This window comes from Aporhodopirellula aestuarii (genome assembly GCF_023701485.1).
GTDB lineage: Bacteria > Planctomycetota > Planctomycetia > Pirellulales > Pirellulaceae > Rhodopirellula > Rhodopirellula aestuarii.
Map to the genome: position 1 here is coordinate 1 of NZ_JAMQBK010000047.1, position 57,671 is coordinate 57,671.

50 protein-coding genes (1 of these 50 running past the window's edge) are annotated in these 57,671 nt (G+C 55.4%); 23 read left to right on the plus strand and 27 right to left on the minus strand.

The window, feature by feature from the left end; all coding sequences use genetic code 11:
• Nucleotides 1-187 precede the first annotated feature (187 nt).
• The gene (locus NB063_RS17955; protein WP_250930134.1) at nucleotides 188-709 is read right to left on the minus strand and encodes a TIGR03067 domain-containing protein; all 522 of its coding nucleotides are present in this window, start codon (nucleotides 707-709) and stop codon (nucleotides 188-190) included.
• A gap of 49 nt (nucleotides 710-758) precedes the next feature.
• Between NB063_RS17955 and NB063_RS17960 the strand changes: the two genes are divergently transcribed.
• Nucleotides 759-992, plus strand: a complete 234-nt coding sequence (locus NB063_RS17960) for a hypothetical protein (RefSeq protein WP_250930135.1) — start codon at nucleotides 759-761, stop codon at nucleotides 990-992.
• 448 nt (nucleotides 993-1,440) lie between these two features.
• Here the strand turns inward: NB063_RS17960 and NB063_RS17965 are convergent, their stop codons facing one another.
• The 6 genes from NB063_RS17965 to NB063_RS17990 all read right to left on the minus strand — a co-directional run bounded on the left by NB063_RS17965 (nucleotide 1,441) and on the right by NB063_RS17990 (nucleotide 7,276).
• Nucleotides 1,441-1,692, minus strand: coding sequence for a (2Fe-2S)-binding protein (locus tag NB063_RS17965; RefSeq protein ID WP_250930136.1), 252 nt, complete (start codon nucleotides 1,690-1,692; stop codon nucleotides 1,441-1,443).
• A 5-nt stretch (nucleotides 1,693-1,697) separates the two neighbouring features.
• On the minus strand, nucleotides 1,698-3,668 hold the full coding sequence (locus tag NB063_RS17970) for a GntP family permease (RefSeq protein ID WP_250930137.1): 1,971 nt from the start codon (nucleotides 3,666-3,668) through the stop codon (nucleotides 1,698-1,700).
• An 89-nt stretch (nucleotides 3,669-3,757) separates the two neighbouring features.
• Nucleotides 3,758-4,336, minus strand: coding sequence for a class IV adenylate cyclase (gene cyaB / locus NB063_RS17975; protein ID WP_250930138.1), 579 nt, complete (start codon nucleotides 4,334-4,336; stop codon nucleotides 3,758-3,760).
• 40 nt (nucleotides 4,337-4,376) lie between these two features.
• Nucleotides 4,377-5,336, minus strand: a complete 960-nt coding sequence (locus tag NB063_RS17980; protein WP_250930139.1) for an esterase-like activity of phytase family protein — start codon at nucleotides 5,334-5,336, stop codon at nucleotides 4,377-4,379.
• Nucleotides 5,333-6,466 (minus strand): thiamine phosphate synthase, encoded by a 1,134-nt coding sequence (locus NB063_RS17985; protein WP_250930140.1) that lies wholly within the window; start codon nucleotides 6,464-6,466, stop codon nucleotides 5,333-5,335. Before NB063_RS17985 ends, NB063_RS17980 begins: the two co-directional genes overlap by 4 nt.
• A gap of 72 nt (nucleotides 6,467-6,538) precedes the next feature.
• Complete coding sequence (locus tag NB063_RS17990; protein ID WP_250930141.1) at nucleotides 6,539-7,276, minus strand: apolipoprotein acyltransferase; 738 nt, start codon at nucleotides 7,274-7,276, stop codon at nucleotides 6,539-6,541.
• Between the two features lie 833 nt (nucleotides 7,277-8,109).
• Here NB063_RS17990 and NB063_RS17995 point away from each other — a divergent pair.
• The gene (locus NB063_RS17995; RefSeq protein WP_250930142.1) at nucleotides 8,110-8,550 is read left to right on the plus strand and encodes a thioredoxin family protein; all 441 of its coding nucleotides are present in this window, start codon (nucleotides 8,110-8,112) and stop codon (nucleotides 8,548-8,550) included.
• 242 nt (nucleotides 8,551-8,792) lie between these two features.
• On the opposite strand, the gene NB063_RS18000 is transcribed toward NB063_RS17995, so the two are convergent.
• From NB063_RS18000 to NB063_RS18010, 3 genes are all read right to left on the minus strand, one after another.
• Entirely contained in the window at nucleotides 8,793-9,836 is a 1,044-nt protein-coding gene (locus NB063_RS18000; RefSeq protein WP_250930143.1) for an SGNH/GDSL hydrolase family protein, read from the minus strand.
• A 4-nt stretch (nucleotides 9,837-9,840) separates the two neighbouring features.
• Complete coding sequence (locus NB063_RS18005) at nucleotides 9,841-11,328, minus strand: sulfatase family protein (RefSeq protein ID WP_250930144.1); 1,488 nt, start codon at nucleotides 11,326-11,328, stop codon at nucleotides 9,841-9,843.
• Nucleotides 11,329-11,812: 484 nt separating this feature from the next.
• Nucleotides 11,813-13,513, minus strand: coding sequence for a TolC family protein (locus NB063_RS18010; protein WP_250930145.1), 1,701 nt, complete (start codon nucleotides 13,511-13,513; stop codon nucleotides 11,813-11,815).
• A gap of 549 nt (nucleotides 13,514-14,062) precedes the next feature.
• Here NB063_RS18010 and NB063_RS18015 point away from each other — a divergent pair.
• Together NB063_RS18015 and NB063_RS18020 are read left to right on the plus strand one after the other, a co-directional pair.
• Complete coding sequence (locus NB063_RS18015; protein ID WP_261367443.1) at nucleotides 14,063-14,911, plus strand: YwiC-like family protein; 849 nt, start codon at nucleotides 14,063-14,065, stop codon at nucleotides 14,909-14,911.
• A gap of 65 nt (nucleotides 14,912-14,976) precedes the next feature.
• Complete coding sequence (locus NB063_RS18020; RefSeq protein ID WP_250930146.1) at nucleotides 14,977-15,300, plus strand: cupin domain-containing protein; 324 nt, start codon at nucleotides 14,977-14,979, stop codon at nucleotides 15,298-15,300.
• Between the two features lie 56 nt (nucleotides 15,301-15,356).
• Here NB063_RS18020 and NB063_RS18025 read toward each other — a convergent pair whose 3' ends face one another.
• Together NB063_RS18025 and NB063_RS18030 are read right to left on the minus strand one after the other, a co-directional pair.
• On the minus strand, nucleotides 15,357-17,030 hold the full coding sequence (locus NB063_RS18025) for a c-type cytochrome (RefSeq protein ID WP_250930147.1): 1,674 nt from the start codon (nucleotides 17,028-17,030) through the stop codon (nucleotides 15,357-15,359).
• Nucleotides 17,031-17,135: 105 nt separating this feature from the next.
• Complete coding sequence (locus tag NB063_RS18030; protein WP_250930148.1) at nucleotides 17,136-18,335, minus strand: hypothetical protein; 1,200 nt, start codon at nucleotides 18,333-18,335, stop codon at nucleotides 17,136-17,138.
• A gap of 767 nt (nucleotides 18,336-19,102) precedes the next feature.
• Between NB063_RS18030 and NB063_RS18035 the strand changes: the two genes are divergently transcribed.
• On the plus strand, nucleotides 19,103-22,621 hold the full coding sequence (locus tag NB063_RS18035; protein ID WP_250930149.1) for a tetratricopeptide repeat protein: 3,519 nt from the start codon (nucleotides 19,103-19,105) through the stop codon (nucleotides 22,619-22,621).
• A gap of 32 nt (nucleotides 22,622-22,653) precedes the next feature.
• Here the strand turns inward: NB063_RS18035 and ftsY are convergent, their stop codons facing one another.
• Nucleotides 22,654-23,682 (minus strand): signal recognition particle-docking protein FtsY, encoded by a 1,029-nt coding sequence (gene ftsY / locus NB063_RS18040; protein WP_250930150.1) that lies wholly within the window; start codon nucleotides 23,680-23,682, stop codon nucleotides 22,654-22,656.
• A 489-nt stretch (nucleotides 23,683-24,171) separates the two neighbouring features.
• On the opposite strand from ftsY, the gene NB063_RS18045 reads away from it, so the two are divergent.
• From NB063_RS18045 to NB063_RS18060, 4 genes are all read left to right on the plus strand, one after another.
• A complete protein-coding gene (locus tag NB063_RS18045; protein ID WP_250930151.1) occupies nucleotides 24,172-24,681 on the plus strand; it encodes a hypothetical protein in 510 nt (169 codons plus the stop codon).
• Nucleotides 24,682-24,819: 138 nt separating this feature from the next.
• Nucleotides 24,820-26,085: a serine hydroxymethyltransferase gene (locus tag NB063_RS18050; protein WP_250930152.1), complete on the plus strand. Its 1,266-nt coding sequence runs from the start codon at nucleotides 24,820-24,822 to the stop codon at nucleotides 26,083-26,085.
• Nucleotides 26,085-26,513, plus strand: coding sequence for a response regulator (locus tag NB063_RS18055; protein WP_250930153.1), 429 nt, complete (start codon nucleotides 26,085-26,087; stop codon nucleotides 26,511-26,513). Before NB063_RS18050 ends, NB063_RS18055 begins: the two co-directional genes overlap by 1 nt.
• A gap of 22 nt (nucleotides 26,514-26,535) precedes the next feature.
• Nucleotides 26,536-27,624 (plus strand): hypothetical protein, encoded by a 1,089-nt coding sequence (locus tag NB063_RS18060; protein ID WP_250930154.1) that lies wholly within the window; start codon nucleotides 26,536-26,538, stop codon nucleotides 27,622-27,624.
• Between the two features lie 46 nt (nucleotides 27,625-27,670).
• On the opposite strand, the gene NB063_RS18065 is transcribed toward NB063_RS18060, so the two are convergent.
• A complete protein-coding gene (locus NB063_RS18065) occupies nucleotides 27,671-29,230 on the minus strand; it encodes a sulfatase family protein (protein ID WP_250930155.1) in 1,560 nt (519 codons plus the stop codon).
• Between the two features lie 157 nt (nucleotides 29,231-29,387).
• On the opposite strand from NB063_RS18065, the gene NB063_RS32285 reads away from it, so the two are divergent.
• The gene (locus NB063_RS32285) at nucleotides 29,388-29,519 is read left to right on the plus strand and encodes a hypothetical protein (RefSeq protein WP_261367444.1); all 132 of its coding nucleotides are present in this window, start codon (nucleotides 29,388-29,390) and stop codon (nucleotides 29,517-29,519) included.
• Between the two features lie 105 nt (nucleotides 29,520-29,624).
• Complete coding sequence (locus NB063_RS18070; RefSeq protein ID WP_250930156.1) at nucleotides 29,625-30,113, plus strand: MgtC/SapB family protein; 489 nt, start codon at nucleotides 29,625-29,627, stop codon at nucleotides 30,111-30,113.
• A gap of 14 nt (nucleotides 30,114-30,127) precedes the next feature.
• Here the strand turns inward: NB063_RS18070 and NB063_RS18075 are convergent, their stop codons facing one another.
• Together NB063_RS18075 and NB063_RS18080 are read right to left on the minus strand one after the other, a co-directional pair.
• A complete protein-coding gene (locus tag NB063_RS18075; protein WP_250930157.1) occupies nucleotides 30,128-30,739 on the minus strand; it encodes a DedA family protein in 612 nt (203 codons plus the stop codon).
• 111 nt (nucleotides 30,740-30,850) lie between these two features.
• Nucleotides 30,851-31,663 carry a ZIP family metal transporter gene (locus tag NB063_RS18080; protein WP_250930158.1) on the minus strand — a complete coding sequence of 271 codons (813 nt, stop codon included), beginning with the start codon at nucleotides 31,661-31,663 and terminating at the stop codon, nucleotides 30,851-30,853.
• Between the two features lie 48 nt (nucleotides 31,664-31,711).
• Here NB063_RS18080 and NB063_RS18085 point away from each other — a divergent pair, with 48 nt between their 5' ends.
• From NB063_RS18085 to NB063_RS18115, 7 genes are all read left to right on the plus strand, one after another.
• Complete coding sequence (locus tag NB063_RS18085; protein WP_250930159.1) at nucleotides 31,712-32,770, plus strand: sodium:calcium antiporter; 1,059 nt, start codon at nucleotides 31,712-31,714, stop codon at nucleotides 32,768-32,770.
• A 118-nt stretch (nucleotides 32,771-32,888) separates the two neighbouring features.
• A complete protein-coding gene (locus tag NB063_RS18090; protein WP_250930160.1) occupies nucleotides 32,889-33,944 on the plus strand; it encodes an NAD-dependent epimerase/dehydratase family protein in 1,056 nt (351 codons plus the stop codon).
• A 3-nt stretch (nucleotides 33,945-33,947) separates the two neighbouring features.
• On the plus strand, nucleotides 33,948-34,580 hold the full coding sequence (locus tag NB063_RS18095) for a vitamin K epoxide reductase family protein (RefSeq protein WP_250930161.1): 633 nt from the start codon (nucleotides 33,948-33,950) through the stop codon (nucleotides 34,578-34,580).
• Nucleotides 34,580-34,921 (plus strand): SPW repeat domain-containing protein, encoded by a 342-nt coding sequence (locus NB063_RS18100; RefSeq protein WP_250930162.1) that lies wholly within the window; start codon nucleotides 34,580-34,582, stop codon nucleotides 34,919-34,921. Before NB063_RS18095 ends, NB063_RS18100 begins: the two co-directional genes overlap by 1 nt.
• Before the next feature lie 870 nt (nucleotides 34,922-35,791).
• On the plus strand, nucleotides 35,792-36,640 hold the full coding sequence (locus NB063_RS18105; protein ID WP_250930163.1) for a 3-keto-disaccharide hydrolase: 849 nt from the start codon (nucleotides 35,792-35,794) through the stop codon (nucleotides 36,638-36,640).
• 86 nt (nucleotides 36,641-36,726) lie between these two features.
• Nucleotides 36,727-37,686: an alpha/beta hydrolase gene (locus NB063_RS18110; protein ID WP_250930164.1), complete on the plus strand. Its 960-nt coding sequence runs from the start codon at nucleotides 36,727-36,729 to the stop codon at nucleotides 37,684-37,686.
• Nucleotides 37,687-37,950: 264 nt separating this feature from the next.
• Entirely contained in the window at nucleotides 37,951-38,466 is a 516-nt protein-coding gene (locus tag NB063_RS18115) for a hypothetical protein (protein WP_250930165.1), read from the plus strand.
• Nucleotides 38,467-38,856: 390 nt separating this feature from the next.
• Here the strand turns inward: NB063_RS18115 and NB063_RS18120 are convergent, their stop codons facing one another.
• The 11 genes from NB063_RS18120 to NB063_RS18170 all read right to left on the minus strand — a co-directional run bounded on the left by NB063_RS18120 (nucleotide 38,857) and on the right by NB063_RS18170 (nucleotide 54,511).
• Nucleotides 38,857-40,293 (minus strand): sulfatase, encoded by a 1,437-nt coding sequence (locus NB063_RS18120; RefSeq protein WP_407652658.1) that lies wholly within the window; start codon nucleotides 40,291-40,293, stop codon nucleotides 38,857-38,859.
• A gap of 375 nt (nucleotides 40,294-40,668) precedes the next feature.
• Nucleotides 40,669-42,156 (minus strand): sialate O-acetylesterase, encoded by a 1,488-nt coding sequence (locus tag NB063_RS18125; RefSeq protein WP_250930167.1) that lies wholly within the window; start codon nucleotides 42,154-42,156, stop codon nucleotides 40,669-40,671.
• Nucleotides 42,157-42,277: 121 nt separating this feature from the next.
• Nucleotides 42,278-42,460: a hypothetical protein gene (locus tag NB063_RS18130; RefSeq protein WP_250930168.1), complete on the minus strand. Its 183-nt coding sequence runs from the start codon at nucleotides 42,458-42,460 to the stop codon at nucleotides 42,278-42,280.
• Nucleotides 42,461-42,508: 48 nt separating this feature from the next.
• The gene (locus NB063_RS18135; RefSeq protein WP_250930169.1) at nucleotides 42,509-43,963 is read right to left on the minus strand and encodes a sulfatase-like hydrolase/transferase; all 1,455 of its coding nucleotides are present in this window, start codon (nucleotides 43,961-43,963) and stop codon (nucleotides 42,509-42,511) included.
• A gap of 376 nt (nucleotides 43,964-44,339) precedes the next feature.
• Nucleotides 44,340-46,412 carry a serine/threonine-protein kinase gene (locus tag NB063_RS18140; RefSeq protein WP_250930170.1) on the minus strand — a complete coding sequence of 691 codons (2,073 nt, stop codon included), beginning with the start codon at nucleotides 46,410-46,412 and terminating at the stop codon, nucleotides 44,340-44,342.
• Between the two features lie 57 nt (nucleotides 46,413-46,469).
• Nucleotides 46,470-47,090, minus strand: a complete 621-nt coding sequence (locus tag NB063_RS18145) for an RNA polymerase sigma factor (protein WP_250930171.1) — start codon at nucleotides 47,088-47,090, stop codon at nucleotides 46,470-46,472.
• Between the two features lie 607 nt (nucleotides 47,091-47,697).
• The gene (locus NB063_RS18150) at nucleotides 47,698-48,690 is read right to left on the minus strand and encodes a flagellin hook IN motif-containing protein (protein WP_250930172.1); all 993 of its coding nucleotides are present in this window, start codon (nucleotides 48,688-48,690) and stop codon (nucleotides 47,698-47,700) included.
• 370 nt (nucleotides 48,691-49,060) lie between these two features.
• Complete coding sequence (locus NB063_RS18155; RefSeq protein WP_250930173.1) at nucleotides 49,061-49,873, minus strand: hypothetical protein; 813 nt, start codon at nucleotides 49,871-49,873, stop codon at nucleotides 49,061-49,063.
• A gap of 622 nt (nucleotides 49,874-50,495) precedes the next feature.
• Nucleotides 50,496-52,286 (minus strand): HEAT repeat domain-containing protein, encoded by a 1,791-nt coding sequence (locus tag NB063_RS18160; protein ID WP_250930174.1) that lies wholly within the window; start codon nucleotides 52,284-52,286, stop codon nucleotides 50,496-50,498.
• Nucleotides 52,283-53,011 (minus strand): hypothetical protein, encoded by a 729-nt coding sequence (locus tag NB063_RS18165; protein ID WP_250930175.1) that lies wholly within the window; start codon nucleotides 53,009-53,011, stop codon nucleotides 52,283-52,285. Before NB063_RS18165 ends, NB063_RS18160 begins: the two co-directional genes overlap by 4 nt.
• A 504-nt stretch (nucleotides 53,012-53,515) precedes the next feature.
• On the minus strand, nucleotides 53,516-54,511 hold the full coding sequence (locus NB063_RS18170) for a TIGR00341 family protein (protein ID WP_250930176.1): 996 nt from the start codon (nucleotides 54,509-54,511) through the stop codon (nucleotides 53,516-53,518).
• Nucleotides 54,512-54,803: 292 nt separating this feature from the next.
• On the opposite strand from NB063_RS18170, the gene atpD reads away from it, so the two are divergent.
• The 5 genes in view from atpD to atpB are tightly spaced (at most 30 nt apart) and all read left to right on the plus strand, a layout consistent with a single transcriptional unit that may run on beyond the window.
• Nucleotides 54,804-56,231, plus strand: coding sequence for a F0F1 ATP synthase subunit beta (atpD, locus tag NB063_RS18175; protein ID WP_250930177.1), 1,428 nt, complete (start codon nucleotides 54,804-54,806; stop codon nucleotides 56,229-56,231).
• Entirely contained in the window at nucleotides 56,228-56,647 is a 420-nt protein-coding gene (locus tag NB063_RS18180) for a F0F1 ATP synthase subunit epsilon (protein WP_250930178.1), read from the plus strand. The genes atpD and NB063_RS18180 overlap by 4 nt, the downstream gene beginning before the upstream one ends.
• Nucleotides 56,644-56,937, plus strand: coding sequence for an AtpZ/AtpI family protein (locus tag NB063_RS18185; protein WP_250930179.1), 294 nt, complete (start codon nucleotides 56,644-56,646; stop codon nucleotides 56,935-56,937). The genes NB063_RS18180 and NB063_RS18185 overlap by 4 nt, the downstream gene beginning before the upstream one ends.
• A gap of 30 nt (nucleotides 56,938-56,967) precedes the next feature.
• Nucleotides 56,968-57,231, plus strand: coding sequence for a hypothetical protein (locus NB063_RS18190; RefSeq protein WP_250930180.1), 264 nt, complete (start codon nucleotides 56,968-56,970; stop codon nucleotides 57,229-57,231).
• Nucleotides 57,232-57,243: 12 nt separating this feature from the next.
• Nucleotides 57,244-57,671, plus strand: partial view of a F0F1 ATP synthase subunit A gene (gene atpB, locus NB063_RS18195; RefSeq protein ID WP_250930181.1) — the 5' portion only. It continues 244 nt past the right edge of the window; the window shows 428 of its 672 coding nt (coding positions 1-428); it begins with the start codon at nucleotides 57,244-57,246; its stop codon lies off the right edge, out of view.

A 57,671-nucleotide genomic window follows, 5' to 3' on the forward strand; every position in this document is an offset into this window, starting at 1 on the left:
GGCAGTTGCGCCAGATGATTGCTGCATACCTGCTTAGCATCGGTCGCCGGCGTGAGCGCAGGTCCTGAAGCGTTGCCGCCTACGGTTCGAGCCCGTCGCATCAAAACCAGCAACACGTTTACTCAGTTCCGCGTGCGACAAATTTGTATTTGGACGAAGCGTAGTTGTGCCACCATCCCGAACAAGCTTACTCCACCGGAACAAACGTCGTGCTGGGCTTGCTGTCCTTCGCATCGGGAGCTTGGCGACGATATCCGACCAAATACAGCTCGCTGCCTTTTGGTGCTTTGAACTCCTTGGGGAACGCCTTGCCAGACAGGTCGTAGCATACCCGCATCGCATCGGCATTCTTGACTTCGTAGATCGCAAGGATCGTTTTGCCCTTGTTCGGGCCGGAGTTGCTCTTGATGGTCATGCGCTTCGGCGTTGTTGTCTCGTCCAAGGTGAACGTTCCCTTGTCCGAGTGTTCTTCACCGTCCACCGTAACTTCGTATTGGTCATGATCGATTGTTAACGTGATTCCTTTTAGAGCAGGCGGCGGCAAGAAGACACCGCCTAGAATGGCACCTTTCGGCTTCCACACTCCGTCATGACTGAAATCTTCCGCGACTTGCGATGATTGATCGCGTTGCGTGCTCTCGCTCGCGTCGTCTTCAGCAATCGCACCGGAGACAAAGCAGAGAACCACAATAAGAACGAGGAAATGCATCGTGTGACCATGGGTTGAATTTGAGCTGCGGGCTTCCCGGAGGAGTTCCATGATCACTGGTATAGCGAACTTCGCTTGTGAATTCAAACTCGCGATGCAACGCCCATGGCACGACATCACCATTACACGTGTTTTGCAACAAACGGCCCAAATCCGTTCGCACCGTCGGGGAGCGTCGATCTATCTACTGAAGCATTTCCGATCCAAACGTGCGATGGACGTGTTCGTCCGTCGGTTTGTTGACTATTCCACTTTCGACGAACGGCCTCGATTTGGTCGGTAGGAACCGGCCCTGCATCCCATTTCAATTTTGAAAATGCTCTAATCACGAATGTGACGACATGTCATAGCCACGGACGTAAGTCGGCCGTGGATTGAGAAGACAAAGCGAAGCAAGTCACAACGCGACGACCCAAAACACGTGCGTGGGGCGACGTCGCCTCCGGACTGGCGTCCAGAACGCACGCACTCGCTATCGCGACTAAGAATCGAAGCAAAACGGAGAAGGCTCAAACGGCCAGTAGCATCTGGCCGAACGACTCCTGCCTATCTGTTGCGGACTATGAGTCTGAATGAAGATCATGATTGAGGTGTCTTGAACTTTGTCGGGCTTCTGAACTCAATCGCGGCCTTAAAGACGAGATGGAGTACTGCCGATTCACCATTTCGCTTGATTCCAGGTACTAATGCTTGCGAGCATTTCGTGTGGTGAAATCCGAGGAATCCACACTTTACTGCTTGGGTTGGTCGCGGTAGGTCTGGCGGTTTTGGGCGTACTCTTTGGCGTCGGGGAGTGATTCACCTTCAGGGGCATGCGATTGGAGCAGGCGTGATAGGAAGGGGCGGCACCAACCGCAGCCGGTGCCGGCGCCATAGCACTCCGATAACTGACTTGCGCGGCTTGGTTGGTGGACGCGGATGTACTGAATCACCTTGCGCCGCGTGACGTGGAAGCAGAGGCACAGTTCGTCATCGTCGTTCATGATGGCTATCCCGCAATCGGCATGATCTGGCTGAGGATGATCGTGGTGATCAGTCCGCCAATGGACAGCGTTGCGAGCAGCGGTGTCCATGTCCGCAAGGCTTCACTCTCGGTTAGCCCGCCCATCTTTGCAAACACCCAAAAACCGCTGTCGTTCATCCAGCTGCCCATCAACGATCCGCTTCCCACCGCGGTCGCGACGTAGACCATGTGGAAGGGAGGCTCATCACCGCCCATGATCGCAGCGATCATTCCGGCACCGACGATCATCGCCACCGTGCTGCTGCCTTGGGCCACTTTCAACACCGCGGCCACGCACCAAGCCAGAAGCAAGATCGCGATCCCGGCTGCACTTTGGCCGCTGAAATACTGTTGGATTGTATCCCCGATTCCCGTTTGGCTGAGCATCGCACCAAACGCTCCGCCAGCCGCGGTGATCAAGATAATCACACCGCCGCTCATGAGTGATTCTTCGACATCAACTCCGAGTTCGCGCCAGGATAGGGTTCGCACGATTTTGAAGGTCAACATGGCAGCGAGCGCGGCGAGCAGAAGGGCGAAATTCGGATTGCTCCATAAGCCCAACGAATTGGCCGTTCGCCGCATCGGACTGTCCCAACGCTGCGCGGCGATCAATTCGGGATAGGCGGCATCCAACAAAGCTCGGTTCATCCGCCGACGATCGACCGGCTTCATGCGAACTTGATCGGTCTTCATCAATTTCTCCGCGACCGGAGGAATTCCCACGTCAGCGAAGGCCTCGGGGCTGTAGTAATCCGGGTCCAGGAGCGCTCTGTTGATGATGGAAACGACAGCTTGTTGCTCGACGTCGTTTTGAGCTGGTCTCGTGAGCCGTTGGCGTTGTTTCTCGGTGATTTGATCGCTTGCAAGCAGACGACCGGCGGGGGATTTTTCGGTTGCCGATGCGAAACGCTGGGCAAGCAAATCGAAATCCTCGACGTCCGTGGTCAAGACGGCGGCGCGGTCTTCGCCGTCCGCCAGCGTCGTAGCAAGCGTCCCGGCGCCGATCAAAACCACAGGCAATAAGACTGGCAATAGGGAAGTAAACAGTCCCGGAAGTTTTTCGTCGTCGAGCGGTTGGTGACGATCGTCGTGTGCGCCCAGCGGACGCATCGGGATCGGAGATTTGTGATCGGCGTAGATCGAAAACGCCAGCCCCACAATTGCAGAAGGGATCGCGACGATCGCGCCAACGATCATCATCATTCCGATATCGACGTTCAGAATCGCTGCCACTAGCAGCGGACCTGGGGTGGGTGGCACGAGCGTATGAGTGATGCATCCTCCGGTTGCGATCGCCATCAAATAACGAAGGTAGTTCTTGCCTGTGCGGCGATGAAGGCTGCGTGCCAGAGGGACGAGCAGGTAGAACACCGTGTCGAAGAATACCGGGATTGCGAGAATGAAGCCGCTGATCATGAGACCCAGCGAGGCTTTCTTTTCACCCGTCACGTCAACGGCGGTGCGAACGATGCGATCAGCCGAACCGCTGTCGAGCATGCACTTGCCGATAATGGCCGCCATGGCGATCACAATCCCGACACCGGCGGCTGAATTTCCAAACGCGGACACAACCGCGTTCATGCGCTCACCCATTCCTGCCCCGGCATCAAACCCGACGAGCACGCTGACAAGGATTGCGGAGATGATTAGCGCCAAAAATGCATTGAGTTTTAGGCCGATAATCAGAGTGAGCACCGACACGATTCCGACGGTGACGAACCAAGCGGGCGTCCAATCGATCGTTGCATCGGCAACGGGGCCCGACTCCGGGATCAAGTCAGGGATCACATCGAAGTCGCCGAATTCTCGTGACTTCGGGGTGGAAGATGCTTCTATAGAATCCAGAGCCGGATCATCCGCTGCACTCACCGTGACGAGCGTCACTGACGTGAACGCCCCAAACAGAACCAAAAACAATCCGAATCGGGCAAGGGGGGTGGCGGGGAAGGGCATCGTGAGCTGAACAACCTCATGGAACGGAAAGGGGCCGACGATCGCCGCTAGAAATTGCTAGGGGCGTCTGGCCCGCAATCTTAGCACAGTCATCGTTCCAATTGCATTCGCAGATAACTTCTTGGTTCCGGCTCGCGAAGCCCCAGTGTCAACGCGAGACTGGACACGCGCGCACGCGTCGCTTCGATCGTATCGTCAGTCGGATTGGCATCGGGCAGCACGCACTCAATTTCGGCGAACAATCCAGCCTGACCATCTCGACCGAGTGACGCGACTTCGTCGATCGTAATCGTGATCGCGTCCTCCGCTCCACCAAGCCGGTAAGTTTCACGGCGTTTGGTCACCGTAGCGACCTCGCGAAAGCCTAAGTGAATCAACAAACGTTCCATCTTCGTACCATCGTCGTCGCCCGGGTCGAGCCTCCATTCCAGTTCTTCGCGCGCTTTAACGAGCCCGGGACGTTTTGTGCCTTTGAAGGTCACCAACGGGACGCCGTCGATTCGTCGAACACGCAGTGCTTCTCCCGTTTGTGAAAAATCACGACACGGGTGATTGTAGTAAGTGTCGCGATTTTCATTTTCCGAAACCAGAATCGCGTCCTCAATCGCAAGCCGTTCGACCAGCTCTGCGCGGTTGTGGACGTGATACTTTTGTTCCACTTCGAACATACTTATCTCCCAATGATTCGAAAATTAAAGAGGCCGCGTCTTAGCGGTGAAGTTTGCCTGTCGCCAAACGCTGTAAAATCGCGGGGGTTCCTTCGGAAGTCACCCAAACATTCGACTCCCGATCAACCGCGATCGCTTCGATTTGCCGAAGCCGTGGCATTTCGATTGCAAGGGGTACGGCGCCGAGCTGTTCGACGAGGTTCGCGTGTTGACCACGACGGAAACAGAACGCTTGGAAATAGCTCGCGATCCACACGTCCCCGCTGGCCGGATCACGATCCGCCCCGGTTGCCATCGGAAGGGCGAGAGTAGCGATGTGCGTCGCCGTCACCACATATTTTGTGGCGCGTGAATTCTCCTGCGCAGCGTTCGGTATCCTTTGGCCGGCGCGCTTATCGCCCTGCGGATCCGATTGGGAGGTTCCCCAATCCTCGTCCGCAACTCGGTAAACCGCAGCCAAGGGCAGCCGACCTTTGGCGAGTAACAGGACACAGCGTTCGGTCGGATCGTGCCAGATCGCTTCGCAATCCACGGGCCCGTCAGGAAAGCGAACACGCAGCGTTTCGTATTCACTGGGTTTCAAACGCGTCTGTTTGTGAGGGGCGGGTTCATCGAATCGATAAAGCGTGATGTTGGCGCGGACGGCGTCGTTATCGCCAGAGTCCGCGACAATCAATTTGGTCGCTCGATCCGACGTTGCCGCGACGCTGGTCATCGACTCCCAGTCAACCGAATCGGCAGAAAGCAAATCGCACGAACCCGTGAGCGCTCCCGTTTGCGTATGGAAGCAAAACAGTCGGGCTCGATCCCCCGAATCGTTGTGCGTCCAAACGCAATTGGCATCGAGTGAGGAAAACGCCAAGCCGCTGCTCTCGGTCAGGCCGCTGGTGCCGGACAACGTCACCGATTGCAACTTTGGTTTGTCAGCGAGCGCGAGCAATGACAACGAAACGACCGCAAGAAGACACAGACGGATGGAAGATTGGTGAGTTCGTATCATGGCGTGATCGCTGCGGCTGAATGTTCCGGCAAAGCTACTGTTTCGAGCGTGGTTCTCAGGACCGCCGCATTTTCCCGCGCCGATGAGCCGGACAGAGCTCCCGTCACCGCGATACGTCCGAAACCAGTTTCGACAACATCGCAGACGTTGCTAGGTCCGATCCCGCCAATCGCAAATGCCGGACGAACCTGAGCAAAATGTTGCGCATTGGATGTCTCGGTCGCGACTTCACGCAAAAACTCACAGCCGGGAAAGTGTTCAAACTGTTTGGTTTGTCCCGGGAACACCGGACCACAACCGATATAGTCTGCAGTCGATGCGAAGGCTTCACGGACTTGATGAATGTCGTGAGTCGATAGCCCGACAATGGCATCGGCGCCGACGATGCGGCGAACCTCAGCGACCGGCAATTCTTCTTGTCCGACGTGCACGCCGTCGGCGGAGGAAGCCGCAGCAATATCGGCGCGATCATTGACGATCCACAACACATCATTTTCGCGCGCGACGCAGGACCCCACCGATGCGCGTTGATACAGCGTTCGATCATCGACGTGCCGGTCGCGGAGTTGGAGAATGTCGACACCTGCGTCGGCGAGCAAACGGATCCGCTCGATCATGGCTTGCTCGTTTTCACTTGCATCGATGAGTGCGTAGAGTCGCGCGTCATGCAGTCGTGCGTGGCGTCGGTTACCCGCCATGAAAACGAGTTCGAGGCTAGCGAAAACGTCGTAGCAACGATAGCGAATTTGTTCGACAGACGCGGCGAAAACACCGTCGATCGTTTTGCCGTACTCTTCGAGACAACGCAGGGCTTGCTGAGTCCGACCGGTCGCGGCGGAAACGATGCTAACGATATCGGTGCGACTTTGTTCGCCTGGCGTGGTCGTCGTGGTACCGACATCACGTCCGGTATCGCGTGCACGCAAAAGCTCGACTCGAGACAGACGTGACATCGCGTTGGTTAGATCGTGACGCAGCGATTTCAGGTCTGCGGTCAATGCGTGCGCACACAATACAAACCTCGCCGACTCTTCCAGTGTCCGCAGACCTTCAGCGGCACGGTTTGCGTTCGCGTCGAGAATTCGCATGCACGCTTTAGAAGGATCAGCGGTTGGTCGATGGGGGCTCATGAGCGTTCGGTTGTCATTGGACAGTCATTAATCATTAGTCGGCTGGTGTGGTTTCTTCGAGACGTTCGTTGTTCAATGGCGTGGCATGTATAGGTCGACTTGCGTGTCTTGAAAGACGCGCCATTTGATGCCATGACGCCACAAGCGAAAATACGGCTCGAAAGGATCATCGAGTGACACGTGGTCACGATAGAGCGGCCACATCAAGTAGTCCCGCAGCATCGCGTCGCAGTTGATGAAATAGAAGGGGCCACGCAGCGCTTCGGCAATCGCGTGCTGTGGTGTCGCTTGGGCCAGCCAGCTCGGAACACCGTCGCTGAGAAGATTAAGCAGTGCGGTCTTCTCATCTGGTAACTTTGGATGCTTCGGTGGTATGCCTTCAAGCACGCGAACGCGATCGACCCCCGTGAGCTGTGCCTTGGCAGCAGAATGACCGAGGGACTCGGCGAGTACCTTCATACTCGCGATCCAGCTCTCGCCCGCGGCTTGGACTTCATCGGGATCGATCACAGCCGGTTGCCTGACCACAAAAAATGCATCCCGTCCACCGCCGGGACGGCGATCGTCTCCGGCTACTTCGAACAGCGTGGCGATCCGCTCGTGGACTTCATCCCCACCCGGCAACCCGCTGAACACTCCCGCCAATCCACGTCCGTCGGGTCGGAATGATTGAAAGAAACCAATCAAGTCATCCGGCCCGCGGACCTCTTCAAGCGTTTTTCCGACGCATTCGCCCATCCTCCGCAGGACCTCTCGGTGTGCGTCGCTGAGATCGTCAGTCGGGAGGTCTGGTTGCAGTGAATCAGTCATAAAACAAACGTGCTGGCGTAGTTCAGTGGGCAATGAGAGACCCGATGGATGCCGTTAGCAAATAGTTCGGGCCGGCTTTTTGCGACCCTCTCGGCTGCAAAATCCTGACGCATTCCCGGGCTGAGAGACAGCCCCGAGGCGGCTGAGAAATCGTCTGGCGATAGTGTAAGCATCCGCACAGCAAACTGCGGTCGATGCGACGTCGGATGTGACATTTCGCACTATGAAACTCGCTCGCAAAACAATCAAAGTGCTCCCTAAACGCCCAGCTTCGCCATTTTGCCACGTGTGTGGGGGGTATAGGCAAGGTAGCAAAGTGGAAATGAGCCCCGCAGTGTGACAATAAACGGGCCCGCAGTCCCCTTGGAAACGGATTCTAAAAAAGCCGCTTGAACTGCTTGCATGGCCCGATGGCACTTCTACAATCCTCGCCAGTCTGTTTGAATGGCGCGTCCAGAACAGTTTAACCAAGTCCCGTAACTCGGAAGGTTAACTGACTTCGTCCGTGTTGTTGTTCAGACCAAGGTCATTTCCTACGTTTGCATGGAGTATGCATAACGGGAGCCGACTTTCTGGAAGCCATAATGTTGCCATGTTGATTGAGCACCTGGAACGGAGTTACTCCCGGGTTTAGTTGACGATGGCCGTACATCTTGTCCTGACAGTTACTTTTCTTCGATTTGCATGGGTCGGTTTTTTACCATCGAATGGTTCAACCAAACACGGTTGGCATGTTGGGTGGAGTTCCGTTTGACGAAAGACTTCGTCTTACCCAATTGACGGCATGGTGCCGCCGCTGTCCTGACAAGCCAACTTGCACTAGGAAGCATGGAATGTTGTCACTGTTCTTTGGTCTTACCCTCGTTTTCGTCACCACTGGCGTTGCCACCGCAGAGCCATCCCGACAAAACGCCACTCCACTGAGTGACCAGAACTACACTTTGGCGTACAAACAATCCGTCGAAGAAGACAAGCCGTTAATGGTCGTGGTCGGAGCACCTTATTGCCCGGCATGCCAAGTTCTCAAACAAACGACGATCGCGAACATGAAGCGATCTGGTGAATTGGACCAAGTGAGTGTCGCCGTTGTCGACCGCGACGCGGAACCGGAACTCGCCAAACAACTGATGGCTGATGAAAACATGATTCCGCAAATCATTGTCTTCAGCAAGACGGCAGATGGACATTGGAGTCGTCGCCGATTGATGGGTTATCAACCTGTCCAACCCGTCCGCTCGCTGTTGCAAAAGGTTCGCGAACTCGGACGCGGCTAAACAGCATTCTCGATTAAGATACAAAGCGAACAAAGCCCGATAGGCATATAGCCTCTCGGGCTTTCGTTTGTTTGAGACGAGATTGTTCGACGAGTGGTCGCTCCCGCGATACGGCGACCGACGGTAGCGATTTTTCGGAATTGAAAGTTAGCGTGAGACCGGACGGCTCGCGCCGTTCCGCTAAGACATTTGGCTTTCGCCTGGCATTCCGTTGGCACATAATGAGGCTGGGGCAACAGAAACTAATTGCTCTGCTCGGCAACCGCGTCTGTGATGAGTTGGTAGCCGGTTGTGTTGAGGTGGCCGCTGCCGATGTGGCCGTTGTGAAAGCCGTGAGGGAAACGGCCTTGATCAGCGGACTGTGCGAAGCTTTCACGGCAGTCGATGACTTCGATGCCGCGGCGTTCGAGCTCGATGGCGAGCGAGGCAAACTCATCGGCGTGATCATCATTGCGACGAATCTCGCCGCCCATCACGACAGGAAGGTTGGGGGCATAAATGATCGTCAACGGTTTTGTGGTTGCCTGATGCAATTGACTCGCTATTTCCGCGGCCGGAAACACCGGTAATCCAGTCGCCTCGGCACCCGCCGGTCTCGCGGTGTTTGCTATCGCCATTGTGACGGGACCGACCCCGAATCGTAATCGACGAACCCGGTTTGAGCTGGACTCCATTAGCAACCCACGGGCGGCGTGTACAACGAAATCGGGAATCCAATCCATGAGGGCGGCATCACTGGAGACGGCGAGGGTTCCGTCGAGCGATTCGGGAGGCAGGTGCGTGAGCGGGCTCAAGTCGTTGAGTTCGCAGACCAGGACCACGTGTTTAGTCACTCCGAGGTGTTGCTCGGTGGACTTAAATCGTCCCGTCCAGTCAGCGGCGTCCTCGCCGCTGCGTCCCATCGGCAACACAGCCAACGTGTTGCCCGGAAGTTCCGTGAGCCGGCGTTCGAGTTGTGACCAAAGCTTTTGACGATCGTCAACGCAAACACCCTCAGCTTGCGAATCACCCCACAAGGCCACAATCGTTTTTGTCGTGGGAGGAGGAAGCTCCGTTCGCCCGGGCATCCCATGACGTCCGATCGTCGTCGTGGCGTACCCTTCGCTCCGCCACCGGTAGTGCGTTGACAAAGGGTAAACCCAAGCCTCGCACACCGGATCAAAGACGCGAGAGTGGTAACTCCGCATGAACCACGGCGACGTCGCCCAAACGATGAGCGTTCCGAAGACCGGGCCGAGTGCCCATCTTACGATGGTTCCACGTGTGAGCCGAGACGAACCGAACATGTGATTAAGCTTCGTCAGGGACGTCGTATTGCTCCCGGAGACTGCCCAGTTCCTTTTTCAGCGTTTCGATCCGTGATGCATACTCAGGATTACCGGCGAGGTTGTTCATTTCACTCGGGTCATTCTGCAGGTCGTAAAGTTCCCACTCTTCACCATTGGGAACGTTGCGTCCGTAGAACCGGATCAACTTCCAGCGACCGTCAAACACGCCCTCGTGCCGGCGAACGCTATGTACGGCGGGATACTCGTAATAGTGATAGTAGAGTGAGTCACGCCAATCGGCCGGCGTATTTCCTTTGAGCAGCGGCACGAGACTCTTGCCTTGCATCTCATCAGGAATCGGTGCGTCGGCGAGGTCGAGAAACGTCTCAGCGAAGTCAATGTTCTGAACCAGATCGGTGTTAACCGAGCCCGGTTCGATTTTTCCAGGCCAACGAGCGATCAACGGTGTGCGGAACGATTCTTCATACATGAATCGTTTATCGAACCAACCGTGCTCGCCCATGTAGAACCCTTGGTCGGAGCTATACATGACGATGGTGTTGTCAGTGAGTCCTTGTGCTTCCAGCGCGTCCAAAATCTTTCCGATACTCTCATCGACTGACCAGGTACAGCGAAGGTAATCCTTGAGGTACGTCTGGTATTTCCACTTTACCAGTTCAACACCAGTCGGCTGGTTTTCTTGGAACCACTTTTGGCGTGCGGCATATTGAGGCATTCCGAGGTACTGCCGGCCGAGTTTGAGATCGCTCTCGAGATTCATGTGCCGATTGATTTCCATTTCCTGCCCCGACGCGGCGACTCCCCGTGTTTCGTAGGTGTCGAACAGGTTCGCGGGTTCGGGAATTTCAACGTCTTCATATCGTTCCATCTCCCGCTTGGCCGGTTGCCAGTTTCGGTGCGGTGCTTTGTGGTGAACCATTAACATGAACGGACGCTCCTCGTCACGTCCATTCTCGAGCCAGTTAATTGCACGTTCGGTAATCACGTCCGTGACGTATTGGCCTTCGTAGCGGGTCTTACCTTCGGCGGTGATGAATTCAGGATCGTAGTACTTGCCCTGACCAGGCAAGACTTCCCAGTAGTCGAAGCCCTGCATTTTGCCGCTGAGGTGAATCTTGCCGACCATCACGGTTTGAAAACCATTCTGCTGCAGGATCTTCTGAAACTGTTGCTGGTCGTGGTTGAACGGACCGACGTTGTCAATCTTGCCATTCTTGTGGCTGTGAAGTCCCGTCAGCAGTGTCGCGCGACTGGGAGCACAGATCGAGTTGCCGACATAGGCCCGATCGAATCGCATGCCCTCGGCGGCGAGGCGATCAATGTTGGGCGACGGGTTGAGCGACTTCAACGGCCCGCCATACGCACCAATCGTTTGATAGGAGTGATCGTCGGAGAAGATCCAGACAATGTTCGGCCGCTCCCCGGCGTCAGCTTGATTGGTCGGTATCACACAGATAGCGGCAATTGCCAACATGATCCACTTCGTCATTCTCTTTCTCGCGCATTCATGGAGTGTGTCTGAGATCGTCGCCCGCATCGACGCGGCAACACCCTAGGTTGATCCTTAGGAGACTGCGTGAGATGCCGAGGTTAGAGGCGTTCGTGAACAGATCGCCATTGGCCGGGCTAAGCCCCCCGTCAGCACAGAGAGGGCGACAATGTGCTTTACCCGCATATTGTATAGATGATAATCGCACGTGCCTGATAGTGGGTGCCAAGGCTTCGATTAGGCGATTTTAACCGAGGGCGTGACGCTATCCTTTAAGCGACGTCTGATCCAAGGTCGCTTGGCATTGACGACGCCGACGCCTCATCGACGAGTTACCGGTGGCCGACGAGCGCGCTGCAGCAAAGAAGTTGATTAAACGTCTAAAACTTCCGCATGAGAACGTTTGATTCATAATGCGACCGTTTGCGCACAATCCGCATGCTGCAAAATCCGGTCGAAAGTGAAGCCGATCGAGCACGCCGTGCTATTGACCACCGAAGGAGGCACCACGGATGCCGTCACCATCGGTGTAGTCCGTTGGCGATTCCAACCCGCCGGTCAGTAGCAAACCGTCGACTTTCGCGGTCGCTCCCGCGAGTCGTCCTTTAGCGTCAATGAGTTGGATAGACGCTTCATAGAATTTGCGCCGGACCACTAACACTTGGAGGAACTCCAACTCTCCCGCTCGGTAGGCTTCTTCGGAGAGATCGAGACTCTTTTGAGCCTGCGGCAAAATTTCCTCTTCATACTTGCGGACCGATGCCAGAGCCGAGTCGAATTCCTGCGCGGTTCGAGCCAATCGTGATTTGATCGACTGCTCAATCCGTTTCACTTCCTGGGTGGCACGGACGTACTCTGCGTAAGCAGCTGAAATGTTGCCGTCATTCTTGTTCCAAACTGGGATCGGTGCGGTCAATTGAACGTTAATCATGCCATTGTCCGTCCCGACATCATATCCCGCGCCCAACTGCGCGGTGACGTTGGGAACGTATTGGACTTGCTGGCGTTTTAATAGTGCTTGCTTTTCGCAAACGATCGCCCGGGCAGCCGACAGTTCAGGACTTTGACTCACGATCATCGCGTAGGTGCTTTGCCATTCAGGCGTTACCGCGGTGTGATCAAAATCAGCCGCCAACGTTACCGGCGCTTCGCTGTCGATTCCAGCGATAGCGGCGAGATCACGCCATGCACCGAGATAGGCGTACTCGGCTTGCTCAGCAGCCAACTGGATTTCGCTGAGAAGCGTCTTGGCTTGTAGGGTTTCGATTAGCGTGCCTTCTTCAGCTCGCTCGCGATCGACAGCGACCTCAACGCCACGTTTGGCAACTTGCGAAAATTGTCGAGTCGCCTCCACACGCTGTTGTGCGGCGAGTGCTTCGAAGAATCTTACGCGGACGTCCGTCAGCACTCGGTAACGCTGCGTTTCCAGTTCCATCGATTGGGCGTGGCTGGTATGGCCGAGAACTTCTCGGTTGAGCGCGAGTTTGTTGCCCCGAACAAATTCCTGCTCGATAAAAATACCGTGTTGATCGGTGTTTCGGTCGGCGAGCTGTTGTCCGAAATATCCCAGCGTCGGATTAGGGCGAGTGCCGACTTGTTGTCGCAGGCCAGCTGCCTTGCTGCGTGTGGCGCTAGCGGCGGAAATCGCCGGATGGTTACTTAGTGCGATTTGCTCGACGTCCGTCAACGTGTACGTCGCTTGCCCTACAATGACGCCCGTCATGCCCGGACCATAGCCGTCCGAACAATCCGAACTCACAATCGGAGGGATGCTAACCGAGTTGAACACGTAGCCCACATTCACCGAGTTGTCGCCGGCGTGGGTTTTGAGATCGTATTCGGTTTCGGTTTCGCGTGTTTTCTTTGCTTCCGTTCTAAAACCGGCTCGCAGGTGCTCTTGAAAGTTGAGCGGCGGGGCATCGTTTTCAGTTTCATCAGGGGGTGCTTCGGTCGGTTCGCCCGTCGCAGGTAGCAGCTGGTCGACATAGGCAACCGGGTGAATCGTCGGAACCGCCAAACGAAGCGAGGGATACTCGACGAATGTCTCGGGATCAGTCACGGTCGCGTCGGCTACAGCCTGTGATTGCCGGACGGGAGTCGGTGAAAGCGGCGGCGTTGCGCTGACCGTTTCAGTAACGGTGATGGAGTCGGTGGGGAACGTTTTGTGCGCGGTCAGCTGACTCATGTGAGTGCAGCCGGTCATTGCAAAAACCGAACACGCGGTCGCCGAAAGAAGCAGCCTTTTCATCTTGACCCACACATCGCTTTAGACGGAATACGTTTGGGACTTTTTGATCCGTTCAGATCTTGCGAGTCAGCCAAGACTCCACCCCCAATCGCCTGACAAATTGATCGTTACGTTCGTAGCAGGCGGTCACAGAAGAAACTATCGGCTCAATTGCGCCAGCCCTGTGTGGCGTTACGACCGGTACAACAGAAACAACGAGCCGCTGGCCCGGCGAACCCGTACGACCCGAACAGTTTCACCCGCGAAACTCGATTGTCCGTAAAATCGCCGCCCCGCTGGGCAAATAGTTTCCAGCACGTGGAAAGCAATTTCCCAAGATTTCCCCTGGTTTTCGCGTCAATTAATACGTTCGCTCACGACGTGACATCGTGCCGCAGCAGATTACAGGCGACAAATGTGCGCCTGCGGGTGTATGTTTGGGAGCAGCAGGCAAAACAGCCTGAACCGATCTCAGCGGCGGCAATTTGAAATCAATCGAGGGCGATCTTGAGCACGACCACCATCCCTTCGGCGACCGGAACAAATACTCAGCCGAGGTCAACGTCTACAAAGGCCACGACATGCGTTGGGCCCCAAAAAAGTCAACCTGCCGCCGCGAAGTTACAACCGAAAGAGCACGGTGCGTATGCGATTCTAGGAATTCCCCTCGCCACTTCGTTGGTGATCGCAGACGTGAGCATCCCAGGATGCCTCGTCGTGCTGGCCTCCATAGCCGGGTTCGTCGCACACGAGCCGCTGTTGGTCGCAGCGGGGCATCGCGGACAGCGTTCGCAGCGAAGCACACCGGCGGCCAAGGGTCGCCTTGCTGCCTTGTTGGCGATCACGTTCGGATGCGGGCTAACTGCCTTGGCACTCGGATCGACGGAAGTGCGTATCGCGTTGCTTGGCTGCGCCGCACTGGCGACGTCCTGTTTGGCGTTGGGCCTCGCTGGCCGACATCGCACGCTCGTTGGTCAACTGTGGGGCGTCGTTACGCTTTCGGCCGCCTGCGTACCGATACTGTTAGCCGGCGGCATTACTCCGGTGCAGACATTGGCAATCTGGACGGCGTGGCTGATCGGTTTCGCGGCCACAACGCTGGCGGTTCGCGGTGTCATTGCGGCGCAGAAACGCCGCGGAAAAACAATTTATTGGTCAGCGATTCTAGCGCTGATTCTACTGACCGGCGTGCTCACGGCGACCGGCGACGCGGTTGCTATCGCAACCCTGCCAATGCTCATCATGAGCTGCCACCTGCTCATTAAACCACCACCGGCGCGGCACCTGAAGAGAGTAGGATGGACGTTGGTCGTCGGCACGATCGCGACCGCTGGATGGATGTTCGCGATCGTTTGAACTCATGCGAAACGCAATATAGACCGAGGACTCGTACGCAACTTTTCTTTCTCGGGGTGGAGACAATGGATATTCCTGCCGGTCGAGTCGTTGACAATCATATCATGGGCACAGAACGCGGACCGAGCGAGTTACCCCAGCCGGAGCTGCTCTTTCAGACGGAGTTCTATAGCGTCATGCGGGTGCACCTGCGGGCGGGCATGACGATTCCGGAACAAGCCGCTACAAAGGAGATCACTGTTCAGTGCGTGAGCGGTCGCCTGGACTTTGTTACGATGGGACGCACGCGAACCATGACGACAGGCAGCCTGCTGTATCTCCAGCCTCGCGAGGTTGACGCCCTCACCGCAATCGAAGACTCAGTCGTGTTAGTCACGAAAGCAAGTTGACGCGGATTGACTTTAGCATTGGACAACGCCCCGATCAATCGAACCGGACGGTTGCGTCACAGCGTTTTGAGGTACTCGAGGAGCGCGATCTTTTCTTGTTCATCGAGTGAATCGGGATAGTCGTGCCCCGAGGCGGATTTACCGAAACGCCGAGTATCAAAATAGCTCCGACGCAGTGCGACGTCGGGTTCCTCCAGCGGCACACGTTTGACCGACTCGATCGTCAATCCGACTTTGCTTTCATCGATCGAATCACTGACACGTCGCCACACCGTCGGACGTTGTGATTGGTTCAAGACGTGCCATAGCGTCGGCACGCTACCATTGTGAAAGTACGGGGCACTCGCCCAAACGCCATCGAGCGGCGGAGCCACGTAACCAGCGGGATCGGTGATTGTCGTTTGTTCATCGGGCTCTCCCGCGTTGGCAAACCAACTGCGAGCGTAGTGTTCGCGACCAGCGACGGTTAAAGCACTGTGACGCACGGGGTCCGTTCCGATTTCATCAATGGGCACCATGCGGTTGGGATAGGCAGCAATCGACTCCTCGTCACTGTCGTGTCCGTAAGTTCCATGGCATTCGGCGCAGGTCGTTTCGAACAAGTGCTGGCCTTGTTCCGCTAAATCGGGATCGATTGCGTGTGGATATTTTGGCGGACGCACTGACGAGAGGTATGCGTAGACGTCTCGGAAGGCGTCTTCGTATTGTCGATAGAAGCTCGCATCGTTCTCAGGAACGAGCGTGAACTGCATCAAACCTCGATGCCCCTTTTCGGCAAAACCATCAATGTAGATGTACGGCCGGCGATAGAAGTGCCACCACGGTGGCGCGTCCATGTCGTGATGAGTGAGCGAAGCGGGCGCACGCTGGACCAGATTCAGTTGATCGTCGCGGTAATTCATGAGACCCATGCCAAAGACAACCGCATTGGTTGTCCCGTGGGTGGTCCCCAATGGGATGACGAGTGAACCGAGTTCCATTCGTCCAAGCGGGAGTCCGAGCCGGAATTTCGTACTGCGTACCTCTTCGGTCAAGGTTTGCAACGCAAAACGATTGTTGGGTGCGCCAGGATACGGGCGTCCATAGACCGATCCTCCGTGGCATGAGAAGCAATTCATCGTCCAGTTACCGTGTTCATCGACCACATACTGCAACGGTTTACCTGGATCGTCACCACGCTCGGTTGCGAGGGGGGCCGGCGTGCTTTCATCGACACGCGGCGTCAATCCGTAACGTTCAAACGCCATCGCTCGGCGTTCACCGATCGATACCTTTGCCGCTTGACTTCGCAGCGGTTCTGGCCAGCTCCTCCAAAGCTCATCGAAGACACGTTGATCGAAGTCACTCGGAAGGAGCGCCCGGTTCATCAAAAATTCATACCCGCGAGACGCAGCATCCTCATCCTCATTTTCATCGCCCCCCTCAACCAAATCGCCAACTGGCGGCGAATCGTCTGAGCTGGGCGTTCCGGCTGTCGCGAGCGTGTTTCCACTCCACGCGATGCAAAACCCCGCGAGTGCGAGCACGATGAACAATCCAGGCGACCGGCCAATCCTCGCATACGCGGAAGAAAGCGATTCGCCGAAACGTCGTGAAGACCACAACATGCTCGAACCGGTGGAGCGGTTCGGCGAATACAGATACATTCGATGGCCAGAGGCGTCTATTGGGACAACGCCTTGAACCGTCGAGGGCGTTTGAGAGGCGGAGACGGTCTCGGGACAAAGCACGGCGATTCTCGGTGGGGATAACAACAATCCGGCTGAGGCGGCGACCCCGATGGCCCGCCGCTCGCCTTCATTATGCCCGCCGTCAGCCGGGAGGATTAACCCCTATTATTGGACGCCGATCGAAGATTTGACCAAATCGGTCAGTTGAATTTCGGTCGATTGCGGATCAACCACGCGGGTTTTCAACGTTTCGAGGCTCCGGCGGGCGTCGCAGTACTCGAGAGCCACGACTCGCACGTCGGCAGGCAATTTGCGAATGATCGGGTCGACGTATGGATCGGCCTTGTTGAAAATCAGTCGTTCCGCCCAATCGCTGTGAAGGTCCACCGAATCGGCATCGAGCTTCGCGGCGACGTGACGTAGCAGGGTCGAGAGTGAACGAGCAGGTGACGTCGCACGAACCTTGCGTGCTTCATTACGGAGTGTCGCTTCGGCTTCCGCGAACTCCCGTGCCGCGTTCCACGCAACCGGATCGCCTTCGGCATGAACGGCAACGACGAACCGGCCTTCACCGAGCGGACGCATCGAGTCGCGGTCTTCTCCGATAACCGGGATTTGCGAAAAAGCATCCGACACCGAACTCTTCTTCGCGGGGCGACCGATCGCGACCACGGAAACATCTAACAGCCCCGCTCGGAATCCAGCGGGCACGTCAAAGGTGATCTTGAACTCCTTTTCACCTTCGAGCACCTGCGTCGACGTCCAACGCAGCTTGTAGTACACGCCTCGACCTCGCTCGATCGTACCGGACGCAGTAACGGCATGCAGAGGAGCATGACGTTCGTACTGCAACGATTCGGTTTGTTTGCTTCCCTTCCCCCCTTCGACATTGGCCGTCGCGAGGCTGCCTTGCGTGAGGTCGACGGAGGCTCCAAACGATTCGCTCTCTTCATCGCACGTCTTTACTTGGATCGTGCCAGAGTATTCGCTCGCGGTTTCGGTGCGAGGACTGTAGTTCATCACTTGCCACGACGTTTGACGTGGGACACAGCGGATCATCCAACGATCGATCTGCGGAAACGCACTCCCGCTCACCAACGAAGACAACCGCAGCGTGACTTCGACGGGTTCGCCGCCACTTCGCACGATCAGGTCGTCGGGACGTTGGCTGGCGACCGGCACGGCAACCGCGGTAGGCGGCAAATCGAAGGAGATCACATGCTGATCGGCTCCGCGAGCTGCCGTTGGGGGCGTCGTTAGTGTTACGAGAGTGACGCTCGCCAAAAGTAACAGGGAGCAAGAGAAGGTCGCCGGTGCGGTGAGACGACGAGAATTTTGATTGCGTGTGGGGGCTGAAGTGTTCATTGCGTTGGTGCTCCGTTCCATTTCGACATTTCCAGGTGGCTGTGTCGCAGCAAGGTTGAGAAACCTTTTGCAAAACATGTGCCGGGTCATCCGGCCAGCGACCGTTCCGTCATGGATACGGGCCGTACGAGAAGAAAATTCGCCGAAGGCATCTTCGCGTTCCTCTCTCCTGCACAGCAACGCAATCATGCAGCCGCGAAGAGTTCAGGCAAGCGTAATGGCAATCGCTACCGTTCTCGCGGTACAGTCAGAAGGCATGACGGTAAAGGCGTGAAACAGCTGCCGTTCTTCGTTTTCACCGCATCGCTTGCAGCGTGAAACAAAGCTTAAGCTGCGTCAAATCACGAGGGTTTAGGTGATCCGGCCGCACGGAGGAATGCATGATGGACAGTTGGTACCAAGGTGATCTGTCTAAGAATTGCGACGTCAAACTATGCCAAACACGAAGACTTTAACGCCGCAGTTCGCCGGGTTCCCAATACGGAAAAACAAAACGTTGATTCCGCTTGCGATTGGTCTTCGACAACGATCCGTGCAGATTTTTGGGGCGTCGATGGAAGTATTTGCAACGGGCTGACCGCTATTTGCTTGGCAAAAGATGGCTTTACCAGGCTTATTCGACGTAGCAACCGTCATCCGAAATTTCGGCTTTCCATGAGTTGGGCGAAGCGACGTTTCCCATTAAGATGGCCCCCACTCGGGGGCGTCTCTGTTGCTGTCTTTGCTTCGCTCCCATGGGAAGTCATCATTCGCATCGGATAACGGACGTGTCACAATCGAATCCATTCACGGATCCAAACTACCTCCAATCCACCACGCCGCCGCCCCCGTCGACCAAGCGTGTGTTGACGATTTTGGGCATCGTCGTTGCGTTGATCGTACTTTCGTGTGCTGGAATCAGTGCGGTCGCGGTCGTTGCATTGAAGCGTATTGCTGAGCCCGATCTCGAAGTGGCGCTCGCTCCACGAGAGAACGCATTTGATTTTGATGCTGAGGACTTCAACCATTCTCTGGAGATGCTGTTTGAAGACCGATCGGAACGCGACGTAACGCCTATGGATCCGACGCTGCAGCAATTTCTCGACAGCAGTATCGCTACGCTAGAACTCGGCAATGAGGTTCCATTTAGCCTGCCAATGTTTGTCGAAGCCGTCGCGATGAGTGAGCACAGCGGCGGTTCGCTCAATATTTTGGAACGGACGGCGTTACTGACTTGGCTAAAACAATACGAACCCAGTCCGGACATCCTTGCCGGAGAATCACGGGTACTCGACGTCCGGATGGATTCGACTGGCAAGCTTGCTGAAGTCGACTTGATTTCGTACTCCGACGATGCACAGGCGCAGTCGAACCAATGGTTCTTAGTCCGCGAGAGCAATCAGTGGAAATTCTATGATTGGCAGCGACTCGAGTTCGGCCGCCGGATGTCGGATGAATACGCGTCGTACCTTCAAGGCGATCCGCCGCTGGACGAAGGCTACGACAACGCGCAAGTGCAATTGAACGACGCAGAACTGGCGTGGTGGGACGACGATCGTGAACGTGCAAAACGGTTGATCCGCGGAGCGGAGAACCTTCCGATGTTAAAGGAAGACCGCCCCAGCCTCAAACTGCAAGCGGCATACACGTGGATGCGTTTGGAGCAATACGATGAAGCGGTGCGAGTTCTAAAATCCATCAAGGAACCGGATGCGTTGTGGGGAGTGTGGCCGTCGCTGGCCGTCAGCTACTGCAATCTTGAAGAATATGAGCAGACGTTGGATGCGTCCCAAAAGGCACTCCAACAATCGCCGAATCATCCCAACGCACATTGGATCGCATCGATTGCATACGGTGAACTGGGAAGAAAGGACGAGGCATCCGAAGCGGCGATCAGGGCCGTCCGTGTCTGCCCAACCGATTCGGTGATGTTTTACAATGCGATTTCGCGGATGCGACCGCAACATGTTTCGCAACTCGTCGATGTTGTTATTGAGAACGACGAGGAGGACCAGTGGTTGCAGTTGCTCTCGCAAACCTATCGACGGTCATCAGAAATTTCTGAAACGATCGTGGACGATTTGAAGAAACGCGAACAATTGCCGTCCGGTGTGCTATCGATCGCAATCGGCAACCAGGCCTGGGGCAATGACCAGTTTGACGAAGCCGCTCGCCGTTTCCTTGATAGTCGGCGGAGTGCGGACCGCGACTACATCAGGGAGCTCGCAAGTCAAAATCATCTCGATGTTCGATTGGACCAAGATGATTTCGAAAAACTCTTTGCTGAATCAAGTGGTGATGATTCACTGCTACGCGACCTCGCGCTGAGAGCTTATGACGAATCGTTGTATTGCGATCCAGACAAATTGTTGACGGCGCTGCACACGCATGCATCCGACAACACCAATGGATGGGGCGATGCCTTGAAAGGGTGGGCGGACTATTCCAACGGCGACTACGAAGACGCGATCAAGTCGTTGGACGACTTCGCAAACTGGCGACGTTCGCACGGGTCTTCGTCCGATGAACCGCAAGCTCGTACCGACGAAACTGACGATGATAGTTGGGTCGACCACACGATCGCTGAGTACCTCGTCTACTCACTGTTGGAACTCGATCGCCCGCTCGAGATCATCGAGCGATGGCCAAATGACGCAGGCAAACATTCCGAAATCGGCAGCCATCTGTTGTCGTATGCGACTGAATCCGAGATTGATCAGTTTTTGGAATCGACATCGACGACCGGTTCCGACTCGATCAAGGTCCAGCGTTTGAGATTGCAAGCTGGACAGGCGATGAGCCAGGATCTGGTCGAAGAAGCCGTTTCCCGTCATCGTGAAGCGATCGCGTTGGCTTCGACGGTATACGACGAAGAAGAGAATTATTACGTCGCCGAACTTGTGCGCCAGTTGGGGCGTGATTTGGTTGTTGGCAAATACTTGTCCGCCTCCGACGACCTCAGCAAACTCGAGCTCGATGAGACGATTGACCTCGCGACGTTGGCATACTCCGCGATCCGCGAGTCCATACGAATCTGCGATGACACTCAACTCGACGCGTGGCTGAACCATGCCTCGCAGGTCCTCGAGGATGCTGACGATTCATCCGGTCTTCAAAGCGATATCGGTGATTACTACGTGAGCCGAGACCAATTGCCAAAAGCGATCGAAGCGTACAAGCGGTGTGTCGAGGCATCCGATGAAGAGTCCTGGGGGCTGACACAGCGATATGAGGCGGTCGTGCGGACGATGGTTCATGCCGGCCGAATCGATGAAGCGAAAGAGTGGCTGGCAACGAACCCGATTCCTGACGCACTCGTCGCGGGCGAAGCGGTGATCGACCTTGCCCGAAGTGATTTCGAATCATTGCAGAAACACTTGGCCATCGTCGACAAGGCGACCGCAAGCGATTGGCTGGAGGACCAACCTCTCCTTTCGATCAAGAATCGCCAGAGTACCCGCCCGGGACTGATCAAGTTAATCAGCGAGTATCCAATCCGCATCCCCTACGCCTCGATGGAGTCATCGGGCACGCTATTGCGATCCGGCGTAGGGTCCGTCGATCTCCAACAAATCGGGAAAGCGTTCGAAGTCGCACTTGGTGAAAAGTTCTCGTCGGAAGAAATCGTGCAAGGCATCGATCATCGCCGGCGATTTGCGGACGACGCGTGGGTGTTCGAGTCTGTGAGCGGCCAACGCATTGTGGTCAGTGTGGGAGAACGTCGATACGAGACGGAGCAGTTGTCCGGTTGGCTCGGCGAACGACTGAATGCCGCCGTGACACGCATCCACTTTGGATTCATGGACGACCGCCCCGATCCGGCGCGGCGTCTTTTCGAGGCCGCGTTGGCGCTGGCGGATGACGACGCAATCGCGTTTTCTTGGTCTGGTGGCCGAGAGGTCTGGTCGGGCCCGCGACTAAACGAGGATTTGACTTGGAAAGGTCGCGTGCCCATCCATTCCGCAAACACGATTGCGAGCCTCATCGAAGTTCTGCCGGAAGATGGAGGTGACGATTTGGATTACGACGATGGATATCTTGATCTTGAAGAATGGGACCAGCTTAAAAAGGACGCCGGTGGAGAGATGCGAGCGATCTTGTCAATCTATGCCAACGGCGTCGAGGAAGAGATTCCCTGTACGGTCACGAAGGTGGACGTGGATGAATATGAGATGACCATTTCACCCACACGCAGCAGCGTGTTGCTGCCCATCGTCCAAGCCGGCGTGGCGTATACCACCGGACCGAGCTATCTAACGTTGCCGAAATCGGCCACCAACGACGATAACAGCGAGATTCCCGAGTAGGACCGGGACACCACGAGTGACGCTTGTTGTAATCAGCCTTTGAGCAATGCTTCGGCGAATGAGTCTGGGTCGAACGCGGCCATGTCTTGCATGCCTTCCCCGAGACCGACAAATTTGACAGGCAATTGGAATTGCTCACGAATCGGCAGCACAACGCCACCCTTTGCCGAGCCATCGAGTTTGGCCAGGACAATCCCGGTACATCCGGCCGCGGCGCTAAATCCTTTCGCTTGGCTGATCGCGTTTTGGCCCGCGGTCGCATCGAGCACCAACAGCACCTCGTGTGGTGAACCCGGCAAACGTTTGCCGATCACGTTTCGGATTTTCTGCAGTTCCTGCATCAGGTTGCTTTGCGTCTGCAGGCGGCCGGCCGTGTCGATGATCGCGTAGTCGGCACCAACTTCGATCGCCTTGTCGACGGTTTGGTACGCGACGCTGGCCGGATCCGCACCGCTTTTTCCGGTCACGATTTCGCACCCGATCCGTCCCGCCCAGATGGTCAATTGTTCGACAGCTGCGGCCCGGAACGTGTCCCCCGCACCGAGCACGAGGCTGTGCCCGTTCGCGGTCAGATGGTGGGCGAGCTTGCCGATCGATGTGGTCTTGCCACTCCCATTGACGCCGACGACCAAGATTACGGTCGGTGGTGATTCGGACTTCGCCAACCCGCCGTGATCTTGGCGTAGTTGTGAGCGAATTTCTTCGGTGATCGTTTGGATCACTTCTTCGAGATGAACGACACGGCCACGAAATTGTCGGGCGACTTCCTCGCGAATTTTGTTTGCGGGACCGGTCCCCATATCCGTTCGAATCAGGCGGGCGAAAAGCTCGCCCAAGAATTCTTCATCAACGAGGCGGCCTTCACTCTTGAACAGGTCGCGGATATCGGTGCCGAGCACTCGTCTCGTTTTCTGCAGCCCGCTGCTGAGTTTCGTGAGAATGCCCCCGCCACCGTCTTTCTTGGCACTACCAGGTGTCGCCGCCGATTCAACGGCCTCCGGAGCTTGAGCCGCGTTCTCAGGACTTTCGTCGTTCGTCTTTTTGGATCGCCAAAACGCCATCGTGATTCGTTTCCACTATTGAATGTCGGTGTTTCCCCAAGATTGTGCCCTGCATTGGCAAAAACCACCACCCGGTGTCATGCCTGAGCAGCCAACGGCGCAAGGGCCAAAGCATATCTAGAAGTTGGGGGGCGTGCTCATTCTCCGTTTTGCCGATCCGTCGAGACCTTCTGCCCATCAATCGATCCAGGTCCGTACCGAACGCTCGCGTTGAATCGCTCGATGTATGCGACCAGAAATTGATTGAACTCGCATTGGTTGGAGGAACGATTTTCCGCCGATCGACTCAACCAAAGAAGAGACCCCGAAATACAAAATGATCGGCACCGTTGCATCGTGTCCGTTAAAGATCGCGTAACCCTCACGAATTTCCATGAGAACGAATGAGGTGTGGAAATTTTCTCAAGTTCAATGCGAAAGTTGAGCTACCTATTTCGATGCGGAACAATTTTTCGCGCCTAATTCGCTTGGCCCCGGGAAACGCATCCAATGGTCGCTCACGCTTCCGATACAGACTTTTTTCGCTGTCCGATCACGGTGGAAAACAGTTCAGCGATACTTCGAATTCGTCGTCGTCGCGTCGCCGTTCATCTGCAAGAGGCCTCGATCGACGGGTATACGATTTTGGTGCGAGCCCTCCACTCGTCGCAGTTGCGGATCGGTGAACCATGGGTCTTGTTGCACAATGGGGCAACGATTGAAGTGCAGGCGCAGTGGTTTTTCCAGGCCGCAGATGGGCAGGTTCAGATCGGATTGCGTCGACTACGCGATTTGACGCGTCCGCCGGTGATCGGCGGATGGCTGCCTAGTATTTTCGGGACGCCGAAGTCGCCGGATTATTCGTCCAGCTCGCTGGTTCTGTCCTGTGGAGTTTTGGGCGTTTTGCTCGCCTTGGCGCTCCCGGGGCTCGGTGATTTGCTCGGCACGTCGAAGCCCATTCAGGCGGCGATAAACAGCGTTTACGGCGGACTCCGCAGCGTGATGAAAGATTTCCTCTAGCAGGTTTGGTAGCAAATCGTGTCTGCGACGATTCGTTGTCATTGACGCTCAGGGGTGTGGGACCGACAATCAGGCTTCGTTTCGCCTCGGTCGAACCGCCTAACACCCCACCCCCTCAAAAAAGCTCCAAAACCTTCGATGAGTACGATCCAGTCGCAAGATCCCGTTTTGTGGGAAGCCATGCAAGCCGAAGCCGCCCGCCAGCAGAACGGGTTGGAAATGATCGCCAGTGAGAATTACACCAGCCCAGCGATCATGGAAGCCGCGGGCAGCGTGCTGACGAATAAATACGCAGAGGGATATCCTGGCCGACGCTACTACGGTGGGTGCGAACACGTCGATGTTGTCGAAACGCTCGCCATCGACCGGGCGAAGGAACTTTTTGGCGCCGAAGCCGCCAATGTTCAGCCCCACAGCGGCTCGCAAGCCAACACGGCCGTGTATCTCGCCGCCCTCGAAGTCGGCGACACCGTCCTCGGTCTCGACCTCGCCCAAGGCGGCCACCTCACCCACGGCATGAAACTGAACATCAGCGGCCGGTTGTACAATTTCATCAGCTACGGAGTCGATGAGAAAGAGCACCGGCTCGATTTCGATCAGATCGCTCGGCTCGCCCGCGAGAACAAACCGAAACTGATCGTCGCTGGTGCGAGCGCGTACCCGCGTGAGATCCCGCACGCGAAGTTCAAAGAGATCGCCGACGAAGTCGGTGCGAAATTGATGGTCGACATGGCCCACTACGCGGGTCTGGTTGCGGCGAAAATACACAACAGTCCTATTCCGTACGCTGACTATGTCACGACGACAACGCACAAAACGCTCCGCGGCCCACGCAGCGGTTTAATCATGTGCAAACAAGAGCACCTCAAACTCGTCAACCGGAACGTGTTCCCGGGAACGCAAGGTGGTCCGTTGATGCACGTGATTGCGGGCAAAGCGATTTGTTTCGCCGAAGCAATGGCTCCGGAGTACCAAGCCTACGGCCGTGCCGTTGTTGAAAACGCGAAAGCGTTGGCTGATACCTTGATGACCGCCGGATTGCGATTGGTCAGCGGTGGTACCGACAACCACTTGATGCTCGTTGATGTCACCACGGTTGGCTTGGGCGGCAAACGCGCCGAAGCCGTCCTCGACGCCTGTGGCATCACGGTCAACATGAACATGATCCCATTCGACACCCGCAAACCGATGGACCCCTCGGGAGTCCGAATCGGAACACCGGCACTAACCACTCGTGGGATGGGTGTCGACGAGATGAAACGCATCGGTGCATGGATCTTCCAATCGTTGTCCAACCCGGATGACACCGCCCTGCACGATTCGATTCGTGGCGAAATCCGCGAGATGTGCGTGAACTTCCCCGTTCCCGCCGCCGCCAACGATCAAGCTTGTGGTGTTGCCTGATGAGTAGCCGTATTCTGATCGCCGACGATAACGTCGCTAACCGTGAGTTGCTCGAGGCCTACCTCGCGAAAGTTGACTGCGAATTGGAATCCGCGGTCGATGGCGCCGATACGCTTGAGAAGGTTGAATCGTTTAAACCCGATTTGATCCTACTCGACGTGATGATGCCGAAACTCAGCGGTTTCGAGGTCTGCAAGAAACTCAAAGAGAATCCGCAGACCAGCGGTATCATGATTTTGATGGTGACGGCGTTGAGTGAACTCGGGGACATCGAACGTGGTGTCGCTGCGGGAACGGATGACTTCCTCAGCAAACCTGTCAATCGCATCGAGTTGACCAAACGGGTCGAGAACATGCTCAAGCTCAAGGGCACAACGGACGAACTTGAGCGTCTGCGTCAGTACATCCAAGAAATGGAAGAACGCTAACTTGCTCGAATCGCTCTGCCTGATGCCTCCACGAATCGGGCAAGTTCGTCGTGGAATTTCACCGGCGCCCACCGAAATGTTGCTGCAGCGACGCAGTGGCGTTCCGGTGTTATTACCGGTGCCACTGTTTTGGGACTCTCCGCCGTGGCACACCTGGGAACCACCAATCGCCCAGGCCGTCTTCTTGGCGATGCAATCCCGCGGCGTGCTCGTTTCGGCTCTCGAAAGCGAACTGGGGCGAACGAGTCCGACCGGCAGTGCGAATTCGTCGTCCGACGCGGACGTCTCCGAGCAGCCGGACAGCGAATTGGGAATCCCACGTTTGCTGCCGTATCGTAACGAACGGTATGGACTTTCGGAGACGGACTTCGATCACGCCACGGTCGTCGACATGCACCTCTCACCGCTTCGAGACGCGTCGGGACGCTTTGCCTACTCGGCGGCTCGTCTCGGCCGATGGGAAGCCACCCCGGACGACCAGCCGCTCTCAGGCGGCGGCTGGATTCCCGCGATGACCCTGCCACCCGATGTCGCCGATTTGGCGTCTTTGGATTCCAAAGTAAAACAACTTCGGTCGCTGGCACCTCACGCCGCCGTTATCATCAGCGTGACGCCTGAATGGATCGATGACCATCTCAACGATCTGATCGCCGCCGGCCCTGATGCGATCTTGATCCGGCTGGGGCAAATCCGCATGACGGGGATTGCCTTCGCGCAGTTGACACAGCGTTTGTCGCACCGAATCGAACAGATCGAAAAACTACCGATTTGGATCGTCCCCCCGAAGACACTTTCCAAGAAACCGCTGAGCGTTTCGGATTCGATCAAAACGATCGCGTTGGGCGTTTCAGCGATCGCAATCGATGGCTGGCTCGAAGAAGTCATCAATGAATTCAATGACATCGAACTGCCGGCGTCGTACGTGAGCGACAGGATGAAACACATCTCGGCGGAAGTCGAAGAAATTTTGCAGCGACGATTTGACCCAGACCTCGAAAACTTCTGCGGGCTGTTCTCAACCCTCGTCCATGACCGACCGCGAGACCTGTTAGGCACGTTTGATCCCGAGATCGCGGCGATTCTAGATCTGCCGTGCGTCGGACGATTATAACGCGACTCGCGAGATCGCTCGCCGGCGGAATTCATCCGTCGGTTGATCACTCCGTCGGTAGCACGTTCGGCCGCTTAATTTTATCGCCCGGCTCACGGAAAACGTAGGGCGTCCAAATCTCGCGTGCCTTCTCCCACTCTTCGAGTGTGCGAGTGGGATACCAACCCGGATAGCCAAACTTTTTAAAGTCATAGTTTCCGGCGTTTTGGGCAACCCAGGCACTGACCGTCGACGTGGGACGCGTTTCAGGGAATACCCCGATTGCCCGAAAGTCATCCGTGACCCCTTGGTCATGAATGACGTTTTCTCGCCAATGAGCGAGGTTCGCCAACAATTCCGCTTTGATTTCGGCATGATCGGGATCGTCGGCCAAATTATTGAGCTCATGTTGGTCGCTTCGAAGATCATACAGTTCGATCTCTGGTTTGTTGGCCGCCATGAAAACGGCTTGCTGCGGAGTCAGTTGCCCTTTGAGATACAGAACACTCATCTCCGCCAATACCGGATAGGCACCTTCCTTGTAGCTGCTGTATTGGCAATAGGCTCGCTCTGGCATCAGGTTCAAAATCAACTTGTAGTCCTTGGAACGAATCGACCGCATCGCGTCGTGGGTTTCGCCCATCCGATCTCGCGCCGCGAACAAGTACTGTCGATTCGCAACGTCTTCGCTAATCAAACTCTTTCCGTGCAAGGGAATCGGCGCGTCGATACCGGCGGCTTCCAATATTGTCGCGCAGATATCGAGTGAGGACACCAAGTCATCGTTCACCTCCCCCGATCGAACCTTGCCTGGCCATCGCATGATCATTGGAATCCGCAACCCCTCATCGTATAAGAATTGCTTGCCGCGAACGTGGCATCGGCCGTGGTCACCGATGAAGAACACGATCGTGTTGTCGGACAAACCCTCGTCGTCTAACCGTTTGAGTAGACTCCCGACTTTGCGATCGACCACCTGCATCGACTCGAGCCCATTGGCCCAGTCGCGGCGAACAAAAGGCGTGTCGGGGTAATAAGGCGGCAGTTCCACATCTTCGATTGCGATGGGTCGGATGGGATCGCGATGGAACGATCGGTGAGTTTCGCCGAACGTGATTCGTGCAAAAAACGGTTGCCCCGGTTCACGATGCTTCCAATCGTCTCCCATGAACAATTCCGCTCGCCCATCAGGCAGGAAGTTGCAATCGGTCTTTGAACTTAGCAGTGCCGTGTAGTAGCCGGCCTCGGCGAACAGATGCGGAATCGGCTTGATACCGAACGGAAGTGGTTGTTTGTCATACTCGCGATGCTGTTGCGCACCAATGTAGTTTTGATGAAATCCCGTCATCATCGCTGACCGAGATGTCGAGCAAACCGGCGACGTAGTGAATGCCCGCTCGAAGCGGACGCCCTCGGCGGCTAGTCGGTCCACGTGAGGCGTGTGAATGCCTTTCGTCCCATAGCACGAAAGGTCGGGCGACCAGTCTTCGATCGTAATCCATAAAATGTTTGGTCGTGGAGACTCCGTGTTGAACTGCGCGTTCACTTCGCCAGTGCTGAACGCCAAAAACAAACCCAACAAACAAACAAGCTTGGTCGGGAAGTGGCCAATTTTCATAAGACGCATACGTCAATGGTAGGTAAGGTTTGACGGCGTTTGAGATGACGCAGTCGGTGATTGTAGCTGACCTCGTTTATATCTAGAAACATCTCCCCTGATTATTGATGCGATCGTTCAAGAAGGTCATCGGAGTCTTACAGGTAGGAAGCGGATTTAGCGGTCTATGGATTTATCCACGATTCGAAAACGAAGGATCACTTCTTACCGCGAAGCGTGCGTGAGTGAGGAAGTGGTCCCATCGCTCGCGCAGGTATCGGGGCAATTGATTGGCAAGCTGCTCAGCATTCGCTATTGATATGCCGATTCGCCAATCCATTTTGCGTTAGGTATTCGATTTGCTCATTGTTGGAGCGTAACCAGCTCATCCGGGCTACACACGTGAAAAGAGAGGACACGTTGGATGTTAGATGCAAATGACTTGGCAAACCTGCAAATCATAGCCATTGCGGCCGCCTGCGGAGCGGCGATCGGCGTCGAACGAGAGTTTGCTCGCAAGCCGGCGGGAATTCGCACGCATATCTTCGTGTGCGCCGGATCGGCGTTGATGATGATTTTGGGGCAAGAGATTTTGGGGCAATTTGAACACCACGAAGACGACCAACTCTTGAAGGCCGACCCGATTCGGGTTTTACAAGCGATTGTGGTCGGCATCAGTTTCCTCGGCGCTGGCACGATTGTGCACGAGGAGCACCGTGGGGTGGAAGGGTTAACGACCGCAGCGACTATTTACCTGACCGCGGGTATTGGAGTCGCGACCGCAGTTGAACGAGTCTCGCTCGCCGTGTCGCTCACCCTCGCCACATTGATCGTTCTCTTCGCGCTCGGCTGGGTGGAAAACCGAATCACACGCTTTCGTCATGCCCACAGCCCGAACGACCTACCGGATTGAAATAGTCTTCAACATTACGTCGTGCGTTGGGCCGCCGTTCGTTGCTCAATCAAACGCCACAACCACCATCCGAACAAACATACAATGACCGCCGTGCTGACCCAACCGAGCGGACCGGCTAGATTGCTGTACTGATCACCCAACCACCAACCGATTCCGGCCAAAAACGCCGTCCATACGACTGTGCCGATGGCGGTAAAAAGTGAGAAGCGGCCGACAGGCATTTTGGCAAACCCCGCCGGCACGCTGATCATGGTGCGGAGGCCCGGGATTAGCCGACAGACGAACACCGCCATCGCTCCCCAACTCTCAAACCACTGGTCGACGCGATCTAAATCACGGGGCGTGATCGTTAACCAAGCACCATGTCCTTCGATCCATTTTGCGAGTCGTGGTTTCCCGATCCAGCGAGCCACGTAGTACCAAGCCATTGCACCGGCAAAAGATCCGAGGCTTCCCGCCGCAACGACTGCGACGAAACTACTGTCTCCCTGGCTCACGGAGTAGCCAGCCCAAGGCATCACGACTTCAGAGGGTATCGGTGGAAAGATGTTCTCGAGCAGCATCATTGCTCCCACACCGAACGCACCGAATTGTTCGAGAAATTCTTTGACCCATTCTGACATCGTGCTGCACTCTCATCGGAATCTGTTCATAGTTGCACCATCCCAAAATCGGGACGCCGCGTTGTGAAGAGTGCCGCAAAGAACGTTCCGTTACTCAAGCGAGTGAGACGATCATCCCAGCGATACATCAAGGATCATCATGATGGCGAAGCCCAGCATGAGAAACAAAGTCGCGACATCCTCATTCCCTTCTTGCTGCGTTTCGGGAACTAATTCTTCAACCACGACATAAACCATCGCACCAGCGGCAAAACTCAGTGCGAAGGGCAGTACCGGTGCAGCGTAAACCACGACGGCAGCTCCGATCACAGCTGCAACCGGTTCAACAATCGCAGACGCCTGACCGATCAGCCACGATTTCGACCGACTCATTCCTTCCGCTCGCAGCGGAACCGCGACGGCAACGCCTTCGGGAACGTTCTGGAGTCCGATTCCGATCGCCAATGCGGTCGCACCTCCCAAACTGGTCATTGTCAGATCGCTTCCCGCGCTTCCGAACGCCACGCCAACGGCCAAACCTTCGGGGATGTTATGAAGCGTGATTGCGGAAATTAAAAGAACGCTTCGCTGCCACGCCGTCTTGAGACCTTCAGCCGATTCATCAGGTAAACCGCGGTGCAGGTGCGGCAGGATGCGGTCGAGACCATACAAGAATCCGCCGCCGAGTAAGAAACCGATCGCAGCGGGAAACCACGAGGGCCAACCGAGTTCGTCGGCAACGTCGATTGATGGCGCCAACAAACTCCAATAGCTCGCAGCGAGCATCACGCCGCCGGCGAACCCCAACATCGCGTCAAATAGTTTGCGATGAACGTTTGTCAGCCCAAAAACGAGGGCGGCACCTAACGCGGTCAACGCCCACGTGAAGCCTCCCGCAAAAAGAGCTTGCCAGATCGGATCGGATTGGTGCAGCCATTCTATCATGAGACATATCATGCAGCAGATGGCGCGCCGATTGCGTGATGTCCCGTCATGTTAAACTTCGAGAACTATCCGCTGGGGATGAACGCTGCGATTTTTGTAGTCGGGGCGGCCATGGTCTGGTACGCGGGCACTAAACTCAGCAAATACGTGGACCTATTCGCGGATCGAACAGGACTTGGTCAGGCGTTCGCGGGGGCTTTGTTTCTGGGTGGCGCCACGAGCCTACCGGAATTGGCGACCACCCTAACGGCATCGTATTCGGGCGCCGCGGAACTAGCGGGGACCAACCTTCTCGGTGGTATCGTGATGCAGATGGCGGTCCTGGCGTGGATCGACGCGTTTGTTCTGCGTGGTCGCCCGCTGACTCTGTTCTCGCCGAACGCCACGTTGCTGATGGCAGGGATTATGTTGATCGGCTTGGTCGCGCTCGCGTCGGCGGCCGTGACAACGGGCGAGCTGTTCTCTGTGATGGGCGTCGGATTTTGGCCGGTCGCACTGTTCGTGGCATACATCGGATCGTTGTGGTTGATGTATCGGTACGAAGGTGACCCGCGGTGGGAACCGAGCGGTGAAACCGCCCAACCGCCTGAGTCCGCACGCGACCTCAAAGACGCCCATCACAAGGAATTCCGCGACGTCTCGAACAACCGACTCATCGTCTACTTCCTCGCGGCGTCCGCAGTGATCCTGGTCGGAGGCTTTCTTGTCGCGAAAACCGGCGAGGTGATCGCAAATCAAACAGGCGTCGGGCAGGGCTTCGTCGGCGCGACGTTGGTCGCGTTTGCAACGAGCCTTCCCGAAGTCAGCACAACCTATTCGGCGGTACGGTTTGGCGCCTACAGCATGGCGGCGGCCAACATTTTGGGCACCAACAGTCTCGAAGTCGCGTTGTTTCTACCTGCGGAACTCGCCTACCGCGAGGGTGCCATCTTTGATGCCATTCACCAACCCGCAGCTTTCCTCGGGATGATGGGGGTTGTAGTCACGTGCCTCTATCTTTCGGGCATCTTGGAACGGCGTGACCGTACGATCTTTGGGATGGGCGTCGATTCGTTCGCGGTCTTGATCGCGTATTTCGGCGGATTGGCTGTTTACTACTCGCTCTAAAAATCACTCGTCGAGCCTCCTCGGTCAACGAATAGCGACGTTGCGAGTAGTACGCAGCATTGGCATGCCAGTTGCGTTGGTTCTTCTTTAGACACACATCCAAACCCGCAGAGGAATCATGTCTACACAACGCCCCGCAGTCATCGTCACCGGTAGCGCCGGCCTCCTCGGTCACCCAGTCTGTTCTCGTCTCGCCAATGCAGGTTACGAGGTTTTTGGCTTCGACCGTGTCGGCTTACCCGAACCGCCCAAATCACTCGAGCATGTACGTGATATCGAGTGTGATGTTTCGGATTCATCGTCCGTCCGCGCGGCGATGCAAAAAGTCCACGCCCTCACTAATGGAAAGCTCGCTAGTTTCGTTCACATGGCGGCCTATTACGACTTCTCCGGTGAAGAGAGCGACCTCTACGAAAAAGTGACCGTCAACGGGACAGATCGGCTGCTCAATGAGCTAGAGGATTTTGAATGTGAGCAATTTGTGTTCACAAGCACCATGCTGGTTCATGCTCCTTGTGCGGTCGGGGAAAAAATCAGCGAAGACTCACCCCTCGAAGCAAAGTGGCCGTATCCGCAAAGCAAAATCGAGACCGAGCGATTAATCCGCGAGGGACATCCCGGTGTGAATTCGGTGTTCTTGCGGATCGCGGGTGTCTATACCGACTACGGCCGCCAGCCGACCATTGTCCAGCAAATCAAACGCATTTATGAAAAAGATTTCCAAGGTCACTTCTTTCCCGGCAATACGGAGGCTGGTCAATCGGCGGTGCACATCGATGATGCTGCCGACGCCATCGTCCGAACCGTCGAACGTCGCAATTCGATCAAACCCAAGACCGCGATCTTGATCGGAGAACCCGATCCACTTTCGTATGACGCATTGCAAAACCTGATCGGGAAACAATTGTACGCCAAAGAATGGGCGACGCTCTACGTGCCCAAACCCGTCGCGAAGGTGGGCGCCACCGTGTCGGACGCCGTCCAAGGCGGTAATGCGTTTATCAAACCCTACATGGTCGACATGGCAGACGACCACTACGCGCTCGACATCAGTCGTGCCCGCGAGCTGCTCGGCTGGGAACCGCAACATGCGTTGTCGACAACATTGCCCAAGATCACGGCGAAGCTCAAAAGCGACCCGGACGAATGGTACCGGCTCAACGGAGTGGCGTAAGTAATGTCAATTGCTAGTATTCCCGCACAGGACATCGACCGCCCGGTACCTCCCTATTCACACAACCCATCTGCGTGGAGCCAGCGCATTCCAATTTGCCTGTTGGCGTTCGTCGCGGCCGCCATCTCCTCTCACCTCGCACTCTACCAGTGGGGCTTTATTGAGAACGCATGGGATCCAGTGTTCGGGGGAGCGAGCAATCGGGTTTTGAAGTCGGACACCGCAATGTCGATGTACCGAATACTCGGGATTCATGATGCCGCGCTCGGTGTCCTCGCCTATCTCGGGGACGCGATTCTTGGTTTCGCCGGTTCACCACGACGTTGGCAGTATCGGCCTTGGTTGGTCATTCTGTTCGGTATCGATGTTATCCCGCTTGGCATTGTCAGCGTGGTGTTGGTTGTCCTGCAAGCGTTCGTTGTCGGAGATTGGTGCTTCCTATGTCTTGTCACGGCCGGTATTTCATTGATCCTGGTTTACTGGGCATGGGACGAAGTTCGTGTATCGCTGACGTACCTCTGGATCGTGTGGAAACGAAATCACAGCAAACGAATGCTGTGGGACGCATTTTGGGGCAACCGGAATGATGAGCTCGATCGCTCCGCCGAAGAACTTCTATCACGGGAGGTATCCTGATGTGGGGACGAGTCGTTGAAATCATGACCGCCGTTTGGCTGGCGGCGAGTCCATTTGTGTTCTCGTCCCAATCCGATCCGGCGATCTTGTGGGGTGATCTTTTGATCGCGTTACTAATCTGCATCCTCTCCGGCCTGTCTTACTGGCCTCCGACCCGGCACGCTCACTTGTTGATCCTGCTCGTCGCGATCGGCCTCATCGCGTGGGGGCGATTCGCTGTGCTGCCACCGCCGCCCGAGCACCAGAACCATATCGTCGTTGGGCTATTTCTATTGATGATTGCACTCATCCCAAACCACGCCTCACAACCACCACGCGTGTGGCAAACCACCGCGAATTAGTCTTGTCGGTACATTCTTCAGTAGGTCAGCGACTTGCTTTCGAGTGGATTGGCAACGTACTGATTCCGTATCGACAACTGCCTTACGCAACCCGGGAAATAAGTATCACGTATCTCGGTCGATCGGGACGTTGATTGTTTTAGTGCTCTTTGTAGCGGAACGGTGCAAGCCGTCCGGTCCCGAGTCACCGGATGGCTCACGCAGTTTCGCTACATTTAAAATCCCGCAGAAATTAAATCAATGTCCCCCAAGACCGAGGATTGCGGGCGTTACCCGCTTTCGAAGATTCTCAGCTTGGTGAGAGACGAACACTGTCATACTTCAACCCGGAAGTGACGCGTCTAGCGAGTGTTCTATCAACATTGAAAATATTGGGTAAGACCGGACGGCTTGCGCCGTTCCGCTAAAAGACCTGGCGGAACGGCGCGCGCCGTCCGTTTTTCCCCAACTTTAAAAGCAGACGAAGCACAACTTACGCATGCCTGCTCGAACAGGTCACGCGACACGGCACACGGATGCGAGTATACGTCTCGACATCAACTGAAGTATCGCCAAGCCATTGAAAACGCGACAGTCTCGGCGGCATTGATAACCGCACGGTTTCGGCGCACGTGCCGTGGGCCTCTCTGACCCAAAACGGACCCACTACGAAGTTACGCTGTGTTCCGTGGCGGAGTGTCGTATTTTGATGTGGAAACTTGCTTGTGCAAGCGTGAAGAACTACCTTCTTGCCATATCCCACCGCTGATCCCACTTCGAGCCCTGACGGTTACGACGCACCGCTTGCTCGTTTCCGTCGCGATAGCCGTGTATCAACGCTTCGCTTGGATGCTTGTACCAGCCTTTCACCCCTTACGGACACCAATTCTCATGCGTACCTTCGCAATGCTCGCGATCCTATTGGTTGCCTGCGGCAGTTCCGCAAATGCGACCGCAGAAGAATGGCGTCGTTTGCTCGATAAAAATTTATCCAACTTCGAAGTCTGGATGGGCGTGCCTCATGCCAGTGTTCAGGGACTGCCTGAGGGTACCTATCAATCCAGTACCGTGACAAAAGGTACACCGCTGGGCCTCAACAACGATCCCAAAAACGTGTTCTCGGTCACGGAAGTCGACGGCGAACCGATCCTGCATATCACGGGCGAAATCTATGGCGGACTGACATCACTGGAGGAATTCGAGAACTTTCACTTCAGCACACAGTTCCGGTGGGGCGAGAAAAAGTGGGAACCGCGGCTTAGCGGACTGCGTGACAGCGGGATCCTGTATCACTGCACCGGTGAGCATGGCAGGTTCTGGAAAGTCTGGAAGTCCTCGATTGAATACCAAGTCCAGGAGACTGACTTGGGTGACCTTTTCGCTCTCGCTGGCACGTCAGCGGACGTCCGCGTTTCGGGACGCAAGTACGATCCGAAGAGCGATGTGTATTTGGAGAAAGGCAACGCCATTTCCTGTACCGAACCTGACGCGCCCCATGGCGAATGGAACCACCTCGAAATCTACACGGTCGGGACAACTTCCGTGCACGTCGCCAACGGTGTCGTGCTAATGGTTTTGGAAAATCTAAAGATGCAGGGCGAACCGCTCTCGCGCGGTCAGATTCAGATCCAAAGCGAAGCGGCTGAGTGCGACTACAAAAACATAAAAATCGTTCCGATTAGCGACTTTCCCGCTGAGATCAAATCGCAAATGAGATTGCGATCGTCGGACCACTCGTAAACAGCGTGGGCGCAAAGACTATCGGCTCACCGTGGCACCGGCGCGCAATCGCGTTCGAGGCCCCCTACCAACAAGGAAACGACTTGATGTCCCGACATTTCATCCTTTCGGTTTTGGTTCTTCTCGCTGCCAGCATGGTGGGGATCCCCGGTCAGTGCGATGGGCAAGAACAAGCGGCGAATCGAAGGCCTGTATCGGCGAAGGTCCGCCCTGACATGACCGAAGGTGTGATCGCGGAAGGCTCGCTCATGTTCACCTATGTTGATAAAAAGCGTCGACGTCGATTGACACTCGACGTTTATCGTCCTGAGAAGGCAGTGTCGCCCTCGCCAGCTATCGTCATGTACTTTGGTGGCGGTTGGCAAAATGGGCGTCCCGGGCTGTTCGCTCCTTTGGCTCAGGCGTTGGCGCAGCGTGGCTACGTGTGCGTTGTTCCCGAGTATCGGCTTTCCGGTGAAGCCCCTTTTCCCGCCGCAATTCACGATGCCAAGGCGGCAGTTCGGTGGACGAGGACGTTTGCAAAACGTTTCAACATCGACGCAGAGCGGATTGCCTGTCTCGGTGGTTCCGCAGGCGGTCACATCGCAGGTTTCGTCGCCGCCACGAATGGCTCAAGCGACTATGAAGGTGACGGCGATCATCGTACGGCGTCGTCGGAGGTTCAAGCATCGGTTGTGATGTGCGGTCCGATGAATCTACTCGACCCAAAAACCGTCGATGGGATCGAAGCGGCCGCGAAGAGGCCTGAGGGACATCCGACGATCGATTTCCTGCAAGGCCAAACACCGTCTTCCAATCGATCACTCTACCGCGAGGCCTCTCCGATCAGCCACGCCGGACCCCATCTTCCACCCATGCTGTTTATTGATGGTGAACTCGACAATCCAGGGACGCGATACCGTGAACTTCGTGTGATTCTCGACCAGCACAATATTCCAAACGAGTTTGTCATGATGCCGGACGCCCCACATCCATTTTGGGCCAACCAATTATGGTTCATGCCGACGGTAGATGCCGTCGACGCGTTTCTAAACAAACACCTGTAGGCAGATGGCTGGAGTGATTCTGTAGATCTGTCATTTGATGCTAACCAAGGGTCCTACGATTAACCGACGCAATCGCTGGACTGCCAAAAATTCTTTGAACGCTTGGATCGTTTCGGTCTGCCACGCAGCAGATTGGGCGGACAGCATCCTGTCATAGCAGTAGTGCACGAATGTCATACTGAGACAAGCCTCTCGGGGGAACCGGCCCGCAAGTGTTAATGCCTCATCCGAAATCGCAATCATCGCCTCACATGAGTTTTTAGAATGCTTCGACGACAATCCTTGTTGTTCAAAATGACATTGTTGACACTCCTGGTGACGCGGGCTTCATCCGCCAACGACCAAACGGAACTGGAAAAACAGCAATCGGCTCCGAAAGCTCTGGTCATGATGACCCAAGGTGAATCGAAGGAATTGCAGTTTTGTTGGGATGAGGGAACCGGGCGTGCACCAGTTGTTTTGCTCAGCAGCAAGCCGATGTCTCCCGAAGAGGTTACTCAAAAGGTCGCCCAAGAAAACACCCGTTACGAGTCAGGCGGATTGTCCATCGAATTCAACGAAGACCGGTCGTCGGACTTGCAGGCTGCGCTGTATCAAACGGGCAAGTTCACGGGGCGTCAATCCGATGGATCTTACAAGCACGTTACAGTCGTTGCGGTAAGATTGGTGACGCGGGCAGACGCCGTTCCAGGTGCGCACTCGGTGCTAGTGCAGGTGGTGTCCGGAACGGGACGTTCGATGCGATTGGTCGGTGAATTTCGCGTATTGGTACGGGAATAAGGATCGAACAAACGAACACGTGTCTCGTGTTCCCTAAACCCCGCGAGTCAGCTTGCGAGTTTTCGATCAAGATTCATTTGGTGATGGCGCGAGATAATCCGCTCGCGTGACGTCAACAACGATGATGGTCACCGAAGTGGTGCGGTTGCCTGCGGTGACGGAGAGTCGTTGCCGGGCAAAGCACGCTACTTCCGCAGAACGCTGGTGCCTGTGCCATCTACTTTCGCAGTGACCGGGTGGTTTTTGTAGCGGAGCGGCGCGAACCGCCCAGTAAAACTCGGACATCTTATCGAGCAACCGTGCAGCTTGCGCCGCACCGCGACCAAAGTAGACAGTGTTGGACGCGAGCTTTCCGGTTCACGCAAACCCTAAGTTCAGGCTAGACAAATACTATTGCAGATAGGCTGGCGTCCAGGGTTCTCGGCCTTCCTTGGGCTGCAGGAACTTGGCGTCCACTGACTGGTACCAGTCATGCAATTGCTTCCGCATCTGCTCAACCCGTTCGGGCATCTCGGACGCGAGGTCTTTGCTTTCACTCAGATCGGATTCGAGGTCATATAAATGCACACGGCCGTCTTCGTACCGCTCAAATAGTTTGTATTTACCGACACGAATCGCTCCGCCGGGGATTCCACCTTGGTTGCTGTAGTGCGGGTAGTGCCAATACAACGCTTCGCGATCCAACGTTCCGCCTTCCAGAGCGGGCCGCATGTCGATCCCGTCGACCGGGTGTTGTAACTCGGCACCCGCAGCGGCGGCGATGGTCGGCAACAGATCGATAGAACAGATCGGCACCGACGACACGGACCCGGCCTCTGTGACGCCCGGATACTTCACGATCCAGGGTTCTCGAATGCCGCCTTCGTAGACCCACCCCTTGCCGCCTCGAAGCGGCAGGTTGCTGGTCGGTGACCCTTCGGAAGTTGACAGTCCGCCATTGTCGGAAGTGAATACTACAATCGTGTTGTCTTCAACACCGGAGTCCTTGAGTTGTTGGAGCACTTTCCCGACGGCTTGATCCATGGCTTCGACCATCGCAGCGTATACCGCATGCTTCTGCAGGATTCGTACGTTGCGGACGCCTTTACCGAATACCTGTTCCTCTTCGGCGAATTCTTCACCGGCGATTCCCTCAGCTTTCTTTTTGTATTTCTCGACGAGGTCGGGACGTCCCATCAAAGGCGTGTGCACGGAATAGAATGCCAGATACGCCAGAAACGGTTCCTCTCGATGTTCTTCGATGAAGGCGGCTGTGTCTCTCGCCAAGCGATCAGGAAGGTGGTCACCTTCGGGACTTTCGACTGCCATTTGAGGATTCTCGAACGGTCCGAAATATCGTTTGCCTGAATAGGGGCCGCCTTTGCTGTAGCCGCCAATGTTGACGTCAAAGCCTTGATTTTGCGGATAGAATTCTTCGCTTTCGCCAAGGTGCCACTTGCCGGCGAAGAAGGTCGCGTAGCCCTTTCCCTTCAATACTTCGGCAATCGTGATCTCCTCAATCGGCATGTTGCTGTGCAGCGGAGCTGGCTTGAACGTGCCTCCACGTCGACCGGAGAAAAAATTGGTCGCTTGAACTCGCGTGGGGTACTTACCCGTCATCAGGCTGTAACGCGTCGGTGAGCAAACCGGGTTGGCAGCATAGCCATCGGTGAATCGCATCGCCGACTCAGAAAGGCGATCAATGTTGGGTGTGTCATAGAAACAATCAGGGTTATTGGCTCCGATGTCCATGTACCCCAAGTCGTCGACGAGGAAGACGACGACGTTCGGCGGTTTCGTTTCCGATGCCGAAACAAGCGGTGTAGACAACAAAGCGATCAGCATCATCGCGAGTGCGATTACGCAATGGCGGGCAGATTGTTTCATGGCGGGTGTTCGTCTTTCAGAGGTGTTTTCAGGTTTGCGAGATCGAGACATTGAAACACGGTTTCCGCGAAGTTGCAGGAGACTCTTGTGGTCGTCAAGCCAGGAGATCGGATTCGTAGTCGGCGGAATCTTGACCGTATTGATGTTCGACTGATCTTCCGCCCGATTCTATACACTGGCAGAACGTCTTTGGAGACGTCGAGTCGTGTAGGGTCGACGATGTAACGTTATCCGAGGCGTGAAGAATGCCTAGGCAACAACATGGGTTCAACAACTGCTCGGCTGCCTTGGGGGGGGGACTCAACCGCGCGAACTCGATCCGATACGCCAAGTCGTTTAAGGCTTAAACGTGTCCGAGCGGAACGGATAGGCGGGCAAACCTGCCGCATTGACCAGATTCACGCCCGGCTTGCCGGCGAAGGCGTAGCGGACGTAGAGCGGTTTGTTGAGATCCGGTGAATTCAGCACAACGGTGCTGCCTTTTATTTCCGCATTCGCCTTCACCCATTTTGCCGAATCGTCTGCGATCCAAAAAGCTGATGGCGATTTCCCATCCGTCGTTAGAAGACCTTCAGCATGGTCGAAGTGCACGACTAGGTTTTTTCCTTGTTTTTCGACGCGTGTCATCACGGGGCCGCGTGCCTCGACTTCCATCCCCAGCACATCGTGCGCGGCGAGCAACGCCAGCCGTTTCCCGACAGGCAGTTTGTCGGAGGGATGAATGTTAGTCGCGTGCCCGAGATCAATCGTGTTCGCAACTGAGATGTGAGGTAGTTCGAGTGCGTTGAGTTGTGATTCACGCATCCAAGCCCACGATTTTGCGGACGGACTTTCCGCTTCGTTATTCAGGCCCTTCGCATATCCAGGAAGCATCACGACGAGGAAATGAAGATCAGCGCGTCCCCACTCTTCGCGGTAACGTTGAATCCACGCCGGAAGTGTTTCACCGTATTGCAACATATCCGCGACCGACTTGGTGTTGGCTTCGCCTTGGTACCAAACGAGTCCCCGGCAAGCATACGGTACTAGTGGATGCATGACTGCGTTGTAGAGAATATTCGGTCGCGTGCGAAGAAAGATGTCGCTATTGCGATCCCATGGCTTTGGACCGTCTAACAAAGATTGAATCCGTGCCAGTGCTTTCTTGTCTGCGTCGAATTCCTCCATCCGCTTATCGAAATGAGGCAGTTTCTTCGTCATGTCCCTCGGCATCCATCCCTCGATCGATGAACTTCCCCAAGAAGCCTGGATGATGCCAACGGGAACGTCCGCGGCCTGTTCCAAAAAATACGCGAACGCAAACGCAACGGCACTGTTGGGTTGTTGCCGCACCCATTCGCCCTTACACGAATCCTGCTCGGTGAACGCGACCGTGTTGACGACGGTAAACGAGCGGAGGTTCTCCATCGAAGGAACCAAAGCTTTGATCTCCGGAACGCCGCCGTATCCCATTTGCATGTTGGATTGCCCCGAGCAAATCCAGACTTCTCCGACGACGACATCGTTGCACTGGACGCTTGAACCATCGGAGCCATTAACCGCTAACTTGCGTGGCTCCGACGAAGCAGCCATGGGGGCAAGCTCCACGATCCATTGGTCGTCGTCGTCCGCGATGACAGTCTTTTCCTGCCCGGCGAATTCCACCGTTACGGTTGTTCCCGCGTCAGCGGTCCCCCAGACCGGCACCAGCAAATCACGTTGCAACACAGCATAATCAGTAAACGGCGACGCGATTGTCAATTCTGCGTGGGCGGTGCACGGTGAGAAGCCTCCGGACAACTCCAGGGCAGCAAAAAAGATCAGACAATACAAAGGCTTGTGCATCGGGAGTATTCTTAGCGGGTCGGATGGGAGACGCGGGGCGATAATAAGGAATTGCGAGCTCAGTCGAGTATAATCTATACCCTTTCTGCATGCGGGCGAATGGGAGAACGACATCTGATCGTTAGCGAACGGCACGACAACGCTGTCCCGCGGCCCCGCAAGATTCTTCCACGTTCTCATTCAGTGGGACGGTCATCGCGTTGATCGATAATGCAGGATGTCGGTACCCGATTGCAAATCCCGAATAGGCGATTGGCTTCGCTTCCCCAAACCAAGCGAGAAACTCGACTTGCGTGTGGCTCATCGAGCCAACCCGTATGTGCCGTTTGGATAGCGAACCATACGAGACAAACTAGTCATTCACATTGGTGATCGCTGGCCAATCTGGATATGTGGGGCGATGTTTTGCGTTTTTGCCACCGGTCTCCGGCGGCCCGGGTGGTACAGACTTCAGGACTCGGTTGAGTTGCTCCCGCGCGGTCTCACCACGTTCACCCGCGGCTCCTTTGGCGAGATTGTTCAATTCCCTGAGATCGTTCGGCACGAAATAGAATGACCCATCACGATACAGTTTGTACCGCTCATCTCGCACGTACTGAGATCCTTTGAACCCACCCCAATACGGTTGGTAATGACACAGTACCCAATCACGCGGGTTTCCAACTTCACCATTGAGCTGCGGCAGGTAGCTGCGTCCATCGATCGGATCATCGTCCGCGAGCGTTATGCCGGCCGCGGCTGCAAAGGTTGCATAGAAGTCTGTGAAGTCGATCAGATCACTGCAGACATGGCCGACCGGAGTGTGCCCATTCCAAAACGCGACCATTGGAACGTGCGTGCCCATGTCTTTGGTACCGCCCTTCCCGCCGGTTATCTTCTGACCGTTCCACTGCGAGCTGATCGCGCGATTGGTTCCGTTGTCAGCCGTGAACAAAATAAGCGTATTCTCCAATTTGCCAGCTTCGTCGACGGAACGAAGAATTTTGCCAATGATCTGGTCCAGGTAATGAACCATGGCGACAAAGTTGGCTTTCTGTGCAGTTCTATCTTTCGGAGCCTTGTTCGCCGAATGGTCGCGCGGTTGATCGCCAATCGTAACTGGGGTTGGAACAAACGGGTTGTGAACGAGCACAGTTGGGTAGTAAACAAAGAACGGTTTATCACGTTCACGTTTAATGAAATCACAAACGAAGTCGGACATGATGTCAGGTCCGTACAGATTGGCATTATTTTTCGACGTTAGCACGTGGCCGTTACATTCCAGCGTCGGACTCCAAAACCGTTCACCTCCGTCAGGTGCGCCCTTCTCTTTGGTCAATTGCCAAAGACAGTACTCATCAAAACCGGCTTGGTTGGGGCGTGAGCTGTCGTCGCATCCCACTGCCTTGTGATAAAGACCGTTGAGCTGCCACTTGCCAGCGACCGCGGTTTCATATCCCGCTGACCGCAACAAATTCCCGAACGTCTTGTCTTGTGGGTTCAGGTATCCGAAATGGGTATAGTTTCGAAAGCTATATCGCCCGGTCATGATCTTGACGCGAGACGGCGTGCAGATCGGCGTCGAATAACAATGATCGAAGCGAACACCGGCTCCCGCGAGCGCGTCGATGTTAGGTGTCTCGTAGTCTTCACCGCCGTAACATCCAAAACATTCCCAACTCACATCATCCGCCATGATTAAGATGATATTGGGTTGTTTTTTCTCGACATCCGATGTGTCGGTTCGAAGCGTTTGGGCATTCACGCTATTCACGTCAACGAGGACGAGGAAATACAACAGCAGAGTCAAGAACCGCAGATAAACCATTCGCAAAGATTCCTAGCGAGTTTTTTTGAAAGAACGCCAAACGCGAAAATCCGATTGTAGACGGATTCAATTGTCATCGTGCGCTTCGTAAGCGAAGTTTCATCACCACGCCGTGTATGACGGCGTTCACGACGAATTGGCAGGTCTGTGAGCAAAAAGTGATTGATTGAACTTGAGGTGGCTGGAACCGGAGGGCTCGCGGGCTGCCGCCAATAAACTTAACGAAACGGCGTGAGCCGTCTGGTGACTCGGGACCGGACGGCTTGCGCCGTTCCGCTAAGAAGAACACTAAAACAGTCGACGTCACCCGCCAACGAAGCTTACGCGAACGGCCACACTAATTACTTCACAGCCTGTCCGAGCATGGCAACAAAACTCACTCGCTCTCCTGAACGATCTCAATCGACTCTGGCAGGTTCGCAAGTTGGAATTCCGACACTTGATCTGGGTCGATGTAAACGCGACGCAGGCTGCGATTATTCTGCAATGGCAACAAATTGGTGACGGGCGTTTGGCGAATATCGAGTTCCTGAAGCTCCAGACCGGTCAGGTCGGACAGTCGGGAAATTTCTATCTCGCGAAGGTCGAGTACTCTCGGTTTGAGGATGTACACCAAGCATAGTTTTTGATTGGCAGGTCCCCCTCCGCTGAAAATCCTTGCCAACCGAGTCAGTCCTTTGCCGCGTAAGCGGATTGTCTCCGTATTGGCCTCATATACCATTTCCGGGTTTTGCCATTTGTGGTTGTTGATCTCGATCCACGCCTGAACGACCCTTACCTTGTCGGCGATCGCATTGCGTTGGAGGCTATCGAAGATCAGCATCTTTTCGGCTAGCTGTCCTCGACGCAGCCGGGATAGTCCCGGACCGGGTGAGCACAATTCACGGAGAAGCGCAATGAACTCATCCGTATCGAGGTGCCCCTCGGCATCTTGCAATTCCAAATACTTGTCGGCAAGCAAGACAAGATCCGGCTCGATGAACTTACCTTGGTCGACTAACTCCAGCGCCAAGTCGAAATTTTGCGTCAGGAAATACAAATAGTATTTCTGTAGCCACGCTTTCGAATCAGGTGGCGGATCAAAAATGAGAATCGATTCGAGATGCTTCATCGAATGCGCGATCGCCGATGGCAGGGCTTCGTCGCGCAGGAACTTTGAGTCAGTCACGAAATCAGAAAGGTCGATAGCGGACAGGACCTGCTGGTATTGGCGTTTTTCAGATTCTTCTTTTTCCGCGAGGTACTGCGCAAGTGATGTAACCGCTTCCGCTTGCGATTGCTCAGCCACAGCCTGCGCTCTCTCTGATCGTTCGAGCGCTTCGACGGCCTGCTGACGACTGAGGCGAAGTTGGATGACGAAATACGCCACACAAATCCCGAAAATGGCCAGCGATCCGAAAGCGATCGCACACGCCTCGCGGTGTCGCCGATAGAACAAAGCTGCCTCGCGACGAAGGCTCAATCGTTCAACCGAGCTGCTGTATCCTCCCAAAAAGCGTGAAACATCATTCCTGAGTTCTTCTACATTTTGGTATCGATCGCTGGGGATCCTTGCGGTCGCTTTGCCAATCGTCGCGGCCAACGCGGCATCTAAGTTGGAATCCGTGTCTGAGCCGTCGGCCGGCAGTTCGAGCGTCAATAGTTCACGCAATAGACATCCCATCGCGTAGATGTCCATTTGGGGAGTTTTCGTTTGCCGTTTATTTTTCTGTTCCGGGGCCATGTAAACCGGCGTCCCCTTGGCGGAATCCAACAACGAGCCGTAAAGATCGGGATCGAGCAATACGGCGGAGTTGTGTTCGCCCTGCTCTTGCGCCATCACGACGCCCATGCCCCAGTCACAGACCTTCACTTCGCCATAGTCTCCGACGAAGATATTTTCTGGTTTGATGTCCAAATGCAAAATTCGACGCGAATGGGCGTAGGCGATGGCATCACAAACACGTTGAAAAATTTCCAGTCGTCTTTGCAACGGAAATTCACCGAGTTGTTCCCCATTCTTGATGGAATTCAACACGCCGCGCAGCGAACGTCCTTGTTTCAATTCCATCGTGAAAAAAGGTCGTCCCTCGTCATCCACGCCCATATCGAACAGGTCGATGATGTTGGGGTGGTCCAATCGTGCGGTAAGATGTGCCTCTCGCAAGAAAGCGTCGAACTGGTCCCTTGAGAATTCAGGTAAAGGCTTGGCCAACGCAGCATGTCTGGCTGCTTTCGCGTCATAAACGCGATAGACCTCCTTCATGCCCCCACGCCCTATCAGTTCGGGTTCCTGATAGCGTGACTTGATTCGAGTAATCGCACAGAACAGCGGACAAATGTCGTCGTCGGACTCGAGAGCTTGCCCGTATGCTTTCGTCGGATCCGCTTGGTCGAAGACGTCGTCTACGATCGGATTGATCCGTTCGATACGCTCGACCGGATCTCGGGAAGCTGAACGATTGGTCATAACTATTGGCTAATGAGTATTTTGTTGAGTGGATGATTTTGCTGCAATTACTGCGTTTCACGGTGTGCTGTCTGGAAATTCAAGTTCGCGACGCAGTTCGAATGCTTCGAGGATCAGTCGCTTTTTGACTCGATGTTTCAATACGTACACGCTTTCTTCGCGGATGTTCAAATCCTTGCTGATTTGGGCCGCGGATTCCCCCTCCACACTACGAACAAAAACGTCTAACGCATCACCGGAGAAGACCGATTTGAGACGTTCGAGTGCCAGATTGACAATGTGCTGTCGCCACTCCTTTTCGATTTGTTCTTCCAAATCAGATTCACACATCAACGATTGCTTGAGTTCTTTCGTTTCGGTACTCATCGTCTGGTTATTTCGCCGCTGATGCCGATGCCAATCCATTGCGGTGTTATGGATCAATTGCGAAAGCCAAGTCCGGAAACGCGCCCGATTGGGCTGATGCCGGTAGTTTACGAGGTCGCGCCAAAGTCGCATCAGCGCCAGTTGACAGGCGTCGTCGAGGTCCGACGCCGAAACGCCGAGACGCGTCAAGATCCGTCGCACAAACGGCCGGTAGTAGTCGAGCAATTCCTCCCATGCTGGATGATCCTTGCCCGATTGGGCCAGTTCCAACAACGAGATGCGGGTCGGCAAGTTTTGTGAGTGATTGTTCATCAACGATGGGGGCGAACACGAACGGTGGGAATCTTGAATATACTCGCCCGCGCCGCCAGAAGGAATCGACGATCTATACATCGTCATACAAGAACAACAGCGAATCGCAGATCCGACGTCAACCGCCCAACTCAAAACCGTGTGATTGCGAGCAACATTCAGCTGCGTGATGCCGCCTGACAGCCGAATGCCGCCACTCCCAAGACCAACAACAGGGGTCGCAAATCGATAACAGCCATCCAACTGATCGCATTCGCCGCACTGTTGCATCTCGCGGTATCGATACTCCCGAGGCAATCACTTGCTCGGGAATTGCCTGTTCCATTGATTTTTGACACCGTATTCGTACACGATTGCGACGATGTCCTTGCGTTTGCAGAAACGGATGACCTTCACGATTCCGCCCAGCTGGTGAGCGTGGCGGGCGATCGCAGTCACGAAAGAAGGAGCTCAACCAAGTCTAGCGAGGATATCCGTCATTGAATCTCGCCAAAAGATTCTCCGTGGCTCGGAATGACGGAGACTGGCGGTAGCGGAATCCGCCAATAGCACGGCTTCAAACCGCTAGTCTTGATGAGTTCTCCACGAACTCGAGGAATCGAGTGGCTTACGCGTATTGATCGAGCAGCATTCCCGTTGGCGATTTCCCGAGCGGAGTAACTGCTTCGCCGGTGAGCGATTGCAGATTACGGAGCGTTTCGGCTGTCACCACCAGCGCGTCGAACGAGGTCATCTCCGACGGCTCCTGGACTTGCTCCGAACCAAGTTCCATCAACCCGCCGACGGCCTGCTTGGACGCTTGCAGAATCGCTCCCGTCAGTGGTGCGTGGGCGTCGTTCTGAGAACCCGACGCATCATGGTGACCGGTAGTCGCATCGCTGCTCCGCTGGGTGGTCTGAAAGGTCCCTTTGGAAACGGAGACTTCGACGTTACCCGTTTCGGGTGGATTGCTGACCAAGATCAGGTTGTCACCTGTCACTGTCGCGGTGATCCCGGTGTCAGCGGTCTTGGCGTTGATTGAGTCGCGGACTGTATTGAGCGATTGTTGCTTGAACACCAGAATCGTCGAACTGCCCAATTCGCCGGTAAGTGTCAGCAACGCGCCGTCTCTGATTTGGCCGTTTTCTCCGGTGTAGACAAGACCTCCATGAGTGCCGGCGACATTGACCTTCCCGCCAAGCGATTTTGCAGGCTCGATGTCCGCTAACGTGGTTCCTTCGGCCGATCTCGTGTTGACGGACGACAGATCCAAAACATCAGCGTCTGAATCTTGCTTGACGTGTCCATTGCGGGCATCCGTTTTTGGGCCGTCATCGGTATTGTTGGACGAGCCGAGCAGTTTATCTACCTGCTTCAGCGTCTTGTCAATTGATTCCTGAGGGAACGACTCGCCAGTTCGAACCGAGGTGACAAGACGATCGCGCAGACTCGCAACCACGGTTGAGAGTTGTTTGAGTGATGGTGCGACGTCGCTCTTGGCAACTGACTCGACGGACTGTTCCGTCGAACGTTTGGTAGCCCGTTCAGTGTAGGGAACGCTGGCAATCTGCAGACGTTGCGTGGTCGCAGCGTTTGTCGAAAAGTTCGGATTGATTGACATAGGGAGAACGCTATCAGTGTCACTGGATGAAGTGACTCTGCCCAACGAGGAACCCCCCGGCTCCACCGGTGTCAAAACGATGCTCCGGCATTTAAACACTACGCTCAGATTGATCGTGGTGTCGGGGAATTCGCGTGTCCCCAGCAACCAATTTGGTGAAACGCGCCGGTTGGGTTCCTACGATTCATACAATCGGACGCGTCATCGACTCGCCAGAATAAGCGCTCTCTTGATGTGAATTGGATGATCTCGCCAATAGTGAACAGGCGACTACGCTGGAGCTGACATCAAAAAAATGAAACCTTCAGAACTTCAGCGGTCCGCCGGTGCGGGGCGTGCGCAGACGCAGCAATCATCGATGTCTCGTTTCTCAGGCGGATGGAATGTTTGGGGCCTCGTCCTTTGCATCGGGAGGCCCATCGAGCACACCGTCAAGATTTTCTGACAAGATTACGATCGCATCCCAGTCACCTGTGGTGATCGTTTGGCAGTGAGCGAGATTGTTGCGGAGCTTCTCAAGCATCTTGGCGGTCTGCTCGACTTCCCTTCGCGATTCGAACCTTGTGCGTTCCCGCAGCATCTTGTTCCGCGCCACGATTTGTGCCTTGTCGGAGAGTTGCAGGCAATCCAAGAGGGCTACGCTTTGGTTTCGTCGGTCACGTTCCTGTAATAATTGCTCCGCCTTTCGGATTCTGCTGGCTGAAAGAAAAGCTTTCCAGCTCTCGTCGGTGCAGTGGCGTTCGATCAATCTGCGGAAGCGCATTTCGATCAACGTCACCATTCCAAATAACCACATTCGGACGGGCGGCTTGTCGAGGTCGGATCGACTAACAAATCCACCGACACATCCGAGGATGGAAACAAACATCCGCCGCTGATCTCGCAATCGCAACACCAGTTCCGCTAGCGGCGCCGTGCTCGGAACAATGATTGACTCGTCAAAGGGTTTCATAAAATCGCCGCAGATTCCATCGCCGAGCTCGTCAAGCTCCACGTACCCCTGCACTTTTCCATTTCGTCGAATGCCGACAACCTCCCAATGTCCCGCGTCCATGATTTCGCGTACTTTCTCCGTCGAAGCGAAATCGTCGAATGAAACGAGCGGTTCGGTAATGTCATGCACCGCAAATGCCTGCATGAACACGCGGCGAAGACTGTGAACGTCAGAGGAATGGAGTGGCATCGGAGATTGTGTTTGTGCGGATGCTTCCGAACGAAAAATGCCGTGCGGATGATCTACCCGTCAGTGTATCGAAACACACGGTGTACGATGCCCCATTTTGTGACGATCAACTTCGGCTTGCACAATCGCTTCAAAGCCTTAGGTTCGCAGGCAGTCCCCCGAGGCTCCGGGAGCGGCTAATGCCCGCAACTTTCAGTCTTAAAGAGACCGAGCTCCGTGAAAAGTGGCGTCGTCCAGCTAGGCGAAGTTTGGAGGTGGCCCAGCCCCGGTCCTACTCGCTTACAGGTCACGATCGATTGACGCTAGTGCCGGAAGCGGTAAATCAGGTTGTCGCTTCCACAAGACTTAAACCAAGCACTTCGAAGTCGACGCCGCCTAACTCACAGAGGCTGTGAATCTATTCGCCGGAGGACGTTGATTGTTTTGGTGTCTTTTTTAGCGGAACGGCGTAAGCCGGCCGGTCCCGAGTCACCGGACGGCTCGCGCCGTTCCGATACATTTGAAATCCTGCTGCACTTAAATCGATGTCCCCCACAAACGAAGCTTACGGGAACGCTCGTTCGCGGAGCGAACGGCCACACTGATAACTTCACAGCCTCACAGAGTCACGCAGACGCCGCACTCAACGAATGGCGTCGGCGGCATCTTTTGCAACCTCTCGGATTTCCGGCGGGACGAACTCGTTGGCAGATAACGCGTCGAGTTCGTCCAACGCTTCGCTGGCCGCAGGACCTAACGATCCGAGAGTCGACGCCGCTTCGGCCTGAACGCGTCCGTCCGGGAAACTCAATCCCTCGATCAGCACGGGAACAATCATCGCGACCGCCTGTTCGTTAGACGCGTCGATCTGCGAGATGGCCCATGCCGCCAGAATCCTTTCGAACGTGTCGTCGGTTTTGACCAACAACGCTTTGACGGCGGGACTCGCTTCGCGGGCGCCCGGTCCGATGCTACCGATTGCGTACAACGCCTGGACACGAGTTTGATCGGAGGCATCGTCGAGAGCATTGATCAGTTCTGTTGTCGCCGGCGATGCGGGAGGTCCGATCTGTGCGAGGATGGATATCAATTCGGAGCGAAACTCGCCTTCTGCACCGGCCAACGCGGACACGATATCCGGCACCGCTGGAGACGCATCTTCACCCAATCGGTCGAGTACCTTCACTGCCAAGTCACGTACCTCCTCGTTGGCAAGCCCTTTGCCGGCTCGCGTCGCAGCGGCTTCGCCTAGACTCGCCAAGGCGTCAACAAGATTGTATGCAACCACGGGATCGGAATCGTTGAGTAGTTCCATCAGCTTTGGACCGACCACGCCCGGATCGACTGGAAGCGATTGAAGTCCCTTGGCAGCGGCGAGCCGGAGACTGGCGTCGTCACTCCCCATGCTCGTTACCAATTCGTCAACCGCCGCGTTCAAGAGCGATTCGTCGTCGGGATGTAACTTTGCGAGTGCCCAACGAGACACCAAGGCGAGCAACGGCTCGTCGCTGTCGACGGTCTCACGAAGTCGCGTCGTCGCTTCTTCGATCCCCAGTGATCCCGATGCGTACGCTGCGGCGGTAATGACCGAGTTCTCGGTCGATTGAGTCAGCAAGGAGAGAATGAGTGGTTTGGCAGCGATCGCCTCCGGACCAATCTTTGCAAACGCCAGCAAAGCTTGGACCTTGAGTTCACTGTCCGGGTTCCGTTCGAACAAATCGATCAACGCCGGGACAGTCGCACTTGCCGTCGGACCGAGTTCTTCAATCGCAAGGCATGACCAATACGCGGCATGGTCGTTTTTTAACGCCGCGATCAGATAGGGAACAGCTTTTTCGCCTCGCATCACGATCGTCTCGACTAAACGACTGGCAAACAGCGGGTCCTCTTTTTCAATGATCCCGACTGCGAGTGGAACGAGCACCTCGGGATCATCGACTAGTTGACGGATCGAATTGACAGCCGCGATTCGGACGTTTGTGTCTGAGTCACCGACGACTTCGATCAGCTTCGCGACTACTGCCTGGCTGTCATTGCCCATGTGACCGATCGCAGTCGCGGCATGAAGACGGACAGCCGAGTCAGGATCCTTGAGCGCGGCGAGCAACCTAGGAATCGCTTCCTCGGCCGCTGGCCCCATTCGGCCCAAATCACGTGCCGCTTTCCAACGGGTGTTCACTTCATCGCTACCGAGTGCTTGAATCAAGCCTGGAACGCTGGCGCCGGCACCACTCTCTTCAGCGAACGCGGGCGTGGAAACCGACAGCGGAATACCGATTCCGACTGGTGTTAGGCACAACAGAAAACAGGCGATGGCGTGAGAGGCTCGTTTCGTCACGATGTTGGAACCAAGCGAGAAGGAAGAGGCAAGCGAGACGTCGGAAACTGAGTTTGGGCGACTACGATCGCCGCTGGGCAAGGGGTGCCTAATCATTGATAGTCCTCCTTGATCAGCTTTTCCAATCGACGGAGGAATCGAACTGCGGTGTCCACTTCATTGACCGAAAAATCTGCTTGGTGATCTTCAACGTGGTACACCCAGCTGTTGAGCAGCTTGTTCAAGCGGATGTAGTCTTCGGCGGGCAAACTACCTTTCTCGGCCCGCGCGGCAAACAGTTCTTCAATTTCCTGGCGTCCCTTGGCATCGTGCGGATGCTGCAACGCGATCGGCCAACTGATCTCGCCCGTCGGTTCGTAGAACTCGGAGCTCGATAATGGTCGGTATTCGCGGCTCTTAATATAGGCAGCGAGTTTTTCCTTGCGTTCGTCAGATTGCTTCTTACGAAGCTCGTCACGGATCGCCCGATTCTCGACGTAACTTTTGATCGCGAAGTTTCGGTTTTCCAAATATGCCCGACGAGCACGCTCGGCTTCAGTAGCCGCTTGCGAGTAGCTCAGCGCTGCTTGCCCCCGCGAGCGAATCACGTCCGCTATCCCGCGCGCCATCCCTTCCTCAGCGGTCGATGCGTGACCGCTCCGATAGGCGCCGTAGCCATATCCAAAACGTCCAAAGTTGTGGTTGTAGTCGTACGCACTCCCATACGGCGAGCCATAGCGTGGATCGGTCGGAGGCTGTGCAGCAACCGTGTTTATGAACACGTTTAGGATCAGCCCCGCGGCAAAGCTGCAGAAAAACAATCGTCGTATTAAAACATTCATTTCTCACCCAGTCTCCGTGTAGACGGCTGTCGAGACTCTAGACAAATCAAAATCTAATAGTCGTATGTCGTTCTCACCCTTCTCAATTCTAACCCCGACGAGATCACCAAGGTACCGCCGGCGCGGCGAAGATCGCGGATTCCCAACCAGCGACTAGCGAGGAATTCGCTGGGTTTTGTTTCCATAATAAGTTCGGATGCAAAGTGCGTCCGCAGCAGGTGAGCGGATAGGCACGTTCTGCGGTGTGCAGGCGGTCAGTCATGCACACAGCCAATTCATCTCGCAGCCAGCCCGAAGAGGTTGGGCCGTCGGGTGAATTTATTCGTTCCGCTAATTTTGAAATCCCGCAGTCATTAGATCGACACTCCTCCATGTCTCATTCTGAACATCTGGCAAGGGCTTGGCTCGCTAGGCAGCCTTCAAGTTTCGCTAAATAGGGACAGACGCCTTTTATCCAAAGCATCGCTAATCGAAATGGGATCAAGGTGTACTTTCATATCGGTTTTACTCTAAAGAGGCTTGATAAATCAGGAATATTAAAACGGCTAAAAGTGTGACCCAAATCCCGACTGAAAGTCGCATTGCATTCTTAGCACGCTCAGCTTCCCACCAAACGCGGGGTCGCAATCCCTGTGCGGCGAAGGTCAACACACCAGCTAGATTAACGCAAATCACATTTGTCGCGACGAGTAAAAAAGCACCGCGTGCGGCATCGAAATCACCAGAACCTACCATGAGCCCAAACACGACGAACGGTGGCAAAATCGCGACGGCAACCATCACTCCGATTAATGCTGTTGGGGCGCCGCTGGTAAACGCCAGCACCCCGGCACACCCGGACGCCAGGGCCAACAGAATATCTCCACCGGAGACTTGCGTTCGCGATTGGATGGCGGGCAATTCTGGATCAACCACAAAGACCGTGGCGAGCAGCAATGACAAAGCAAGAGCAACCGACATCCCCGCAGCGTTCGCTTTGAGGGAAGTGATTGCCAATTTGGTGTCACCCAAAGTGGTCGCTAAACAAAGTGAGATGTTCGGGCCGAGCAGCGGCGCAATCACCATCGCTCCGATAATGACCGCGTTGTCGTCCCGCGTCAGTCCGACCGACGCGACCACGGTGGCGAGAACGGCCTGTGCCAAAAATGTGCGTGAAATTCGCGCACCCTCACACACATCGGAATAGATCTCCTCTCGGCTAATCCGTTCTGGTGATTTCGGATGTCCGTTGGAGCTTTCGTCGTCCGGCTCAACCGGTCGCGGCAAAGTTCCTTCGATGGGAACCAGAATGATCCGAAAATCTGCAAAATGTGAAAAACGCTCTTCGAGTTCGTCGAGCATCGCTTCGGCATTACCGGCGTGCACCAGCAACTGGACGGTGACCTTTCCGTCGTTGAGTTGATCATCCCAACGATCCAAAACGCTGCCGAAATTTTGCAACTGCTCAACGATCGGCGCCGAATCACGCGGAAGGATGATTTCAATGAGACGTAGGGGCATGGGAAAAACGCTATCAGATGAGTTACGGCGGCAAGTCAAAAAGCGAACAACTTGCCGACGCGATTGGTTACTGCATTCACGATGCCGAGGCGACATTTTTCGATGGAGGTCGCGGATCGCTTCGCGCGAGTGAGTTTTTACAAAGCCGCTATCAATAACAGATATGTTGCGTCAAACAGGTTTGGTTCACTGATTGCAGTATGACGCCTCACGCGATTGGGATGTGCCCACAAGCTCGCCCTTTTTAGAAAGCGTGCCGCAGGTTGAAACAGTGGAGGTCGATGCGAAGCACATGAGAAATCACGTACAAAAGAGCGTACGAACGATGTGCGGGAAGGTGACCGCCGTTCGTGGAACGGTCATCGATGCGTGGTTTTCCGACGGATTGCCTTCGATTGATTCCGCGTTGCAATGTAGCCTCGACGGCGGCAGTAACGTCACCGCTGTTGTTCATTCTCATTTAGGTAATTCGTCGGTGCGAGCGATCGCGACGGGCAGCACACGTGGGATGCAAAGGGGCGCAAATGTGTGCTGTGACGGCACACCACTGCGCGTTCCTGTGGGCATGCAACTCGTTGGTCGTGTCATCGACTTGCATGGTCAGCCGCTCGATGGTCGTGGCGAATTGTCTTGGGACGAATCTCTACCACTCTATCGGTCGCCCCCGCCGCCCTCATTCTGTCGTGGATTGGGCGACGTCTATCCGACAGGCATCAAAGTGATTGATTTGTTTTGTCCATTTACGCACGGGGGGCGCGTTGCGGTCTTCGGAGGCGCGGGCGTCGGCAAGACGGTCGTACTCACGGAGTTCATTCACAACGCCGTGGCTAACTTGGACGGAATCGCTGTATTCGCGGGAATCGGCGAGCGGTCACGCGAAGGACTTGAGTTATGGCAGGAACTGCAGGAACGCGGTTTCATGGACCGCACGGCGATGGTGTTTGGACAAATGAAAGAGCCTCCGGGCGCGAGGTTCTTGGTCGGTTTAGCAGCACTCTCGGTTGCGGAGCATTTTCGTGATGTTGAGAAGAAGAACGTGTTGTTCCTGGTCGACAACGCCTACCGACACGTACAAGCAGGCATGGAAGTCTCTGGTCTGCTAGGTCGTTTGCCTTCACGCGTTGGTTATCAACCCACCCTAGCTGCTGATATTGCCGCTCTCGAGGAACGCATCACCGCCACGCAGAATGGGGACATGGTTTCGGTACAAGCGATTTACGTGCCCGCAGACGACTATGCCGATCCCGCCATCACGCACGCCTTCTGGCATATGGACAGTTCGTTAGTTCTCTCCCGAGATGTAGCCGCAGAAGGGCTGTATCCCGCTGTTGATCCGCTTTCGTCGTCATCCAAGGCACTCGATCCAACCATCGTCGGACAACGCCATTACGATGTCGCACAAGCGTCGCGGCGAACGCTCGGTCGCTACGAAGAACTTAAAGACTTGATCTCCATGTTGGGCATTGACGAGTTATCAGCGGAAGACCGGCAAACCGTTGGTCGCGCGAGGAGACTAAGAAACTTTCTTACACAGCCATTCTTCGTTGCCGAGACGTTTACCGGAATGAGCGGTCGCAACGTACCTATTGAAGAAACCGTCGAAGGCGTGGACGCGATCTTATCAGGTAAATGCGACGAACTCGACGAGGAACAGCTCTTTATGATCGGTTCGTTGGACGAGATTGCCGCATCGAGTCCCAGAAAGGCGACCACACCATGAGCCAGCACACACTGCACGTGATCATCCGAACGCCGCGAGAAGTTGTTGCCGAGATGGCCGTCGTGTCGATGCGTGTTCCTACGCAATCGGGCCAGGTAGGTGTCCGTCCGCGCGGAGAAGCGAATGTCCTGGCGATCGAACCAGGGCTAATCTCGTTTCGACTCGACCGCGGAATGAGATATGCAGGTACAGCGGGCGGTCTGCTGCACGCGTCCGGTGATTCGGCGAGCCTGCTGACACCGATCGCAGTGGTTGCAGACGACGTGGATTCCGTGTCGCGTGCGTTGGACGAGTTGCTCGACTCACCGAGTGAGGAGATGGACGTGCGGCGAGCGATGGGGCGATTGGAGTCGCGTATCTTGCAAGAACTTCACCTGGGCGAAGAGGTCTCCGATCCACAGAAAGGAAAACCGTGATCAAGCAAACCGAGCCGCCAACACGCATTGATCCCCGTTTCGCGGTACGTCGCGACGCTGAGCGGTTGGCACGTCGCGAACAGGGACACCGGAGCTTTTGGCGTTCACTAGGAGTCATCGGAATGGTGGGGTGGCCGATCGCCATGGGCTCCGTTGGCGGCAGTTTGTTGGGCCGATTTCTGGACGCTCGGTACGACACGGGCATTCGCTTCACGCTCATCCTGATGTCAGTAGGTGTTGCCGCGGGCACGTTTGTTGCCTGGCGGTCAGTGGTGCAGAAACATGATTGAAATAAAAGTCTTATTTGGTTTGTACTCGGGATGCTTGCCGGAGCGCCGCAAGCGTCGATGTTGTGGAGAAATGTGCGTGACGTCTCTGCGTGGACTCCGTTGTGGGGTTTTCTGCGACTGGGACTCGTATCGGCCGTGTTGGTGGCATCGGCGGTGAACGGCCAAATTCTGTACGGAGCCGCGGGTTGGGCGATCGGTTTTGCCGTACCAGCGGTTTGGTTGATGTTCCGTGAGCAGGATCGCACCATGGAACACGCTAATGGAAACCGCAATCAGGCCAACCAACATGATTAACGGACCATCACGATGAACCTGCGAATTTTCGGCGACCCGGTTATTTTTGAAATCGGTCCCGTTCCGGTGACTGAGACGATGGTGACGTCGACAGCGGTCACGATTGCACTTGTTTCTGCGGCGGTGTTATTGCGCCATTTTGTTTCTCGCCAACCTCATCACTGGCTCGCGATCGTGGCTTTCATGACGGTGGATAGTTTTGACCGCCTCGTGGAAGAAATCATCGGTCGACGACATGCAATTGTCGCGACTCTAGCGGGCAGCTTGTTTCTGTTCATTGCCGCGTGCAACATTGCCGGACAGCTTCCGGGCGTCCATCCAGCGACAGGGAGCTTAGCAACCACGTCGGCACTGGCGGCGGTCGTTTTCCTCAGCGTTCCGATCGCAGGCATTTGGACTCACGGGACGTGGGAGTACGTCAAACAATATTTTCGTCCGAA

Coding starts and splice junctions, on each gene's coding strand:
- NB063_RS18070 (WP_250930156.1), top strand. CDS start 29,625: ATGTTAGATGCAAATGACTTGGCAAACCTGCAAATCATAGCCATTGCG.
- NB063_RS17960 (WP_250930135.1), top strand. CDS start 759: ATGATCACTGGTATAGCGAACTTCGCTTGTGAATTCAAACTCGCGATG.
- NB063_RS17995 (WP_250930142.1), top strand. CDS start 8,110: ATGTTGTCACTGTTCTTTGGTCTTACCCTCGTTTTCGTCACCACTGGC.
- NB063_RS18125 (WP_250930167.1), bottom strand. CDS start 42,156: ATGCACAAGCCTTTGTATTGTCTGATCTTTTTTGCTGCCCTGGAGTTG.
- NB063_RS18150 (WP_250930172.1), bottom strand. CDS start 48,690: ATGTCAATCAATCCGAACTTTTCGACAAACGCTGCGACCACGCAACGT.
- NB063_RS18120 (WP_407652658.1), bottom strand. CDS start 40,293: ATGATGCTGATCGCTTTGTTGTCTACACCGCTTGTTTCGGCATCGGAA.
- NB063_RS18105 (WP_250930163.1), top strand. CDS start 35,792: ATGCGTACCTTCGCAATGCTCGCGATCCTATTGGTTGCCTGCGGCAGT.
- NB063_RS18045 (WP_250930151.1), top strand. CDS start 24,172: ATGGTCGCTCACGCTTCCGATACAGACTTTTTTCGCTGTCCGATCACG.
- NB063_RS18095 (WP_250930161.1), top strand. CDS start 33,948: ATGTCAATTGCTAGTATTCCCGCACAGGACATCGACCGCCCGGTACCT.
- cyaB (WP_250930138.1), bottom strand. CDS start 4,336: ATGTTCGAAGTGGAACAAAAGTATCACGTCCACAACCGCGCAGAGCTG.
- NB063_RS18110 (WP_250930164.1), top strand. CDS start 36,727: ATGTCCCGACATTTCATCCTTTCGGTTTTGGTTCTTCTCGCTGCCAGC.
- NB063_RS18160 (WP_250930174.1), bottom strand. CDS start 52,286: ATGATTAGGCACCCCTTGCCCAGCGGCGATCGTAGTCGCCCAAACTCA.
- NB063_RS18005 (WP_250930144.1), bottom strand. CDS start 11,328: ATGACGAAGTGGATCATGTTGGCAATTGCCGCTATCTGTGTGATACCG.
- NB063_RS18135 (WP_250930169.1), bottom strand. CDS start 43,963: ATGGTTTATCTGCGGTTCTTGACTCTGCTGTTGTATTTCCTCGTCCTC.
- NB063_RS17955 (WP_250930134.1), bottom strand. CDS start 709: ATGCATTTCCTCGTTCTTATTGTGGTTCTCTGCTTTGTCTCCGGTGCG.
- NB063_RS18170 (WP_250930176.1), bottom strand. CDS start 54,511: ATGCCCCTACGTCTCATTGAAATCATCCTTCCGCGTGATTCGGCGCCG.
- NB063_RS32285 (WP_261367444.1), top strand. CDS start 29,388: ATGGATTTATCCACGATTCGAAAACGAAGGATCACTTCTTACCGCGAA.
- NB063_RS18050 (WP_250930152.1), top strand. CDS start 24,820: ATGAGTACGATCCAGTCGCAAGATCCCGTTTTGTGGGAAGCCATGCAA.
- NB063_RS18145 (WP_250930171.1), bottom strand. CDS start 47,090: ATGAACAATCACTCACAAAACTTGCCGACCCGCATCTCGTTGTTGGAA.
- NB063_RS18010 (WP_250930145.1), bottom strand. CDS start 13,513: ATGAGTCAGCTGACCGCGCACAAAACGTTCCCCACCGACTCCATCACC.
- NB063_RS18180 (WP_250930178.1), top strand. CDS start 56,228: ATGAGCCAGCACACACTGCACGTGATCATCCGAACGCCGCGAGAAGTT.
- NB063_RS18020 (WP_250930146.1), top strand. CDS start 14,977: ATGGATATTCCTGCCGGTCGAGTCGTTGACAATCATATCATGGGCACA.
- NB063_RS18075 (WP_250930157.1), bottom strand. CDS start 30,739: ATGTCAGAATGGGTCAAAGAATTTCTCGAACAATTCGGTGCGTTCGGT.
- NB063_RS17985 (WP_250930140.1), bottom strand. CDS start 6,466: ATGAGCCCCCATCGACCAACCGCTGATCCTTCTAAAGCGTGCATGCGA.
- NB063_RS18080 (WP_250930158.1), bottom strand. CDS start 31,663: ATGATAGAATGGCTGCACCAATCCGATCCGATCTGGCAAGCTCTTTTT.
- NB063_RS18130 (WP_250930168.1), bottom strand. CDS start 42,460: ATGAGCCACACGCAAGTCGAGTTTCTCGCTTGGTTTGGGGAAGCGAAG.
- NB063_RS17980 (WP_250930139.1), bottom strand. CDS start 5,336: ATGATACGAACTCACCAATCTTCCATCCGTCTGTGTCTTCTTGCGGTC.
- NB063_RS18055 (WP_250930153.1), top strand. CDS start 26,085: ATGAGTAGCCGTATTCTGATCGCCGACGATAACGTCGCTAACCGTGAG.
- atpD (WP_250930177.1), top strand. CDS start 54,804: ATGAGAAATCACGTACAAAAGAGCGTACGAACGATGTGCGGGAAGGTG.
- ftsY (WP_250930150.1), bottom strand. CDS start 23,682: ATGGCGTTTTGGCGATCCAAAAAGACGAACGACGAAAGTCCTGAGAAC.
- NB063_RS18140 (WP_250930170.1), bottom strand. CDS start 46,412: ATGACCAATCGTTCAGCTTCCCGAGATCCGGTCGAGCGTATCGAACGG.
- NB063_RS18065 (WP_250930155.1), bottom strand. CDS start 29,230: ATGCGTCTTATGAAAATTGGCCACTTCCCGACCAAGCTTGTTTGTTTG.
- NB063_RS17965 (WP_250930136.1), bottom strand. CDS start 1,692: ATGAACGACGATGACGAACTGTGCCTCTGCTTCCACGTCACGCGGCGC.
- NB063_RS18100 (WP_250930162.1), top strand. CDS start 34,580: ATGTGGGGACGAGTCGTTGAAATCATGACCGCCGTTTGGCTGGCGGCG.
- NB063_RS18000 (WP_250930143.1), bottom strand. CDS start 9,836: ATGTTCGGTTCGTCTCGGCTCACACGTGGAACCATCGTAAGATGGGCA.
- NB063_RS18090 (WP_250930160.1), top strand. CDS start 32,889: ATGTCTACACAACGCCCCGCAGTCATCGTCACCGGTAGCGCCGGCCTC.
- NB063_RS17970 (WP_250930137.1), bottom strand. CDS start 3,668: ATGCCCTTCCCCGCCACCCCCCTTGCCCGATTCGGATTGTTTTTGGTT.
- NB063_RS18190 (WP_250930180.1), top strand. CDS start 56,968: ATGCTTGCCGGAGCGCCGCAAGCGTCGATGTTGTGGAGAAATGTGCGT.
- NB063_RS18060 (WP_250930154.1), top strand. CDS start 26,536: ATGCCTCCACGAATCGGGCAAGTTCGTCGTGGAATTTCACCGGCGCCC.
- NB063_RS18155 (WP_250930173.1), bottom strand. CDS start 49,873: ATGCCACTCCATTCCTCTGACGTTCACAGTCTTCGCCGCGTGTTCATG.
- NB063_RS18030 (WP_250930148.1), bottom strand. CDS start 18,335: ATGAACACTTCAGCCCCCACACGCAATCAAAATTCTCGTCGTCTCACC.
- NB063_RS18085 (WP_250930159.1), top strand. CDS start 31,712: ATGTTAAACTTCGAGAACTATCCGCTGGGGATGAACGCTGCGATTTTT.
- NB063_RS18115 (WP_250930165.1), top strand. CDS start 37,951: ATGCTTCGACGACAATCCTTGTTGTTCAAAATGACATTGTTGACACTC.
- NB063_RS17990 (WP_250930141.1), bottom strand. CDS start 7,276: ATGACTGATTCACTGCAACCAGACCTCCCGACTGACGATCTCAGCGAC.
- NB063_RS18165 (WP_250930175.1), bottom strand. CDS start 53,011: ATGAATGTTTTAATACGACGATTGTTTTTCTGCAGCTTTGCCGCGGGG.